Annotated in this window: 54 protein-coding genes, 1 tRNA gene and 1 pseudogene; 26 read left to right on the top strand and 30 right to left on the bottom strand. The window is 60.8% G+C overall.

Going from position 1 to position 56,896, the window contains the following annotated elements:
- The first annotated feature begins 101 nt into the window (after positions 1–101).
- Positions 102–827 carry a TMEM175 family protein gene (locus CVS29_RS09075; protein ID WP_110106017.1) on the top strand — a complete coding sequence of 242 codons (726 nt, stop codon included), beginning with the start codon at positions 102–104 and terminating at the stop codon, positions 825–827.
- 366 nt (positions 828–1,193) lie between these two features.
- Here CVS29_RS09075 and CVS29_RS09070 read toward each other — a convergent pair whose 3' ends face one another.
- The gene (locus CVS29_RS09070) at positions 1,194–1,646 is read right to left on the bottom strand and encodes a GNAT family N-acetyltransferase (protein WP_211315113.1); all 453 of its coding nucleotides are present in this window, start codon (positions 1,644–1,646) and stop codon (positions 1,194–1,196) included.
- Between the two features lie 545 nt (positions 1,647–2,191).
- Between CVS29_RS09070 and CVS29_RS09065 the strand changes: the two genes are divergently transcribed.
- Positions 2,192–3,988 carry an acyl-CoA dehydrogenase family protein gene (locus CVS29_RS09065; protein ID WP_110106016.1) on the top strand — a complete coding sequence of 599 codons (1,797 nt, stop codon included), beginning with the start codon at positions 2,192–2,194 and terminating at the stop codon, positions 3,986–3,988.
- Positions 3,989–4,234: 246 nt separating this feature from the next.
- On the opposite strand, the gene CVS29_RS09060 is transcribed toward CVS29_RS09065, so the two are convergent.
- The 5 genes from CVS29_RS09060 to CVS29_RS09045 all read right to left on the bottom strand — a co-directional run bounded on the left by CVS29_RS09060 (position 4,235) and on the right by CVS29_RS09045 (position 8,319).
- Positions 4,235–6,373, bottom strand: a complete 2,139-nt coding sequence (locus CVS29_RS09060) for an HNH endonuclease signature motif containing protein (RefSeq protein ID WP_110106015.1) — start codon at positions 6,371–6,373, stop codon at positions 4,235–4,237.
- A 178-nt stretch (positions 6,374–6,551) separates the two neighbouring features.
- Entirely contained in the window at positions 6,552–6,989 is a 438-nt protein-coding gene (locus tag CVS29_RS09055) for a response regulator (RefSeq protein WP_170120945.1), read from the bottom strand.
- A gap of 61 nt (positions 6,990–7,050) precedes the next feature.
- Positions 7,051–7,677, bottom strand: a complete 627-nt coding sequence (locus CVS29_RS09050) for a histidine kinase (RefSeq protein WP_110106013.1) — start codon at positions 7,675–7,677, stop codon at positions 7,051–7,053.
- On the bottom strand, positions 7,616–7,876 hold the full coding sequence (locus CVS29_RS18230; RefSeq protein WP_146213030.1) for a hypothetical protein: 261 nt from the start codon (positions 7,874–7,876) through the stop codon (positions 7,616–7,618). Before CVS29_RS18230 ends, CVS29_RS09050 begins: the two co-directional genes overlap by 62 nt.
- A 170-nt stretch (positions 7,877–8,046) precedes the next feature.
- Positions 8,047–8,319, bottom strand: coding sequence for a hypothetical protein (locus tag CVS29_RS09045; protein WP_110106012.1), 273 nt, complete (start codon positions 8,317–8,319; stop codon positions 8,047–8,049).
- 780 nt (positions 8,320–9,099) lie between these two features.
- Here CVS29_RS09045 and CVS29_RS09035 point away from each other — a divergent pair.
- The 4 genes from CVS29_RS09035 (at position 9,100) to CVS29_RS18445 (ending at position 10,872) form a co-directional block, all read left to right on the top strand.
- Positions 9,100–10,020, top strand: a complete 921-nt coding sequence (locus CVS29_RS09035) for an NADP-dependent oxidoreductase (RefSeq protein WP_110106010.1) — start codon at positions 9,100–9,102, stop codon at positions 10,018–10,020.
- Positions 10,021–10,182: 162 nt separating this feature from the next.
- Positions 10,183–10,329, top strand: coding sequence for a hypothetical protein (locus CVS29_RS09030; protein ID WP_170120944.1), 147 nt, complete (start codon positions 10,183–10,185; stop codon positions 10,327–10,329).
- On the top strand, positions 10,326–10,574 hold the full coding sequence (locus CVS29_RS09025) for a response regulator transcription factor (RefSeq protein ID WP_110106008.1): 249 nt from the start codon (positions 10,326–10,328) through the stop codon (positions 10,572–10,574). The genes CVS29_RS09030 and CVS29_RS09025 overlap by 4 nt, the downstream gene beginning before the upstream one ends.
- Before the next feature lie 154 nt (positions 10,575–10,728).
- Complete coding sequence (locus CVS29_RS18445; RefSeq protein ID WP_170120943.1) at positions 10,729–10,872, top strand: hypothetical protein; 144 nt, start codon at positions 10,729–10,731, stop codon at positions 10,870–10,872.
- 114 nt (positions 10,873–10,986) lie between these two features.
- On the opposite strand, the gene CVS29_RS09020 is transcribed toward CVS29_RS18445, so the two are convergent.
- The 9 genes from CVS29_RS09020 to CVS29_RS08980 all read right to left on the bottom strand — a co-directional run bounded on the left by CVS29_RS09020 (position 10,987) and on the right by CVS29_RS08980 (position 19,026).
- Positions 10,987–11,060: transfer RNA gene (locus tag CVS29_RS09020), tRNA-Pro, on the bottom strand.
- 148 nt (positions 11,061–11,208) lie between these two features.
- Positions 11,209–12,750 carry a ribosome biogenesis GTPase Der gene (gene der / locus CVS29_RS09015; protein ID WP_110106007.1) on the bottom strand — a complete coding sequence of 514 codons (1,542 nt, stop codon included), beginning with the start codon at positions 12,748–12,750 and terminating at the stop codon, positions 11,209–11,211.
- Positions 12,747–13,469 (bottom strand): lysophospholipid acyltransferase family protein, encoded by a 723-nt coding sequence (locus CVS29_RS09010; RefSeq protein WP_110106006.1) that lies wholly within the window; start codon positions 13,467–13,469, stop codon positions 12,747–12,749. The genes der and CVS29_RS09010 overlap by 4 nt, the downstream gene beginning before the upstream one ends.
- On the bottom strand, positions 13,466–14,185 hold the full coding sequence (gene cmk / locus CVS29_RS09005) for a (d)CMP kinase (RefSeq protein WP_110106005.1): 720 nt from the start codon (positions 14,183–14,185) through the stop codon (positions 13,466–13,468). Before cmk ends, CVS29_RS09010 begins: the two co-directional genes overlap by 4 nt.
- On the bottom strand, positions 14,182–15,285 hold the full coding sequence (locus tag CVS29_RS09000) for a prephenate dehydrogenase (RefSeq protein ID WP_110106004.1): 1,104 nt from the start codon (positions 15,283–15,285) through the stop codon (positions 14,182–14,184). Before CVS29_RS09000 ends, cmk begins: the two co-directional genes overlap by 4 nt.
- Positions 15,286–15,292: 7 nt before the next feature.
- Positions 15,293–16,456 carry a pseudouridine synthase gene (locus CVS29_RS08995; RefSeq protein WP_110106003.1) on the bottom strand — a complete coding sequence of 388 codons (1,164 nt, stop codon included), beginning with the start codon at positions 16,454–16,456 and terminating at the stop codon, positions 15,293–15,295.
- Between the two features lie 36 nt (positions 16,457–16,492).
- Positions 16,493–17,137 carry an SMC-Scp complex subunit ScpB gene (scpB, locus tag CVS29_RS08990; protein ID WP_257032483.1) on the bottom strand — a complete coding sequence of 215 codons (645 nt, stop codon included), beginning with the start codon at positions 17,135–17,137 and terminating at the stop codon, positions 16,493–16,495.
- A complete protein-coding gene (locus CVS29_RS08985) occupies positions 17,130–18,143 on the bottom strand; it encodes a segregation and condensation protein A (protein WP_110106001.1) in 1,014 nt (337 codons plus the stop codon). Before CVS29_RS08985 ends, scpB begins: the two co-directional genes overlap by 8 nt.
- Position 18,144: 1 nt before the next feature.
- Positions 18,145–19,026, bottom strand: coding sequence for a ParA family protein (locus CVS29_RS08980; RefSeq protein WP_110106000.1), 882 nt, complete (start codon positions 19,024–19,026; stop codon positions 18,145–18,147).
- A 159-nt stretch (positions 19,027–19,185) separates the two neighbouring features.
- Here CVS29_RS08980 and CVS29_RS08975 point away from each other — a divergent pair, with 159 nt between their 5' ends.
- From CVS29_RS08975 to CVS29_RS08945, 7 genes and pseudogenes are all read left to right on the top strand, one after another.
- Positions 19,186–19,935, top strand: a complete 750-nt coding sequence (locus CVS29_RS08975; protein WP_110105999.1) for an ABC transporter ATP-binding protein — start codon at positions 19,186–19,188, stop codon at positions 19,933–19,935.
- 4 nt (positions 19,936–19,939) lie between these two features.
- Positions 19,940–21,613 carry a DUF6297 family protein gene (locus CVS29_RS08970; RefSeq protein WP_110105998.1) on the top strand — a complete coding sequence of 558 codons (1,674 nt, stop codon included), beginning with the start codon at positions 19,940–19,942 and terminating at the stop codon, positions 21,611–21,613.
- Between the two features lie 193 nt (positions 21,614–21,806).
- Positions 21,807–22,160 (top strand): annotated as a pseudogene (locus tag CVS29_RS08965) (discoidin domain-containing protein); the annotation flags it as partial.
- Between the two features lie 15 nt (positions 22,161–22,175).
- The gene (locus CVS29_RS08960; RefSeq protein WP_110106220.1) at positions 22,176–22,700 is read left to right on the top strand and encodes a glycoside hydrolase family 20 zincin-like fold domain-containing protein; all 525 of its coding nucleotides are present in this window, start codon (positions 22,176–22,178) and stop codon (positions 22,698–22,700) included.
- A gap of 23 nt (positions 22,701–22,723) precedes the next feature.
- Positions 22,724–23,923 (top strand): family 20 glycosylhydrolase, encoded by a 1,200-nt coding sequence (locus CVS29_RS08955; protein ID WP_110105996.1) that lies wholly within the window; start codon positions 22,724–22,726, stop codon positions 23,921–23,923.
- 1 nt (position 23,924) lies between these two features.
- Positions 23,925–24,035, top strand: coding sequence for an LPXTG cell wall anchor domain-containing protein (locus tag CVS29_RS19240; protein ID WP_354211985.1), 111 nt, complete (start codon positions 23,925–23,927; stop codon positions 24,033–24,035).
- A gap of 195 nt (positions 24,036–24,230) precedes the next feature.
- Positions 24,231–25,514, top strand: coding sequence for a dicarboxylate/amino acid:cation symporter (locus tag CVS29_RS08945; protein WP_110105995.1), 1,284 nt, complete (start codon positions 24,231–24,233; stop codon positions 25,512–25,514).
- Between the two features lie 21 nt (positions 25,515–25,535).
- Here the strand turns inward: CVS29_RS08945 and CVS29_RS08940 are convergent, their stop codons facing one another.
- Positions 25,536–27,431 carry an AMP-binding protein gene (locus tag CVS29_RS08940; protein WP_110105994.1) on the bottom strand — a complete coding sequence of 632 codons (1,896 nt, stop codon included), beginning with the start codon at positions 27,429–27,431 and terminating at the stop codon, positions 25,536–25,538.
- 208 nt (positions 27,432–27,639) lie between these two features.
- Between CVS29_RS08940 and CVS29_RS08935 the strand changes: the two genes are divergently transcribed.
- The 5 genes from CVS29_RS08935 to CVS29_RS08915 all read left to right on the top strand — a co-directional run bounded on the left by CVS29_RS08935 (position 27,640) and on the right by CVS29_RS08915 (position 32,620).
- Entirely contained in the window at positions 27,640–28,275 is a 636-nt protein-coding gene (locus CVS29_RS08935) for a GntR family transcriptional regulator (protein ID WP_110105993.1), read from the top strand.
- A gap of 62 nt (positions 28,276–28,337) precedes the next feature.
- A complete protein-coding gene (locus CVS29_RS08930) occupies positions 28,338–29,858 on the top strand; it encodes an MmgE/PrpD family protein (RefSeq protein WP_110105992.1) in 1,521 nt (506 codons plus the stop codon).
- A gap of 1 nt (position 29,859) precedes the next feature.
- Positions 29,860–30,789: a methylisocitrate lyase gene (gene prpB, locus CVS29_RS08925; protein ID WP_110105991.1), complete on the top strand. Its 930-nt coding sequence runs from the start codon at positions 29,860–29,862 to the stop codon at positions 30,787–30,789.
- Positions 30,790–30,838: 49 nt separating this feature from the next.
- On the top strand, positions 30,839–31,978 hold the full coding sequence (locus tag CVS29_RS08920; RefSeq protein ID WP_110105990.1) for a bifunctional 2-methylcitrate synthase/citrate synthase: 1,140 nt from the start codon (positions 30,839–30,841) through the stop codon (positions 31,976–31,978).
- Between the two features lie 312 nt (positions 31,979–32,290).
- The gene (locus CVS29_RS08915; RefSeq protein WP_110105989.1) at positions 32,291–32,620 is read left to right on the top strand and encodes a cupin domain-containing protein; all 330 of its coding nucleotides are present in this window, start codon (positions 32,291–32,293) and stop codon (positions 32,618–32,620) included.
- A 28-nt stretch (positions 32,621–32,648) separates the two neighbouring features.
- Here the strand turns inward: CVS29_RS08915 and CVS29_RS08910 are convergent, their stop codons facing one another.
- Positions 32,649–33,164 (bottom strand): 8-oxo-dGTP diphosphatase, encoded by a 516-nt coding sequence (locus tag CVS29_RS08910; protein ID WP_110105988.1) that lies wholly within the window; start codon positions 33,162–33,164, stop codon positions 32,649–32,651.
- Positions 33,165–33,718: 554 nt separating this feature from the next.
- Between CVS29_RS08910 and CVS29_RS08905 the strand changes: the two genes are divergently transcribed.
- From CVS29_RS08905 to CVS29_RS08885, 5 genes are all read left to right on the top strand, one after another.
- Positions 33,719–35,011 (top strand): extracellular solute-binding protein, encoded by a 1,293-nt coding sequence (locus CVS29_RS08905; RefSeq protein ID WP_110106218.1) that lies wholly within the window; start codon positions 33,719–33,721, stop codon positions 35,009–35,011.
- A gap of 34 nt (positions 35,012–35,045) precedes the next feature.
- Positions 35,046–36,026 carry a carbohydrate ABC transporter permease gene (locus tag CVS29_RS08900; RefSeq protein ID WP_110105987.1) on the top strand — a complete coding sequence of 327 codons (981 nt, stop codon included), beginning with the start codon at positions 35,046–35,048 and terminating at the stop codon, positions 36,024–36,026.
- Between the two features lie 83 nt (positions 36,027–36,109).
- On the top strand, positions 36,110–36,934 hold the full coding sequence (locus CVS29_RS08895; protein ID WP_308467761.1) for a carbohydrate ABC transporter permease: 825 nt from the start codon (positions 36,110–36,112) through the stop codon (positions 36,932–36,934).
- 55 nt (positions 36,935–36,989) lie between these two features.
- Positions 36,990–38,633, top strand: a complete 1,644-nt coding sequence (locus tag CVS29_RS08890) for a beta-N-acetylhexosaminidase (protein ID WP_110105986.1) — start codon at positions 36,990–36,992, stop codon at positions 38,631–38,633.
- Entirely contained in the window at positions 38,630–39,466 is an 837-nt protein-coding gene (locus CVS29_RS08885; RefSeq protein ID WP_110105985.1) for an IclR family transcriptional regulator, read from the top strand. The genes CVS29_RS08890 and CVS29_RS08885 overlap by 4 nt, the downstream gene beginning before the upstream one ends.
- A gap of 107 nt (positions 39,467–39,573) precedes the next feature.
- Here the strand turns inward: CVS29_RS08885 and CVS29_RS08880 are convergent, their stop codons facing one another.
- The 4 genes from CVS29_RS08880 to CVS29_RS08865 are packed head-to-tail and all read right to left on the bottom strand — an operon-like array spanning position 39,574 to position 44,709.
- Positions 39,574–40,968, bottom strand: a complete 1,395-nt coding sequence (locus CVS29_RS08880; protein WP_110105984.1) for a GntP family permease — start codon at positions 40,966–40,968, stop codon at positions 39,574–39,576.
- Positions 40,969–40,993: 25 nt separating this feature from the next.
- Positions 40,994–41,629, bottom strand: a complete 636-nt coding sequence (locus CVS29_RS08875; RefSeq protein ID WP_110105983.1) for a bifunctional 4-hydroxy-2-oxoglutarate aldolase/2-dehydro-3-deoxy-phosphogluconate aldolase — start codon at positions 41,627–41,629, stop codon at positions 40,994–40,996.
- The gene (locus tag CVS29_RS08870) at positions 41,626–43,269 is read right to left on the bottom strand and encodes an N-acyl-D-amino-acid deacylase family protein (RefSeq protein WP_110105982.1); all 1,644 of its coding nucleotides are present in this window, start codon (positions 43,267–43,269) and stop codon (positions 41,626–41,628) included. Before CVS29_RS08870 ends, CVS29_RS08875 begins: the two co-directional genes overlap by 4 nt.
- A gap of 3 nt (positions 43,270–43,272) precedes the next feature.
- Entirely contained in the window at positions 43,273–44,709 is a 1,437-nt protein-coding gene (locus CVS29_RS08865) for a type III PLP-dependent enzyme domain-containing protein (protein ID WP_245932138.1), read from the bottom strand.
- 180 nt (positions 44,710–44,889) lie between these two features.
- Between CVS29_RS08865 and CVS29_RS08860 the strand changes: the two genes are divergently transcribed.
- The 3 genes from CVS29_RS08860 to CVS29_RS08850 are packed head-to-tail and all read left to right on the top strand — an operon-like array spanning position 44,890 to position 47,067.
- Positions 44,890–45,909: a sugar kinase gene (locus CVS29_RS08860; RefSeq protein ID WP_110106216.1), complete on the top strand. Its 1,020-nt coding sequence runs from the start codon at positions 44,890–44,892 to the stop codon at positions 45,907–45,909.
- Positions 45,906–46,670 (top strand): IclR family transcriptional regulator, encoded by a 765-nt coding sequence (locus tag CVS29_RS08855; protein ID WP_110105980.1) that lies wholly within the window; start codon positions 45,906–45,908, stop codon positions 46,668–46,670. The genes CVS29_RS08860 and CVS29_RS08855 overlap by 4 nt, the downstream gene beginning before the upstream one ends.
- Positions 46,663–47,067, top strand: coding sequence for a RidA family protein (locus CVS29_RS08850; RefSeq protein ID WP_110105979.1), 405 nt, complete (start codon positions 46,663–46,665; stop codon positions 47,065–47,067). Before CVS29_RS08855 ends, CVS29_RS08850 begins: the two co-directional genes overlap by 8 nt.
- Before the next feature lie 61 nt (positions 47,068–47,128).
- Here CVS29_RS08850 and xerD read toward each other — a convergent pair whose 3' ends face one another.
- The 9 genes from xerD to CVS29_RS18650 all read right to left on the bottom strand — a co-directional run.
- Positions 47,129–48,133: a site-specific tyrosine recombinase XerD gene (xerD, locus tag CVS29_RS08845; protein WP_110105978.1), complete on the bottom strand. Its 1,005-nt coding sequence runs from the start codon at positions 48,131–48,133 to the stop codon at positions 47,129–47,131.
- A complete protein-coding gene (locus CVS29_RS08840; RefSeq protein ID WP_315915647.1) occupies positions 48,100–48,798 on the bottom strand; it encodes an NUDIX domain-containing protein in 699 nt (232 codons plus the stop codon). Before CVS29_RS08840 ends, xerD begins: the two co-directional genes overlap by 34 nt.
- Positions 48,799–50,505: a CTP synthase gene (locus CVS29_RS08835; RefSeq protein ID WP_110105977.1), complete on the bottom strand. Its 1,707-nt coding sequence runs from the start codon at positions 50,503–50,505 to the stop codon at positions 48,799–48,801.
- 60 nt (positions 50,506–50,565) lie between these two features.
- Positions 50,566–52,293, bottom strand: a complete 1,728-nt coding sequence (gene recN, locus CVS29_RS08830; RefSeq protein ID WP_110105976.1) for a DNA repair protein RecN — start codon at positions 52,291–52,293, stop codon at positions 50,566–50,568.
- Entirely contained in the window at positions 52,290–53,366 is a 1,077-nt protein-coding gene (locus CVS29_RS08825) for an NAD kinase (RefSeq protein WP_110105975.1), read from the bottom strand. Before CVS29_RS08825 ends, recN begins: the two co-directional genes overlap by 4 nt.
- 75 nt (positions 53,367–53,441) lie before the next feature.
- Positions 53,442–54,248 (bottom strand): TlyA family RNA methyltransferase, encoded by an 807-nt coding sequence (locus tag CVS29_RS08820; RefSeq protein WP_110105974.1) that lies wholly within the window; start codon positions 54,246–54,248, stop codon positions 53,442–53,444.
- A complete protein-coding gene (locus CVS29_RS08815; protein ID WP_110105973.1) occupies positions 54,245–54,481 on the bottom strand; it encodes a hypothetical protein in 237 nt (78 codons plus the stop codon). The genes CVS29_RS08820 and CVS29_RS08815 overlap by 4 nt, the downstream gene beginning before the upstream one ends.
- Positions 54,478–55,488 (bottom strand): HAD-IIA family hydrolase, encoded by a 1,011-nt coding sequence (locus CVS29_RS08810; protein WP_373366685.1) that lies wholly within the window; start codon positions 55,486–55,488, stop codon positions 54,478–54,480. Before CVS29_RS08810 ends, CVS29_RS08815 begins: the two co-directional genes overlap by 4 nt.
- Positions 55,478–56,896: hypothetical protein (locus CVS29_RS18650; protein ID WP_211315111.1), on the bottom strand; the 1,419-nt coding region annotated here is incomplete at its 5' end. The genes CVS29_RS08810 and CVS29_RS18650, both read right to left, overlap by 11 nt.

Here is a 56,896-nt window from a genome sequence, read left to right as displayed (position 1 = left end):
GTCTTTAGGGTGGAGCCGTTCTTTACAAGTCGAAGGTGCATTCTAGCAAATTAGTCACTTCTGCGCCCGAACCATAGCGCGGACTCTGACATGATTCATCTATGACTGATTCTGTGACGCCTCCCACCGCCGGCGGTTCCCCTAGCAGCCTAGACAACGGCCGCAGGGGCAAAATGCCCGTCTGGCTTGTGCGCACCATCATCGGCGCTATCGCCATAGCCGTTCTTGTCATTGTCTATTTGATTGCCTCGGTGACGGTTCCGTTGATGTGGGCCAACTCCATCAGGGGTCAGATTGGCGGCCAACTGGGTAACAGCATTCCGTTGGGCATGTTTTACGGCTTCGTTTTCACCTTTCTCCCTGTTCTGATTGCCTGGCAGGCGCACCGGAGGGCGTTCAACAAGTGGGTGCGGCTGAGTTTGGTGGCGCTGGGACTGATGCTGCTCATCCCCAACCTGCTGACTCTTGGGGTACTGTACGGCAGCACGCAATCCGCTGCCGACGCCCGGTCCATCTGGGCCAACAGCGCCAACTGGTTTGGTACTTGGAGCCAAGTATTCATGGTGGTTGGCGTGGTCTGTGCCGTGGCGCTCATTGTCCTAGGCAGGATGTGGCTGCGCCGCAGCAAGAAGCTACGTGAGGTCAAGGCAGCGGAAAAGATCGTTCGCAAAGACCAGCAGGAACGGGAGCGGGCATCCCGGCAGGAGGCAAAGACTGCCGCACGTGCTGGCCACACGAAGCCTGCCCCCACACCTGAACTCCCCGGAACCACCCCCGTAAAAACCACCAAACCACGAGAGGGAAAGGCCGGGACGCCCGCGCCGTAGGGCAACTGGGTCACCCGCGCACTCTGGCTTTGCTTGCTTTGGGCGTGCCCTAGTGCTCTGGGCGTTTCCTAGTGAGAGGCACCTTCGCGGTGTAACTGGGACTGCTGACAGACGGCGGGACTCTGCCCCGGGCAGCTACTGCACCGGGCGCGGTTCTTGCGTCAGGAACTTTTGCTCTGGCCGCCCCGGAGAGAGCGCTAGTACTGAGCATAGGATTCCTTGGACTTGAGACCACCTACAGCACCACCGGTCATGAGTGGGCCTGTTGCTGACGGATTGGCACTGGCAGCCTACTGTGTGATCCCCACGAGCCATTATTACCACCTGGACTGCGGCAATCTTGGGTCTTGGATGTGGACGGATGGCCTAAAATTCCATTCCATGCAGCGCCGCCTCCACCGGGTCCCTTTCCCAGAACAGTTGAAGAAGCGGGTGAGGTTGCCCCTGGGCATCGTTTTCTGATCGACCTACGGGCCTAAATCCACGTTTAACATAGAAAACAGCGGCACGCGGGTTCTGTTCGTTGACATCTAGGGTCAGCCGCGGCGTCTGATCCTTGGCCCACTCCAAAAGTCTGCTGCCCACACCTTTGGACCTGGCTTCATCAGCCACATAGAGCATCGCCACATGATCACGGTCCATGCCAATAAAACCTAGAATGCAGCCATTTCGCTCCGCTACATGGATTCGCAGGCTTGGGATGTGCTTGTCCCTAACCAGGGGCTCAAGCCTGTCTATCGCCTCAAGCGAAAGAAAATGGTGGGTGGCCTCAACGGAATCCCGCCAGACATTTGTCAACTCTTCAAGGTCTTCGGCCACGCGTCCAGGACGCAGAACAAGAACTGGGGCAATCACCACGATTCTCCGTTTCCTCCCCACTTACTTGCCTCGGGGGAATGATCTGGACGCACGCCTGATCCTATTACCCCGGCGTTTCCCACATTACTGTGGCACCAACCCGGGCCTGGACCAAGTGATCGAAGGTTTCTGAGCGGGCTATGACTTCTGGGCAAATAAAGACGGCCCATACAAGCATCGGCGAGATACTCATATGGGCCTAACCGCCGCTAACTCTGAGAAGAGCGCGTTGGCTATCAAGAACATTACCTCTCAACAGGCCAAAGACCTGCACCGAAACGGACAATGAGCCGCATGTCACTTTGTCCAACCGCCCCCCACTGCGGGTTCCTTCTTAGCTCACCGCATGATCCTGTTCCCACCACGGGAACCTCCCCTCACGTGGAAGTGTTTTGCGAGGCGATGAAGGAACCTTCCATCACCTTTAGAAATATGAGCCACGCCACATTACTGGCAAGTAACAAATATTCACCACAAACGGCCCGCGTCGCGGTACGCTGACGATTATGAGTGAATACCAGCCTCCAATTGCAGACATTGCCTTCGCACTCGAACATGTTGTGGGTTACCCGGACATCGCCACGTTGCCAGGCTACGAACACGCTGACCTCGACACCGTTGTCGAACTCCTGGAACAGTGCGGTGAGTTCATGGCGGAGATCGTTGCGCCACTGAACCGACAGGGGGACATTCAGGGTTCCCACCTCAAACCCGACGGCACTGTTCTCACCCCCGATGGTTTCAAGGATGCGTACCAGCAATATGTCGACGCCGGATGGGGATCCGTGCCGCTGCCCGAGGAATACGGCGGTGGCGGTTTCCCTCGCGCCGTCGGCCTTGCCATCCAAGAGATGTTTAACAGCGCCAACTTGGCATTCTCCTTATGCCCGTTGCTGACGCAAGGTGCCATCGACGCCCTGCTGCACTATGGCGATGACAAAATGAAGAACCGTTATTTGCCCAAGATGGTCAGTGGCGAGTGGACAGGCACCATGAACCTCACCGAACCGCAGGCCGGCTCGGATGTTGGCGCCCTGACCACCAAGGCCGTGAAGAATGAGGACGGCAGCTACGCCATCACGGGCCAGAAAATCTTCATTACCTACGGTGACCACGACATGGCCGAGCAGATCGTGCATCTGGTGCTCGCCCGCACGCCCGGGGCGCCTGAGGGAACCCGCGGCATTTCATGTTTTATAGTGCCCAAATACTTGGTCAACGACGATGAGTCGCTCGGCGAACGCAACAACGTGGAAACTGTCTCCCTGGAACACAAGATGGGCATCCATGCTTCCCCCACGTGTGTGCTGTCCTACGAGAATGCAACGGGATACTTGATCGGCGAAGAGAACAAGGGAATGCGCATCATGTTTGTCATGATGAACGCTGCCCGTCTGGGTGTTGGTGCGCAGGGCCTTGCAGTGGCAGAGCGCGCCTACCAGCAATCGCTCGAGTACGCGCAGCAGCGCCAGCAGGGTCTGGCCATTGGAGCCACGGGCGCTACTTCAGCCATTATCGAATTCCCTGACGTGCGGCGCATGCTCATGACCCAGCGCGCCAGCATCGCAGCCCTGCGCTACTTGATGCTGCTGGACGCAAGCTATGTGGATATCAGCACCCACGATCCCGATCCGGCAGTCCGCGCGCGGGCCGATGAGATCGTAGGAATACTGACCCCAATCTGCAAGTCGTTCGGCACTGACATGGGGAACGAGCTCACCTCGCTGGCACTACAGATCCAAGGGGGAATGGGCTTCATTGAAGAGACAGGGGCCGCCCAGCACGTACGCGACGTCCGCATTGCCGCTATTTACGAAGGTACCAACGGCATTCAGGCGGCCGATCTCGTTGGCCGCAAACTGGGGGTCCGAGGAGGCGCCTCCATTCTGGAGTTCATTGCCACCATGCGCGAAGTGGAAACGGACCTGGCCAACGCCGGCGCTGACTTTGACGGCATCCGGGAGGAATTAGAGCGTCAGTTCAGTGAGTTGGAGAGAGCAACCCATTGGATGCTCAAGACCGGGCAGGGCGACCCCAATTCCTTGCTGGCCGGCTCGACACCCTACTTGCGAATGTGGGGGCTGTGCACCAGTGCTTGGTTGCTGGCACGGGCAGCCGTTGCTGCGGCAAAGACGGATGATGCCAGCCTGGCGGACAACCAGTTGGTATTGGCTCGTTTCTACGCCCAGCAAATCCTGCCCCAGAGTGGCAGCCTGCTGGGTGCCGCAACAGCGGGCGCCACGGACCTGTTCGCCTTGGACGCCCATAGCCTCTCGGGTGCAGCACGCAAAGTGAGGAACTAGCCTTCAAATATGTAAGACTCACTCCGCCAGTCAAGGACGGTTCAACCGCAAGCCGGCGAATGCCGGCGCAAGCAGAGGAATCTGGGGCGAGCAGGCGAATCCAGCGTACTGATGGCTGTGTGTGCGTCCTTGCGAACATGACTCTTTGAGCGCATGCGTAATCGGGTGGCTTCTGTTCTTGCAGAAGCCACCCGATCGTCTTTGGTACCCCTTCCCAGATTCCCGTGCGGTCATTTGGGCCCTTGGTTATGAGCGTTTTTTGAGTTGTTTGGTGATGAGTTTCTTGAGCCATTTGGGGTATCGGGGGCGTGGGGTGTCTTCTTCTGGTGGTTCTTGGTAGGTCCCTGATGGGGTGATCCAGCCGATGCGTCCATCGCTGGTGGGTTGGGGTGTCCAGCCACGCAGCCGGATGTTGTTGCGTTCTGGTTCGTTGATGCAGCGGCGCTGCCCGTACCGGTTTTTATCGTCTTTGAAGTGCTTCATGGTGTGGTGGCGTTTACAAGCAGGGCGTAGATTCATCATGCTGGACTGGCCCCCGAACTCGAACGCTTCCAGATGGTCTAGATCGGTATCAATGACAGGGTTGGGACAATTCGCTACGTAGCAATGCCCAGCCAAGGCCTGCAGGACTAGTTTCTCTGCTTCCTTGAGCGTGTAGCGTTGCGGCTGTGCTGGCAACGCTTCACCGGTGATCGGATCCGTCAAGACCCGCAAGAACGTGGTGGACTGCGCTAAGAGAAGCCGGGCAATGTTCTCCGGAACTGGCCCAGCCAACGGGCCAGCTAGTTCAGCGGGTTCATCCGTGATCCCCAACAGCCCCAACACCGGAACTTTCAACAAGATCAGCGCTTTGGGTAAGGGCGGATCCGTGATCACCTTCGAGTGCGCCACCGCCTCCAACTGCCTCAAATACTCTCCTTGCGGATCCTCAAAAATCCCATCCACCACACCATCGATAAACCCCGATCCATCCCCCACCAACTCACCCACCAGCACCTCATCCCCCACCACAGACCCGCTGGTTTCAGGCAGGACGGTACCGCTAAAGGGTTGCGAGGTGGGATTATTTGCTGTGGTGTGAGCGAACGATTCACCGTCCACAGCAGTCCACCCCGGGGCTACCTCTGGGTTTAGCTCTGGGTTTAGCTTTGGGTTTAGCTCTGGGGCTGCAGCAGTGTGCGGGCCCGTGCTTGAACCGGGGTTCGGGCTGGTGTTTGAGCTGGGGTTCGGGCTGGTACGCGGGCCGGTGTAGTGCCAGGGTGCTTCTTCCTCCGCGATCCGCACTCCCCCGAACCAGGCATTGTTCCCGTCCGAGGTATTAACACGATCATGTAGCCCATCACCCCCAACGGAACCCTCACCACCTCCAGCACTGCCGCCAGCCCCCGCGCCGGCCCTGGCACCAGCCCTGGCGCCGGTGTTGCTGTTGCTATTGGTGTTGGTGGGTGGTGGTCCTAGGAGCAGGGTTGCGCCTACATCGGCTCTGAGTTGGGTCAGGGTCCGGTATTCACGGCAGTCTTGGCCGGTACCTGCTTGGTCCGCATGGGATTGGGCTGTGTTCGCATCGGCTTTCAGTGCCCTGGCTAGGCGGGTGCAGTTGGTATAGATACCTTCAGCGGCCATGGTGGGCACGTACAGGGTGAGCCACGACATCCCGTCTTTTCCCGGTAAACACGTCATGGCCCGTTGCCGAAAGGCTTCCTTGGTCCGGGTTGCCATGGTGGCTGGGAACATTGATTCCCGTGCCCTGCGTGCTTTCGCTTGAAAACACGCCACGGTCGTGTTCAAGACCAGCTTCAACAACCGGTCCTCGAAGAGCAATAGCTTCTCATCGCTGATATCGCCGTGCTCATTCAAGGTACCGAACTCGTCCATCATGACCGTGGCGTGACGGAAGGAAAACAGGCCATTACTTAGCCCGGCAAGGACCCGCGGGTGAGAGTCAGCCAGTTCAGTACTGTGGTGAGCTAACACTGCAGCAGTACGTTCCGGGATACCCAGAACCAGCCCAAGATGTGTCAACGCGGAGGATTCCATCAATCCACGCTGCCAGGAATCCAACCCGATCACCCCGGCTTCCACTCCGGCAGCCCCCACAACCCGGGCCACTAACGAGGCCTTACAAGCGCTGAGCGCGTCCTCGAGTTTCTTCAATACACCCAGCGCGTGCAGGCCTTGGTCATACACCTCACGAGCGATCCCCACCACGGACGCCGGTTCAGGATCAGGAACCGGGATAGGGATATACAACGGTAAGCCCACCAATACTGGCGTGTCAGTGCCAAAGGGTTCAATAGAAGGAACAGTCACCGCGGCAAGGACCGCAGCCACATCCTGTGTGGCTGTACCGCCCCGGTCCCCGGGGACCTGCTCCCGAATACTCATACCCCCATTTTAGTCTTACCGTAATCAATACGCAATAGATACCCAAACAAATATTCGATCCACTGAACGGGAACCCACCCCATGCGCCCGGCAACGAAAACCAGGCGGCTAGCCCATATGAACGTCAATCTGCCCGGTCTCGTCCGGGTTGAAAACGAGGCGGCGGTTGGCGATCTTGTCAGTGAAGAAGCGGTCGTGACTGTCCACCAAAACGGCGTCCAACAACGCTGCCAAACACTGTTCCCCCAGCGGCCACCACCAGCACAGCCTGCACAATCTCATCCCGGCCCGCACCCTTGAGCAAGTACCCGCAGGCTCCCGCGCGGATGGCCCCGAGGACTTGTTCATCGCCGCTGTGCATGGACAAGACCAAAACGGGGATGTCAGGATAGGCCCCAGTGATGCCGAAGATGGCGCTGGTGCCGTCCACTGCTGGCATATCCAAGTCGGTTAAGACCACATCAGGGCGTTCGCGCTCAACTAGCAGCATCAGTGAGGGGCCGTCGCGCGCGTGACCCACCACAGTCAGCTCAGTCCCGGCTGCGAGCGCAGCGGCAAGCCCGTGAAGGAACATGGTATGGTCGTCGGCGATGATCAGGCGTACAGGCTTATTCACCGGGAACCCTCCCAGTCTGGATAATCCCCGCCCGCCGAGGAATTGATGCTCATGCTCCCACCTAGTGGCTATGACCCTGGTGACCCTGACCCGCATGGATGCCAGCCCAACCCCGTCGGCGGGATGAGCGCGGAAGCCATTGTCGTCGTCGTCCACGGAAACAGCCAGCAGGCCGCACCGGCAGCACATGGGCAAGCCCGTGCCTGACTAGGGCCTCGGGGAGGAGCCCGTCCAGGATGCGCCGGATCTCGGTCACTGATGCAGCAACCTTCCTATCCAGCACAGGGACTAGGCGGGCAAGCTCCCCGCTGACGACGTCCCTGAGGGCTGCCAGTCCCAGCCCGACGCCGGTCAGCGATCCGAGGCCGTCATGCAGGTCCCCGCGCAGGCGTTCACGTTCACGGGCCGTAGCCTCGAGGACGGCGTCGCGCTGGTGGGCCAGTTCCGCCGTGAGGGAGAGTGCATGGATCTCGGCGGCAAGTTGCGGCGCCATGGCCCGCAACATCCCCTTGTCCCACCCTGGGTAACGCTCCCCCGGCGTCCGGCCATCCAGTTCAAGCGTGCCCGCATCCCGCCCGCCCAGGGTCAGGGGTGCGGTGAACACAGGGCCGACGGCGCGTTCCCCATCAACGGTGGCACCCGGCACCCCCACAGAGGCGAGCGTACCGAGTCCTGACACGGCGGACATGGGTCAGCACCCTTGCCGTAGAGGAAGCGGTCCACTGCACGCTGGTGAGCAGGGGGCTGATGCCTACGGCAATGAGGGCCGCCGCCACAAGGGCTGTCACGGGGTCTCCTGTCAGGCGTGCCGCGGCCACAGCAAGCACTGCCGCGTAGACCGCCATGATGCACCCCATCAGCAGCGCATAGACGAGGGCACTGCGCATCAGTGCCTGGATGCCCAGCAACCGGTAGCGCAGGACGCCTACGGCTATGGCAACGGGGAGAAAGGTACAAGGACAGACTCAGCACCCACTACCCGGGCACTGTTCCGCCAAGGAACTGTTCACCCATCAACAGCGCCACCGTGACGATCAGCCACGTGAGTTGCTGGCGTTCAGGGTGCACCGTCCGGATCAGCCGCAGCCAGCACTTTCCCCAGAGCCATAACACCCGGCCGCATAGACCACGGCGGCGCACCACACCCAAGCGCACCGGTACCCGGAGTCATCCCCGCTGCAGCAGCACGGCAGTACGGCAGTACGTCACCGGCCACCAAGACCACAGTGGGCACTATCCATACCCTGCCTAGCCATGTTCCGGTCGGATACAGCACAGGCAGGAGGCCTATCAGCAAAAAGATGGAGAGCGCCGTGACAGTGGCAACCACCCCGCCCATCATGAGTCAGCCCAAGATGTTGCGCCGGCGAAGCCAGGCTGGTGCGGCTCCGGGAATGGCCCAGCTGGCACCTACCACGGCCTGGGCAACGAACGGAATGGATTGGCTCAACGGCGTTAACCTAGTGCGCCGGAACACCACTTCGGCCCCTCGCCCGCACAGGCGCCAGCCACGGCTATCAGCAACAGCCCTGCAATCACCAGCCGGTTAAGTGCCCTAGGCCAAGTCTCCCGGCAGGACGCGCTTGGTTCAAGGGCTGGATCCCCCTCCGGCTCGGGCAAGACGCCCGGCCCGGCGGGACCCGCACCCCTGTTTATTGCTGATTCGGGCCGGGAACAATGAAAGCTCCCGTACTCCATGCCCAGCAGTTCAGACACACCCATAAGGCGCGGGAGAGCCCACCATGAACAAGCAATCAGCTCTTGCGACCGCAAAGCCCCTTGTTTGGCGGCGGCACGTCTCTCCTCTCAAATTCTGTATGGTGGCGCCGGACAGGTGGCAGATGGCCGGGCATGCGGCGGTGGCCGGGTTCGGCTTGGCACTGGCTTGGCACCGAGCTGCGCGGGGCCGACACCAGCCCGACCTCGGCCTGCGCCAAGGGATCGGCCCGCGCCAAAGGATCGGAATTACTCAAGTAACGCAGTGTTGCACACCTGCCGGGAACTGCAATACTCAAGACAGGGTGGCCCGCCCACTTGAGGCTGACCATCCCCAAGGGCAGGCCCCGGTGCCACGCCACCCAAGATCAAGCGCAGGAGAGTTGTGCAAACAATGAAAGCCTTTGTCTCCCCGAGCCCCGGGAGTCAGCGCGTGGTCCTCGCGGAGGTGGCCATACCGGACATCAGCGACGATGAGTTGCTGGTGCGTGTCCATGCAATTGGCGTAGGTATCCACGACTCCTACTTTCTGCCGACTGATGCCATCTTCCCCTATCCCGTAGGAATTGAGGGCGCTGGCGTCATTGAGGCTGTGGGTGCCAAGGTGGCAGGCCATCTGGTAGGTGATCGGATTGCGTTTGTCAGTTCAATGCAAGCAAAAGGTGGCACATGGGCGGAGTTTGTTGCCGTCAAGAACGGATCGCTCATTGTGCCGATTCCTCACGGCATGGACTTTGTGAGCGCCGCGGCGGTGCCTGTCGCCGGCAACACCGTGCTGCGTGCATTGCGGGCGCTGCCGCCCATCCGAGCTGGAGGTTCGCTGTTTGTAGCAGGGGGCTCCGGCGCCATCGGCACACTGGCCATCCCGCTCGCGGTGCGGCGCGGCTGGCGGGTAGGCGCCTCTGCATCTGCCGCTAATCGCGGCTACTTACTCTCACTCGGTGCGGATTTGGCTGTTGACTATCGCGACCCCACCTGGCCAGAGCAGGTTCTTGCCTGGCGGCCCGGAGGCGTAGATGCGGCCCTGGCAATCCAGCCCGGAACATCTAGTGCCAGCCTGCCCGTGGTGAAGGACGGCGGATCCTTGATCAGCATCTCCGGTGATGAGCTGACGCGGGAACGCGGCATACAGACGATGGGCGTCCCTTATGGCCTTGACGTGCAGCAGGAACTGGTGGAGGTCATGGCGGACATTGTTCGCGGAACCCTCCGTGTGGAACTCGAACGGGTGTTTCCCTTCGCACAGGCCCTGGACGCATTGGCGAAAGTACGCACACGCCATGCCCGGGGAAAGATTGTGCTGGCGATGGAGTGAATGGGCGCAGGGGCGCCAGGCTAAGACGCACCGGAGACCACAGCACTGGCACGTCCAAGAAGGAACGGCAGCCAGCAACCCACAGGATAGCGGGCGGCCCTGCTGACCCTGACTGTCACTGACGACGGCGGGGACCCGGACTCGTGGCGCCAAGGACTGGGTGTGGTGGCCGAGGCTGCGGGCGCACGGGCCGCCGTGGAACTTGTCATGGAATTGCGCCCCGATGTGGTGCTGCTGGATCTGCACATGCCAGCACTGATTAAAGATGAGGTGACCCACGGCGGCTGGTGCAGGACCTTCCCGGTGTGAAAATTTCCGTGTTGACCATGTTCGAAGATGACGAATCCGTGTTTGCCTGTCTCAAGCCTGGGTTGCTCGGCTACCTACTGAAGGAAGCGGAGCAAACGGCCATTGAGTGGGCGGCGGCCGCGGATCTTGGCCTTGGCAGCAAAACCATCTGGAATTTGGTGTCCAACGTCTTTGCGAAACTAGGTGCCGCAGACAAGGCACAGACCATTATCAAAGCCCGCGCGGCAGGGATGGGCCAACGGTAACGGGTACGTTCAGCCGCACTCGGGCACAGTGCCCGGATGCAGGGGACCTGGTCCTCGGGCGGCGCCGCGCGCCTACTTGAGCATGGCGGTACCCCACATCGACAGGTTTGCCCGGCCGCTGTTCCTATCTAGCTGATTAGGCAGGAGTCCACCCATGTTTTCGCTTCGAGCCGGCACCTCACCTAAAAACCAAGAACGGACCACACAAGCCCATCGATGGTTATTGCTGGCGTTTCGCATCTATGCCTCGTTGCTGGCACTGCTCTTCATTGTCTGGTTGGCCACTGCCATGTCCTAGGGGCCAACCCAGGAAGTCTCTGGGGAAGCCTCACGTCACCGCCGAAATGTTAGTGGGCAACAAAAAACCGCTCAAACTCTGGCTTTCACCAGTGTTTGAGCGGTTTTGCATCGGTCGGGCTGACAAGATTTGAACTTGCGACCCCTTGACCCCCAGTCAAGTGCGCTACCAAGCTGCGCTACAGCCCGATTGGTTCGGTCCTTTGGAAGTTATCTTCCGTGGCTGAACCATCGGAAAAAAGTTTACCCCATATTCTCGGGCGCCTTGACCACTTTGACTGTGATTGGCGTCTCACACCCCGGCCGGAGTGATTTCCGGCCGGGGAAGGGGGACTGTCTACTTCTTTTTGCTGCGCTTTTCACGCACGCGCATGGCAACTTCAATGGGCGTTCCCTCGAAACCGAAGGTTTCACGCAGGCGGCGCGTAATGAAGCGGCGGTAGCCCGGGTCAAGGAAGCCTGTGGTGAACAGGACAAACTTCGGCGGACGGTTCGAGGCCTGGGTGCCGAACAGGATACGGGGCTGCTTGCCACCGCGCACGGGGTGCGGGTGCTCCGAGACCAGTTCGCCCAGGAACGCGTTCAGACGGCCCGTGGGGATGCGGCGATCCCAGTTTTCCAAGGCCAAGTCCAAGGCGGGGACAAGCTTGTCCTTGTGCCAGCCCGTCAGGGCCGAGATGTTCACGCGCGGGGCCCAGCTTACGTGTGCCAGGTCCTGGTCAATTTCACGTTCCAAGTACTTGCGGCGCTCATCGTCCATCAAGTCCCACTTGTTGTACGCCAACACCAAGGCACGGCCGGATTCAATGGCCAACTGCAAGATGCGCACATCCTGCTCGCTGAGCACTTCATCAACGGCTAGCAGCACCACGGCCACCTCAGCCTTTTCCAACGCTGTCTGGGTGCGCAAGGAGGCGTAAAAGTCAGCACCTTGTTGCATGTGCACGCGGCGGCGAATACCAGCCGTGTCCACAAAACGCCAGGTGCGTCCACCCAGTTCAATCATTTCATCGACGGGATCGCGAGTGGTTCCGGCAACGTTGTCAACAACTACGCGCTCTGTTCCGGCCAGCTTGTTCAGCAGCGAAGACTTGCCAACATTCGGGCGGCCAATCAAGGCAACGCGGCGCGGGCCGCCGGTACGTTCAAGACCGGCTACTGCGGAGAATTCCGGCAGAACCTCCAAGACCTTGTCCAGCATGTCTGCCACACCGCGGCCGTGGACCGCCGAGACAGGAAGCGGCTCTCCCAAGCCAAGGCCCCACAGCATTGCCAGATCGGCTTCCTGGACCAGGTCATCAATCTTGTTACCTACCAGGATGACGGGCTTCTTGGACTTACGCAGCATGCGCACAATGGCTTCATCTGATGCGGTAATACCCACAATGGCATCAACCACCAGCAGAACGGCGTCAGCCATCTCTACGGCAATTTCAGCCTGCTCGGCCACACGCAAATCAAGTCCGCGAGCATCCCGCTCCCAGCCACCGGTATCGACGAGCGTGAAAGGGCGCCCGCTCCAGTCGGCGTCGTACTGGACACGGTCACGGGTCACGCCGGGAGTATCTTCCACCACTGCCTCGCGGCGGCCGAGAATTCGGTTGACCAGCGTGGATTTACCCACGTTGGGCCGTCCCACAATGGCCAGAATCGGGTTCTGCCGCGTGGGGTCATAGTCCTCGCCGTCGTCGAATTCGCCGGACAGCAAGGCCGCGTCAGCGTCGTCGAGCTCGTAGTTGGCTAGGCCTGCGAGGAGGCCTGCTGCGCGTGCGTCGGCGTCCTCATCGGAAATGGCCGCCAGCCGCTCAGCGATCTGGTCGGTGCCTGTGGGCACGTATTCCTGGTCATCAGCGGGTGTGGCTGATTTGGAGTCGCTCATGGTTGCTGTCCTTTGTGCTTTGAAGATAGGTGATCATCCGCAGGCAAATCCTGCCCTGTTGCGGCTTGGGATGCGGCAATGTGTGACGCCAGCCGCAGGCGAATTTGTTCGGTTGCTCTGTCCATTGAAACACGGCCGGAAACACCGGGTTCACGCGTGATTGTCAATGGTTGTCCAAACACCACATGCATTTTGCGCCGTGGTGAGGGAATTTTATCTCGATGTTCTCCCCGGTTCCGGGTGCCAAGTACGGCAACAGGCACGACGGCGGCCGCTGAGTTAAGTGCCAGCCACGCCACCCCGCTATTGACGTTCGCGGCGTCTCCGCTCCCCCGGGTACCTTCTGGCAGGATCCCGACGCAATCACCACGGTCAAGGACCGCTTTGGCGTATTGCAGTGCGGCACGGTCCCCTGATCTATTGACGGGGATCTGTCCGGAGGCTTGTAATACCCAGCCCAGGAAACCCTTGAACATGTCATGGCGAACCATGACGTGCATGTACCGGCTGCTCGCCCCCACCATGACGGGTCCGTCCAGGTAGCTCAGGTGATTGGCGGCAAACACCACAGGACCTGTGACGGGAATGTTCTCCAGTCCCACCACAGCGGTGTTGTACACCACATGGTCCAGGAACCGGCCCAGCGGACGGCTCCAATGGGTTCTCCACCGTGGCGGGGCGGCCGAAATACTCCGCAGCTGTTTTTGCTTTCCACTCATACAGGCGGACCCGCGTTTACGGCCCTGCGCACCACGGCGATGACGGCGTCAACGGTCGCATCGAAGTCCAGATCAGAGGAGTCCACGGTGTACACGCCGTCGGCCGCACGCTGGAAATCGACCACGGTGGAGTCCTTGGCGTCGCGTGCCAGGACCTGCTCGGCCAGCTGTTCGGCACTCTGGGTGCCGCCCAATTGCAGGCCGCGCCGGCGCAGCCGGGCTTCCTCGCTGGCGGTCAGGATCAGGCGCGCCTCGGCGTCGGGGGCAACCACCGTGGTGATGTCCCGTCCCTCAACCACGATCCGGCGCCCGTGTTCTGCAATGAGTGCTTGCTGGCGGCGGATCAGTTCGGCGCGGGCGCCAAGGTTGGTGGCGACGGCGCTGACGGCCTCGGAAATCTTCGGTTCTCGGATGGCGGCGGTGACGTTAATGCCGTTGATCGTGAACATTTCCGTCCCCGGGTCCATGCTCTGTGCCATTTTGACGGTTCGCGCGGCCGCCTCAACGGCGGCCGCGTCGGCGAAGCTGATGCGGCCGTTCAGGCAGTGCCAGGCCACGGAACGGTACATGGCACCGGTATCCAGAAATGCCAGTCCGAGGCGTGTTGCCACGGCCTTGCTGACGCTGGACTTGCCGGAACCGGAGGGGCCGTCCACCGCCACCACCAGGGATTTGCCCTGGCGAATCTGCTGTTCTGTTACATCTGCATTGCTCATTGAAGTACCTTCCACCCGCGTGCCGTCAATTCCTCCACGAGTGCCACACGCTTGGCGGGCAGCACCGAAATTTCCACCATGCCAACCTGCAGCCCCGCCGAGTGGTCCATCCGCAGGTCTTCGACGTTGACGCCGATCTCACCAATTTCAGTCAGCAGTTTGGCGATCTGTCCGGGCTTGTCATCAACTAGAACCGTCAACCAGGAATACTGCTGAGGCGGGCCGCCGTGCTTGCCAGGAATCCGGCTCTGACCTTCATTTCCTTCGGTCATGAGCTGGGCCAAATCCAGGCGTGCCCCGGGAGCTGTTGGAGCACTAAGCGTGTTGATCAACCGATCCAAATCGGTACGCACCCCCTGCATGATCTCCAACAGTTTCGGTGCGTTGGCACCGAGAATCTGAACCCATAAGGCAGGGTCGCTGGCAGCGATCCGGGTCACATCGCGAAGCCCGTTCCCCGAAAGCGAGAGCGCGGCTGAGGGCGATTCCGCCAGTCTGCTCGCCACCAAAGACGCCATGACCTGCGGCAGATGCGAGACCAAAGCCACGGCAGCATCGTGCTCCTCAGCGGTGAAACGGAACACCACGGCGTCCAAGTCAATCGCCAGCGAATGCGCCACCTTGATAGCGTGGGCACTACTGAACTCTGAGGGACAAAGCACCCAGGGCATCGAGTTGAACAGCTCGCCCCGTGCTGCCACAGGGCCGGAACGTTCACGCCCTGCCATGGGGTGTGTGCCCACGTAGCGGGCCAGCGCGCCCGGCGCCAGAGAGTCCATGGCTTCTAGCTGAGCCAAGATGGCTCCCTTGACGCTGGCAATGTCAACCACTACGGCGGACGGGTACTGGGTGAGAGCCCCGGCCACTACCTGCGCGGAGACATCCGGCGGCGCAGCCACCACTACCAGCTCTGGGTGCAGCTCTTGCGCCGGGACGAAGGCGCGCCCGGCACCAATGTCTACAGCTACGGCCTGTGCCGACGGAGAGGGGTCGCTGAGGACCACGTCAAGACCGCGGGCCCGCAGCCCCAAACCAATGCTGGCCCCCAGCAGCCCGCTGCCAAGGACCAGCACGGCTCCGCTCAAGTGCGAAGGATTCATCCGCTGCTTACATCCCCACATCTGAAAGCAGGAAACCAATTTCGTGACGGCCCAGAACCCGAATGCTGCCCTGACGCTGATCGCCGAGAGCAATGGGGCCGAACTTGACACGCACGAGGCGCTCCACCGGATAGCCCACGGCGTCAAACATGCGGCGCACAATGCGGTTCTTTCCGGAGTGCAAAACTACCTCAGCCAAGACGTGGCCGGGGGTGGAGTCAACCAAACGGAAGGAGTCAACTTTCTGCCAACCATCTTCTAGTTCAACGCCGTCCTTGAGCTGAGCGCCAACGCCGTGTGCCATGGGCCCACGGACCTGTACCAGGTAGGTCTTGGGGATACCGTATTTGGGGTGGCTTAGGCGGTTGGAGAGTTCGCCGTCATTGGTCAGCAGCAACAACCCTTCCGTGCCGGTGTCCAAACGGCCAACGTGGAAGAGCCGCTCCGCGGTCTGGCGCTTCTTGAGGAAGTCGCTGATGCAGGGACGGCCTTCGGGGTCTTCCATCGTGGAAACAACACCCTTGGGCTTGTTGAACACCATGTAGACCAGTTCATCATTAGTCTGGATGGTCATGCCGTCAACGACGATTTCCACTGCTTGCGGATCAACCCTTAGCCCCAGCTGGTTGACGGTGACGCCATCAACCTGCACGCGACCTTCAAGGATCATGTCCTCGCACAAGCGCCGTGAGGCCACACCGGCCATGGCCATGACCTTTTGCAGGCGCACGCCTTCGGCATTGTGAATGTCAATGTCGTCAGTGGTGCGCAACGGGCGGCGGTTTTGCTCGGTGGGGCGGGCCTTACTGGAGCTGACGGTGCGGCCATACTGCTCATTGTTGTAGGGGCGGGCACCGGTCTGGCTCGGCTTACGAGCGCCGGTCTTGGGCTTGTTGGCAGCAGCCTTGGGGCCGCCCAGTTTGGGTGCACCTGACTTGTACCCGCTTGCGCTGGCTGCACTAGCCTTCTCGGCGTTGTAGCCTGCGGCACGAAGGGCGCCGGGCTTCAGGTGACCGTCGCCGGAATTGGACTTGTAGCCGCCTGATTTGGGTGCGCCAAACTTTGAACCGCCGGACTTGAAGCCTCCGGTCTTGGGCGCGCCTGAGCGGGGCTTGCCGCCGCGAGGCTGGTTTTGGCCGGAGGAGTTTCCGGAACGGGGTGACGGTGTCATTACATAATCCTTAAAGTACTAAATGTTGTGGTCATGCTAAAAGTGTGAATCATCGAAATCCTGTAGGTTTTCCAGACCGGGCAAGTGCGGTGCAATTTGCGGCAACTCGTCCACGTTCTCCATCCCCAGCCGTTCCAAAAAGTACGCCGTGGTCCGGTATAGGAATGCCCCGGACACCGGATCGGTGCCCACTTCCTCAATCAGCCCGCGCTGCACAAGCGTCCTCACAACAGAGTCCACGTTCACGCCGCGAATGGCGGAGACGCGGGCTCGGGAGACAGGCTGGCGATAGGCAATCACCGCTAACGTCTCCAAGGCCGCCTGTGTGAGCCGGGCCGTCTGGCCGTCCACAACAAACGCTGACACGATCTCGGCATAGGCTGCGCGTGAATAAACACGCCAACCTCCGGCAAGTTGCCGGAGTTCAAAGCCACGAACCGGTACGGTGTCACCCTTTCCAGTATAGCCGTCGTACTCCCTTGCCAGTTCGTGTAATAGCTCACGTACCGTGAGCGCTGGTAATCCCACGACGGCGGCCAGCGCCTCCTCGGAAACTGGCTCATCCACCACCATGAGAACAGCCTCCAAAGCCGCCCGCACACTGTCACGGGAATCAAGGAGCCCGGCGGAGGCTGCGGAATCGGGCGCTGCGGAATCAAGTGCTGGTGTGTGCTCAGGCATGGTCAATCCCACTCTCGTCATCGAAGTCACTCACGCCATCTGAGTCCTGGACGCTGGCCGGCGAGGGATCTGCGCCCGCACTCAAGAGTCCCTCTCTCCAGAGCCCAGCAGTCCAGAGCACTGTTAATTCCCCCAGCGGATTTGGCTGCTCAAGGCTCACCAACTGGTCGCGGAACAATTCCAGCAGGGCCAGGAACCTGGCAATGACCACCATGGAGGATTGCGCATCGGCAGTGAGCGCGGCGAAGGTGAGCGGCTGCGCAACCCAGATTTCCGTTGTCTCCGTGCCCGCTGTTGACCCCATGGCACCCATTACCTGTGGTGCCAACGGCATGCCGGCTGTGAGCATGGCGGTGATAATGGCGGCTTGCTCCCGGACACTGACGGGTGCAACGTGCAGATGGGTCAATCCCACAGTGGTGCGGGGCGGGTCCTTGGTTTCCATGGCCCGGGCCGCCAACTGCGCAAATTGTTGGGGGGTATGGCGCCACACTAATTCGGGCAAAAGTGCGGCAAAATGAGGCTCCAGCCCCACTTGGCGGGGGAAGCGGCGCGCTTCACGTTCAAGTTCGGCACCCATGAGAGTGGCTACTTCCTTGAACGCCTTGTATTGCAAAAGCCGTGCGAACAAAAGGTCACGGGCCTCCAAGAGGGCCAGGTCGTCGTCGTTCTCCACCTCACCAGCTGGCAAGAGCCTGGCGGCCTTGAGGTCCAGCAAGGTGGCGGCCAGCACCAAAAATTCGCTGGCCTCATCCAGCGCCCAGTCCTGCCCCAGATCCGCCAAAGCCTTCAAATAGCTGATGAATTCGTCCGTGACTGTGGCAATCGCCACATCTGTGATATCCATCTCGCGCTTGGAAATAAGCCCCAACAGCAGGTCAAAGGGGCCTGTGAAGTTGTCCAGCCGCACCTCAAAGCGGGTGGTGGTCCCGACTGCCTGGGCGTCGGGTGTTGCTGCTGTGGGTGTATCTGCCGCGATCCCCGCGACGTTCTGTGGTGAATTCAAGTTAGGGCGAGCCGCCTCGGGCGATCAGTTCCTTGGCGAGCCGGCGGTAAGAGTCGGCGCCTTGGTGGTTGCTCGCAAAGGAGGTGATGGGTTCAGCGGCCACGGAGGCATCGGCGAACTTGATGGTGCGCTTGATGACAGTCTCGAAGACCTTGTCACCGAATGCTTCCACTAGGCGGGCCAAGACCTCGCGGCCGTGCAGGGTGCGGGCGTCATACATGGTTGCCAGCACACCGTCCACCTGCAGACCTGGATTGAGCCGGTCCTGGACCTTGTCAATGGTCTCCACCAGCAGCGCCACGGCGCGCAGAGCGAAGAATTCACAGATCAACGGGATGATGACACCGTGAGCTGCGGTCAGGGCGTTGACGGTCAGCAGGCCCAAGGACGGCTGGCAGTCAATGAGAACCACGTCATAGTCATCCTCCACCTTGCGCAGTGCGCTGGCCAGGACTTGCTCGCGGGCCACTTCATTTACCAGCTGCACCTCAGCGGCGGAGAGGTCAATGTTGGCGGGGAGAATGTCAATGTTCTCAACGTCGGTGTGGATGATGGCGTCGCGAATATCCACTTTGCGGTCCATCAAAACGTTGTACACAGTGATGTCTAGCTCATGGGGGTTGGTGCCAAAACCTGCCGATAGCGCACCCTGCGGATCAAAGTCCACCAGTAACACTTTGCGCCCAGATTCGGCCAGAGCGGCACCTAAGTTAATGGTCGAAGTAGTTTTTCCTACGCCACCTTTTTGGTTCACCATGGCGATGATGCGCGCGGGACCATGGGAGGTAAGGACCGGGGGTTCGGGGAATTCCGTCAAGGGGCGCCCCGTGGGGCCCAGTACGTCCTCGCCGGCAAGTGCCGTTGCACCCTGCTCGTTGCTCACCTGTCAGTCCACGCTTTCGCCGCTAAAAAAATTCTCTCCACTGCCATCTACTAGGTTACCGGTTGCTGGCGCCATGTTTTGAACATTTGCCCCTGATGGGTTTTGAGCCTTGACCCTCAAGCTGAGGCTGAATGTTGCCCCGCATATACTTCGAGAGTGATGAGCAAAGCAACGAACCACTCCGGTGCGAACCAGCACCACCGTCCAATCCCGGCACGCAAGGACGTTGTCCGTGCCGAGAAGCTCCAGGCTGGATATGCCGGAAAGGCTGTGTGTGGGGTGGTCAGCTTTAGCCTGCATTCTTCACAGTCTCTAGCCCTGGTGGGGCCCAACGGTGCGGGTAAGTCCACTGTGGTGAAAACTGTGGTGGGCCAGCTTGAGGCCGTGTCCGGGACAACGTTGATCAACGGCAACGAAGTTGATGACCGCACCTTGGATTTCCGCCGCGAGGTGGCTGTGGTCTTTGACGATGATGCGTTCTTCCCCGCCCTGACGGTGGAGGAGCACCTGGCTATTGTGTGCGCCGGGCATGGTGTGGACGAGGTGGAGGATGTGATTTCCGCTGAGCTGGAATTCTTTGGGCTCTCTGCGCTGGCCAAATCCCGTCCGTACAACCTCTCTTCCGGCCAGCGCCGCCGGATGCTCCTGGCTGCGGCCTTTGTCCGCCCCCGCTCCCTTCTGGTACTGGATGAGCCGGAGCAGCGCCTGGACACGTCCATGCGGCACAAGCTGGCAGCGCGCTTGCGGGCCGAGGTGGACTCTGGACTGGCCCTGCTGGTGGTGACGCACGATCCCGAGTTCCTCATCACCGTTGCCACAAAGGCCCTGTTCATTGCGGACACCATCCACGCCATGACACCCGGCCGGGCCGCCGAGGCCATTGCTTCAGAGAACCCGCACGCGGACTAATCCCATGACTAAGGAAACCAACGAGCGCTTCAGCGCCAAGGAAATTCGCCAGTACACGTTCCGGGCAGGCCTTAGCCGCACCCAGGGCGGTCTCATGGAGCTCATCTCCGAGGTGTATACCTCCATTCTGGGCGGGCTCACCTTGGTGACCATGGCCGGCGCCCTCATCGTGGCACTGCGCCACAGCCTGGGCGTGGGAGACGAATCCGCACTGCTTGCCTCCGCCGTAGCCCCGGGATTCCACTCCGTCACGCTTCTCCAAGCCAGCGCAACAGTGCTCCTCACACTGGCAGCCGGGCTACTGACCCTGGAAATGACCATGGGTCCCGTAGCCATGTCCGTGCCGCAAACCGCATGGTGGCTGGGCCTTCCGGTCCGCCGTCGAGGTTTCATCCAGCCAGGGTTCCTAAAGTCAATGGCATGGCCCAGCATTGCCGCGGTCATTGTGGTGCTGCCGCTATCCCTGGGCATGGCAGCCGACCCCACGCCCGGGAACTTGGCCCTAGCCGTGCTGTGCGGGCTTGGCCTGGCCTGGCTCCTGTATGGGATCGCGGCCTGGTGCCAAGTCACCGGCTCCGGCGCGTGGCTGAAGAAGGCCATGGGGGCCATCACCCTACTTGCGCCCCTGACACTCGTAGCCACGGCTCTGTACAACAATGTGGCGGGCACCAGCGCCATCACCGGTAGGCAAACCGCCTGGCTGGAATACCTCCCCACGAGCTGGCCCCTTCTGGTGGCCGACGGCGCACGCTGGCCGTTGCTGCTCCTGGCCCTTGCGCTGGGGTTACTGGCACTGGTGTACCTGAATCTGGAGCGGATCACCACGGCGGCGCTGAAGAAGAGCGCTGCAGCCGGGGCGTATGCGGCCAGCTCACTGCTGTCCATGGACGCCACCGAGCTCTCCCGTTCGTTCAGTACGGGACCGGCCACCGGTAACAGCCGGGTGCGGCTCAAACTAATTTTCACCAAGGGGACTGCCAACACCCGCAGCATCAAGACGCTGGCCAGCACGCATGCAACCATGGCGCTGCGCTCCCCCGCCACGTTATTGCGGGTGCTGGTGCTGGCCGCCATCCCCGCCTCCTTGGCCTCCGTGGAGTTTCTCGGCAACGCAATCCTCATTGCCGTAGCCATTTACCTCTGTGCGCACTTCTCCGCAACCGCACTCGGTGCCACCGCGCGTTTCTCGGCTGGCAACCCTGCCGTGGATACGCTCATGCCGCTGCCGGCCAAGACCGTCCGGCAGGTGCACTATATTGTTCCGGGTGCAGCGATGACACTGTGGGCAATTATTTGCTTCGGCTTGCTTCTGGCACTGGGTGTGGGCTCACCGGCTTTACTCATTCTCGCTCTCTTGGCCGGACCGGGGCTCGGCGCCGCCACCTTAAGGGCGGGTTTCCGCCCTGCCCCCGACTGGAATATGCCCGCCCTGGCCGGACCCGCAGGCCCTGTGCCTACCGGAGCCATCCGCGCCTTCCTCATTGGACCCGATCTGTCCCTCATCGTTCTGCTGCCGGTGTTGATCTGCCTGATCTCAGGCGGCGTGCCCTCCATTGCCTTCCCCATCCAGTTGACGCTGACGTTCTTGGCGTTCCAGTGGGGCACGCACATCCGCAAGCCCAAGTCAGCCAAGGATGGCGGCCTGTTCGGCGTGCCACAAACCGCGGCAAACAAGTAAGCCAGAGCCTGAAGCGAGAGAGCGGATCTTCATCCCTATGACGGCGACTCGTCAATAAAGTAGTGGCTGTTTACTTAACTGGCTTGGCCGTGATGTGATGGAAAACATAGTGAAGCTCGTGTCGTTGACACGAGCTTCACTGACGTAAGGAGGCGTTGGCGCCTACCGGGACGCCTACCCAGCAACCGCATCGAGCGTGGAAAACCAGCTCCCTGGTAATTTCGCGGCTATGGCGATTGACGGCGACAGCTACACCCGCTGGTCTTCAAACTATGTTGATGACCTCTGGCTTCAGGTGGAGTTTGCGCAGGCCAGTCCCATAGATCACGTGAAAATTGTCTGGCCCAACGCTGCGGCCAAGAAGTTCATTCTCCAGACTTCCCTCGACGGAGTGACCTGGACCGATGCAGAAACCATCACCTCCACCGTGGGTCCTGGCCGTACCGATGAGATCACTCTCGGTGTAGCCAACGCGAAGTTCCTGCGCATGCAAGGTGTAAGCCGTTGGTCCACGTACGGCTACCCGATCTCCGAATTAGCGATTTAAGACAAGGCTCAGCCCGTGGCGCCGAAGAACCTGGCACTGGTGCCGTTGCCGGCCGAATCGGTGGCTACCGCTGATGGCACGTTCCGGCTGATCCCCAAAAGCCGCATTGTGGCCACCGGCGACGCTGTGGATGCTACCACCTACATCGCCCAAAAGGCCCACTTAAGCACCGGTTTCGCCCTGCCCGTAGTCACAGGAACGGCGGACACCCACGATGTTCAGATCACCGTTGCCCCTGATAGCTCCGAAGACAAGCCCGAAAGTTACACCCTGGCCGCTGACGCCCACGGGGTGAAGATCGCTGCCAACACATCCGCCGGTGCGTTCAACGATGTGCAGACGTTGTGCCAGCTTTTCCCGCAATGGATTGAATCCAGCTCGGTCGTGACCACGCCCTGGGCCGTGGGCGGCATGGTCATCAGTGACTATCCACGTTACGAACACCCCGGCGTAAGCATTGATGTGGCCCGTTCCTTCTACACCGTGGATGAAATGAAGGAACACATAGACAACGCAGCCCAATTCAAGTTCAACACCTGACCGAGATCTCCGGTAAGACAGCCATGCTGACGAATCAGTGGCAGAGCGAACCCGGACACACCAACTCCGCGCTCACCGCGGATGGAGGCGGGACCACGCTAGACGCTGACAACCCGGCAACGTATGAATTCACTAAGGAAGTCCTGACCCAGCTCGCCGCGATGACACCCGGGCCGTACATCCACATTGGCGGCGACGAGGCCCCCGAAGTTTCTGAGGTTGACGACAAGAAAATGATCGCAGCCTTCAGCCGTCAGGTCACCGACCTGGACAAAAAGGTGATTGGCTGGAGCAGATACGGTACGGCCGGCTTGCCGCCGAACTCCGTGATCCAAGCATGGACCTTCAAAACACAGGAGGAGGCCAACAGCATCATCAAAAACAATGCCAAGGTCATCCTGTCACCGGACGCAAAAACCTACATTCCACAGAAGCAGGACAACGCCCAGGAAGTCGGACCCGCATGGGCCTGCGGCGGCCCCTGCACCCTCGAGGACCATTACGACTGGGACCCGGCAACCCACCTGCCAGGTATTGGCGATGCCCGCATTCTGGGTATGGAAACAGTGCATTGGGGCGAGTTCATGCGCACCATGGACCAGACCGAAAACTTCCAGTACCCGCGCACCCTAGCCACTGCCGAAGTAGGCTGGTCCCCGCAAGCCAAACGAGACTATGCCAACTTCACCCAACGCGCAGGAACCTTCGGTGGGCGCATGGACCTTGAAGGCATTAACTACTTCAAGACCAGCGGCGTTGACTGGAGCACCGCCCCTGCAGCCCCTGAAACTGCCCCAGCCTTGGTGGATCCGGCAGCACTGCCAGAGGTATCCCCCGTTGATTTAGGTGTTCCCTCCACCGAGTTCGACGGCGGCGAGTACCTCATCCTGAAGAACCTCCCGGTCAATGCTTGGTTGCGTACCGCTATCCAGAACACTTCCGCCACGGAACCCACGGCTCCAAAGAGCCAGTGGGTCCTCTCCAACGCGGCCGGTGAAGCGCCCCTGGAGGTTCCCACCGGTCTTGAAGGCGGCAACTATGTGGTGACCGTTCAGAATGCTGCGGGTCAGCTGGCAGGGTTCGCCGCACTAGCCCTCGCTGACCAGCCCGGCCACGGACGGCACTACCAGTGCCACACCCACGCAAGGGACGCCGTCGCCCGCGGCCAGTTCACCCTCCACTACTCCCTCCGCTACTCCCTCCGCCGGGAGCAATTCCGATGATCTGGCACGCACTGGCGCCAGCTCAACACTGCTGCTGGGCGGGGCGGCCTTGGCGCTGCTCGCTGGTCTGGTCATCATGGCCGTTTCACGCAGGCGCAACAGCACGCACTAGAGTTCCACGCGTGAAGAAGCCGGGCACCTGTATCCATGGGTGACCGGCTTCTTGCTGTGCACCAATGCTGTGCAGGAATGCTGTGCAGGAATAACATAGGCCACCCAGTTGCGCATACTATTGCAAAGGCGTGCCCTGCGCCACATAATTCTTGCGCGCCAATGCGCGGACCCGCGAGCCAACCCGAGGACCCCCATGAAGTTACTGAAATCAATCCCCCTGCTTGGCTGGATCATCGTGGCCATCATCTTGGGTATTCTCACAGGCCCCGTGATGCCCATATGGCTGGGCAGCGTATTTCTGACCTACAATTCCATCTTCTCCGGGTTCCTGGGCTTTATTGTTCCCCTGATCATCTTGGGCCTGGTCATGCCGGCCATTGCCGAGCTGGGCAAGGGTGCGGGGAAATGGCTTGGCCTCACGGCCGGGATCGCCTACGGTTCCACAGTCCTCGCGGGGCTTCTTGCATATTTTGTGAGCCGTTGGCTCTTCACCTCACCACTCTCCGGCGGAGGGCTTGAATCACTTAGTGACGGTTCCGGCTCCGGCTTCACCCCTTACTTGACGGTGGTGGCCAGCGCCGGTGACTCTGCAACGGAAATCGTTTTGCCGCCGGTGATTGGCGTCATGAGCGCTCTGGTGCTGGCCTTCGTTATAGGCATTGGCCTGACGGCCTTCCATAGTAAAATTCTCTTCCGCGGTGCCATCGAGTTCCGCAGCATTATTGAATCGGTGATCCGGCGCATCATTGTTCCCGCACTGCCGCTGTTCATCTTTGGCATTTTCATGGATCTCTCAGCAAGCGGTTCGGCAATGATTGTTGTCACAAAATTCTTGCTGGTCGCCGTGGTGTCCTTCGCCTTGACGTTTGTTGTTCTCCTAGTACAGTATTCGGTAGCCGGATCCATGTCAGGGATCAACCCGTTCAAGGCCCTGTGGAACATGCGCGACGCCTACTTCACGGCTCTCGGCACCTCTTCCTCGGCCGCAACGATCCCCGTCACCTTGGCGTCAACGAAGAAAAATGGTGTCTCTGACTCGGTGGCCGGCTTTGTTGTGCCGTTGTGCGCCACCATCCACCTCTCCGGTTCAATGGTGAAGATCACCTGCTTCTCCATTGCCGTTCTACTGCTTACCGGCGGCGATATTTCCTTCAGCGCCTACCTGCCGTTCATCCTCATGCTCGGCGTCATGATGATTGCAGCCCCGGGCGTGCCAGGTGGCGCCATCGCCGCTGCTGCAGGCTTGCTGGTCCAGATGCTGGGCTTCGGCGAGGTTGAGGTAGGCCTCATGTTCGCGGCCTATATTGCCTTGGACAGCTTTGGCACAGCCACCAACGTCACCGGTGATGGAGCCATCGCCTTGATCATGAACAAACTCACCCGCGGGCATCTGGGTTCGCAGCCGCAAGATCCGGCCGACGAAGCGATGGAGCCGGGAGAGGGTGCCCTGCTCGAAGAGCACGCCCTGCCGCAGTAACCAGCACCACCAATAGGCTCCTCAGCCGCGCAGGAACGGAATAAGCGCCTCGATGACTGAGCCGTCCTCAATGGTGGACGGCACCACATAATCATTCCCGTCGGCAATCTGGCGCATGGTTTTACGCAGAATTTTCCCTGAACGGGTCTTGGGCAGGGCGTCAACAATAATTGCTTTCCTGAAGTCCGCCACCGGCCCAATTTCCTTGCGCACCAAGGCCACAAGTTCTAGCTGGAGTTGTTCCTGCGTAATGGACACCCCGGATTTGAGCACAATATAACCCACAGCTTTTTGGCCCTTGAGCACATCCGCTACCCCAATCACAGCGCATTCAGCCACGGCCGGGTGCTTGCCCACCACTTGCTCTATGGCACCTGTGGAAAGCCGGTGCCCGGCCACATTGATGACATCATCGGTGCGGCCCATGACAAACACATAGCCGTCTTGATCCACATAGCCGGAATCCCCCGTGGCGTAATACCCCGTGAATGCCGAAAGGTATGAGTCAACAAAACGCTGATCGTCTCCCCAGAGCGTGGTCAGGGTTCCAGGCGGCAGCGGCAACCTCAGCACAATGTTCCCCTCCTCGCCCGCACCCACGGGGACGCCCATGCCATCCACAATTTCCAGCTGATAGCCGGGCATGGGCAGTGTGGGCGAGCCCGCCTTGATGGGCAGCGGATCCAGTCCGCGCGGATTTCCCACAATGCCCCACCCGGTTTCAGTCTGCCACCAGTGGTCAACCACGGGCACCTCCAGCACGCGTGAGGCCCAGTGGTACGTATCGCTATCCAACCGCTCACCAGCAGTGAACAGCGTTTGGAGAGTGCCGAGGCTGTACTTCTTCAGCAGCACAGCCTCAGGATCCATCTTCCGGATAGCCCGGATCGCCGTGGGCGCCGTGAAAAGTGCCTTCACGCCATGCTCGGCAATGACACGCCAGAACGCACCCGCGTCCGGAGTCCCCACCGGCTTGCCCTCGTACATCAGCGTTGTGGCACCGGCCAGCAGCGGCCCATACACAATGTAAGAATGGCCCACCACCCAGCCCACATCCGAGGCCGTCCACCAGATGTCACCTGCGTGGATATCGTAAAGGTTCGCCATGGTCCACAAAAGTGCGACGGCGTGTCCCCCGTTATCCCGGACCACCCCCTTGGGCGTGCCGGTAGTTCCGGAGGTATACAGCACATAGAGCGGGTCCGTTGACTTCAGAGTCACCGGCGCGGCGGGCACGGCCGCGGCAAGAGCGGTGTCCCAATCCACAGCATTGAAGCCTAGATCTGCCGGCTGCGTGGCAAATCCGTCGCGGTGTTTGATCACTACGGGCAGCGCGGGAACTCCGGCTTTCTCCAGTGCCTCGCGGACAGTGGGCAGGTATTCCACCTTACGGTTTGGCTCCAGCCCGCCCGAGGTTGTGATGATGACCTTGGGCGCGGCATCCTTGATTCGCATGGCCAGCTCACTCGCTGCGAAGCCGCCAAACACTACGGAATGGATGGCTCCGAGCCGCGCTGCCGCGAGCATGGCGATGGCGGCTTCGGGAATCATGGGCAGATAAATGATTACCCTGTCCCCCTTCCCCACGCCCTGCGCGCGTAACACCCCGGCGAAGGATGCCACGGCGGCCAAAAGTTCGTTGTAGGTGTAGCGCGTGATTGTTTCTCGCATGGCAGAGTCATGGATGAGGGCTATTTGATCTCCGCGACCCGCCGCAACATGCCTGTCAAGAGCGTTATAAGAGGTGTTCATCTCGCCATCGGGAAACCAGCGGCTAAGAGGAGCATCTACATCGCTGTGCGCCTGCTGAGGCGCTACCACCCAATCGAGCGCTTGTGCGGCCTCGAGCCAGAAACCTTCCGGGTCATCGATGCTGCGTTGATATTCGTCCTGGTAGCTAGTGCCGTTGTGTGCCATGAGTTACCTTCCCTGCGCCAGCCAAACTCGATGATGTGATGTGAGCCATAGTATCGCTGAATCGAGTCACCCGCCATGCCTTTGTGTATACATAAATAGAGATAATTACTAAATACTCTAGATAACGGCGGCAAACTGCTGGTCTTTGTATACATAGACGGGTAATGTATTTGCCATAAGCAAAACATTCCGGCGACTGGGAGGAACCATGCGAGCCAGCGATCGCGCCTATGCAACGTTGCACAGCGACATCATTAATTGGCGCCTCACACCCGGGACGGTGCTGGGCGAAGTTGAGCTTTCTGAGCGGTTGGGAGTGTCCCGCACCCCCATCCGCGAAGCCTTGGCCAAACTGACGGCGGAGGGATTGGCGGAACCGCAAAGCGGCCGTGGCATGGTGGTCAGCAAAATTTCCCTCGATCATCTCGATGAGCTCTTTGAACTACGCTCAGCCCTGGAATGCCGGGCTGCCGAGCTGGCTGCCAAACGGGGCGAACCGGAAATTTTTAGCGCCCTGCACCGCCAGCTCGCCAACGCCGGGGAGCTCATCACAGAAGAAGACCCCACCCGCGCGGACTACTACCAGCTGGCGGCTGACTTGGATGTGGCGGTGGATGCCGCCGTGGCGAATCACTATTTGGCGCAAGCTCTAAAAAACCTGCGCGTTCATCTAGTCCGTGTCCGGCGCCTGGGCAAGGACAACCCGGCCCGGCTACGTGATGCTGCCAGGGAACATGCCGCCATTGCCCTGGCGATCTCCAACGGCAACCCGGCGGTGGCCAGTGCCGCCACCACCGTCCATCTAGACAACAGCCTGCGCCACTTATTGAGCACAGCTGCCTAAAGATTTTTTACCTCACCAAAGTTTTCACCCATTTTTGATTCACCGAAGCGAAAAGGAACATCATGACCATCGATCACTTTGTGCGCGTGTACAAGAGCGAAGAGAACCTGGCCCACGAGGACCAGCTAGCCTACAAGATCGCCAAAGTTGCCACAGACCCCGTAGCCGTCACGGATGAGGTCACCGACATGATCATCAACCGTGTCATTGACAACGCCTCCGTCGCCATCGCCTCGCTGAACCGCGGCCCCATCGTGGCCGCCCGCGCCCAAGCACTGACCCACGCACCCTCAACCGGCGGCACCGGCGCCTCTGTTTTCGGCATCACAGAGAAGGTCTCCCCCGAATGGGCGGCCTGGGCCAACGGTGTGGCCGTGCGCGAGCTCGATTACCATGACACCTTCTTGGCTGCCGACTACTCCCACCCGGGAGATAACATCCCGCCGATCCTCGCTGTCGCCCAGCACACCGGCGCCAACGGGGCGGACCTTGTCCGCGCCATCGCCACCGGCTACGAGATTCAGGTGAACCTGGTCAAGGCCATCTGCCTGCATGAACACAAGATCGACCACGTCGCCCACCTCGGCCCCTCCGCGGCCGCCGGCATCGGCACCCTACTGAACCTTGAAGTTGAGACCATCTTCCAGGCCGTCGGCCAGGGCCTGCACACCACCACGGCCACCCGCCAGTCACGCAAGGGAGAAATCTCCACCTGGAAGGCCCACGCCCCCGCGTTTGCCGGCAAGCTTGCTGTTGAGGCAGCCGACCGTGCCATGCGCGGACAAACCTCCCCCGTGCCGATCTACGAGGGCGAAGACGGCGTCATCGCCTGGATGCTGGATGGTCCCGACGCCGCGTACACCGTGCCGCTGCCGGCCGACGGCGAAGCCAAGCGCGCCATCATGGACACGTACACCAAGGAGCACTCGGCCGAATACCAGGCCCAGGCCTGGATCGATCTGGCCCGCAAGCTGAACAAGGAACACCCGGAAGCCACAGACCCGGCCAACGTTGCCAGCATCCTGATCAAGACCAGCCACCACACGCACTACGTGATTGGCTCCGGAGCCAACGATCCGCAGAAGTACGATCCCACCGCCTCACGGGAAACCCTTGACCACTCCATCCCCTACATTTTCGCCGTGGCCCTGCAGGATGGTTCCTGGCACCACGTTGACTCCTACGCCCCCGAGCGTGCCGCCCGCCCCGATACGGTGGAACTGTGGCACAAGGTCACCACGGAGGAGGACGCAGAGTGGACGCGCCGCTACCACTCCCTGGACATCTCCGAGAAGGCCTTCGGCGGCTCAGTTGTCATCACCCTGACCGACGGTACGGTCATCACGGATGAGATTGCTGTGGCAGACGCCCACCCGCTCGGCGCCCGGCCCTTCGCTCGCGCGCAGTACATCAACAAGTTCCGCACCCTGGCCACCGGTCTCGTGGAGGAAGCCGAGATTACCCGTTTCATTGCGGCAGCGGAGAACCTGCCCAACTTGGCCGCAGGAGAACTGGAGCAGCTGAACATTCAGGCAGCTCCCGGCGTAGTGGATCTGGCCAACGCACCCAAGGGCCTGTTCTAACATGTTGTACTCCAAGAAGACCCCTGAGGCCAAGCGCCGGGATCTGCGTGCCATGCTGGTTCCGGGCGCGGCACGCCAGTTCCCTGGCGCCTTCAACCCGCTCTCAGCCCGGCTCATTGAGGAAAAGAAGTTCGACGGCGTCTACATCTCGGGCGCGGTCCTCGCCAACGATCTGGGCCTGCCAGATATTGGCATGACCACGTTGACCGAGGTGGCCACCCGCGGCGGGCAAATTGCGCGGATGACGGATCTGCCGTGCCTGATTGACGCCGATACCGGTTTTGGTGAGCCCATGAATGTGGCCCGCACCATCCAAGAACTGGAAAATGCCGGGCTGGCTGGTTGCCATATTGAGGACCAGTTCAACCCCAAGCGCTGCGGCCACCTGGACGGGAAGAACATGGTGGATCTGGATACGGCTATCAAGCGCATTGCCGCCGCCGCCGATGCCCGGCGCGATCCGAACTTTTTGATCATGGCCCGCACCGACATCCGTGTCGTGGAAGGCTTGGATGCGGCCATTGACCGGGCCAAGGCGCTTGTTGATGCCGGGGCGGATGCGATCTTCCCGGAAGCCATGAAATCTGTGGCGGAGTTTGAGGCTGTGTGTAAGGCTGTGGACGTGCCGGTTTTGGCGAATATGACGGAGTTTGGCAAGAGCGAGTTGTTCACCCGTGACGACTTGGCCGCGGCAGGCGTTGCCATGATCATTTATCCGGTCACGCTGTTGCGTAGTGCCATGGGTGCGGCCGAGCGGGTTTTGGACGCGATTGCTGCCAACGGCACACAAGAAAGTTCCGTGGCACAAATGCTGACGCGGGCCCGTCTTTATGATCTGGTTGACTATGAGGCGTACAACCACTTCGATACTGGGATTTTTAACTTCCAAATTCCCAGTCTTGACATCGAAAGCAACAACTCGAACCTCTAGGTCTACAGGGATCCACAATGCAAAGTCGCATGAAGAAGGAGTGCACACTGTGAGTGAAGAAGAAGTACGCAAGGGTCTTGCCGGGGTCATTGCCGATTACACAGCCATTTCCAAGGTCAATCCGGACTCAAACTCGTTGCTTTATCGCGGCTATCCGGTCCAGGAGCTGGCAGCCAGCAAGTCTTTTGAAGCAGTAGCTCTTTTGCTGTGGACCGGCGAACTGCCCCGCGAGGAGGAACTGACTGTTTTTGAAGCCTTTGAGCGGGCCAACCGGTCACTGGATTCACGCGTCAAGGCCGCCATTGACCTATTGCCGTTGGATTGCCACCCCATGGATGTGGGCCGCACAGCGGTCTCCGTCATGGGAGCCAACCATGCCCTGGCACAGGACTCCTCCCCCGAGGCTGAGCTGGATAAGGCACAGTCACTGTTTGCACAGTTCCCTGCCGTGGTTGCCTACGATCAGCGCCGCCGTCGTGGTTTGGGAATTGTTCAGCCTCGCACGGATTTGGACTACTCAGCGAACTTTTTGTGGATGACCTTCGGCGAAGAGGCGGCACCCGAGGTGGTGGATGCGTTCCGCGTCTCCATGGTCCTCTACGCCGAGCACTCCTTCAACGCTTCAACGTTCACGGCACGGGTCATCACCTCCACGCTCTCGGATCTGCACTCGGCCGTCACCGGCGCAATCGGTGCACTCAAGGGCCCGCTGCATGGCGGAGCCAACGAGGCAGTTATGCACACCTTCGAGGAGCTGGGCATCCGTTCCGACGAATCGAGGGAGGAGGCCGCCACCCGAGCCAAGGCGTGGATGGAGGATGCTCTGGCCGCGAAGAAGAAGATCATGGGGTTCGGCCACCGGGTCTACAAGAACGGCGATTCCCGCGTCCCCACCATGAAGGCTGCGTTGGAGCGGATGATCACGCACTACAAACGTCCGGAAATGATGGGCCTTTACGACGGTCTGGAGGAGGCCATGGGCGAGGCCAAGGCTATCAAGCCCAACCTTGACTACCCCGCCGGGCCCACCTACCACCTGATGGGCTTCGATACTGACATGTTCACGCCGTTGTTCATCGCCTCACGCATCACCGGGTGGACGGCACACATCATGGAGCAGCGCGCGGCTAATGCCCTGATCCGCCCCTTGAGCGCTTACAACGGTGTTGCTGAGCGCCACGTGGCGTAAATTCTCGGCTGTCACCAGCGGTGGCGCAGTAATTGCATCGAAATTTCGATGGCAGTTGCTGCGCCACACCTGTTTGTAGGCTTGCAACCGGCGAGTTCTCTTATGCTCCACGTTGGGTGCTGGCGCGGCGCAACAGTGTCAGCTGCGCACGCGCAGCCACTTCACTGGCGCATAGGAAAACTCCATGAGCCCCGGCGGGCGGGCAACACAGATAACGACACTCCCAACGGCCCACACCACGTGGGGCGAGAAGACGGCGGCTTCGGAGTACTGTGAAGAGACGTTGTTGAACCCACCTCTTCAAGGAGCATCATGGAAAAGTCATCCCTGACGGCACTGGCACGGGAGCTCTTGGCTTCCGCGAAGACTAAAAGCAGCGGCCGCAGCGCTCGGACTGTCTATGGTGGCCATGAGCGGGTTCTGCGGCAGACCATGGTGGCCCTGACGGCAGGCTCCTCCTTGGACGAGCATGACAACCCTGGCGAAGCCACAGTTCACGTCATCGCGGGAAAGCTAGTCTTGAGAGCTGGCGATGTTTCTTGGGAGGGATCTCCCGGTGACCACTTGGTAGTTCCACTGGCCCGTCACAGCGTGGAGGCCCTCGAAGATTCGGCGTTCCTGCTCACAGTGGCCAAGCCTTAGCACCAGCACCTGCCTCCGCACCGGCTAGCTAGCTGCCGAAGTGATCCCCCGGAACGGCTCCACGCGGTGGCGTGTGCACGCTTGAAGCCACCGTCTCATTGTCGTCATTGAGCTCAACCCGCCAATGGCCGCGCTCCCCTGTCAAAAATGCTGGCAGCCAATGAATGGCATCGGCCCACATATGTTCATGCGGCAGTTCGTGGACGGGGTACCACTGAGGTGAAATCTCTTCGCTTTCTTGCGCCTCCCCGGCAAACACCCGGCACAGGAACACCGTGGTGAACATATCCCAGGAAGGCTTGGCCGGGAAGAGGAACTCCACAGTCCCAGCGGGCACAAGATCCATGGGTTCAATGGTTATGCAGGTTTCTTCTGCGACTTCACGGCAGATAGCGGCGACAACGCTTTCTCCCGGCTCCACATGGCCGCCGATCCCCACCACTTTGCCTGTTCCTATCCCGGTCTTTTTCAGACCGAGCAGCACTTCTTCTCCGGCTGGGCCGTCACGGAGGAGGAAACATAGGGTTACATCAGCAGCACTCATGATCCCAGCTTATGCCGTGCTCCACGCGGGCGGAGCACCCAGCCGCAGTGCCCAGTCAAAGTGCCCGCTAGGTAGGCGCCGGTCCGCCGTGCCGGTCAGCCCCATTCCGGACATGCACAAGGTGCACGCGCTATGCGGTACCCGATTTTGCCCTACAAAACGCACTCCGGCGGTAGTCCAGCGAGGACAAACACCTTCCAGCCCTGCCAGAAGAGTCCAACCACGGCCGTGATGACACATTTTCACATCCGGCAGCGAGTGGAGGGAACTCCCCGACGGCAGAAAATTACGCAGATTTTGGCGGAATCTTTCACAATAGTCCCCCACTGTGGAAATATGCAGCAGCTCACAGTCAGTAAATATGAAACACATTTTCATTGTGTGGCGAGCAGCACAAACAATCTGCAAAAACCAACCGGTGAAGCTTAGTTTTGCATAGCGAAACTTTTGATCTTTGGGCTTCATTCGCGCACCGGCACTCTCCTATGGTCATCTCATGCTCACTGCAGTTCCTGCAGTCATCACCGCACCCCACCAAAAACCATGGAGACACCGTGAAATTCACCCGTACCCTCGCCGTGGCCGCATTGGCCGCCATGGCATTGACCAGTTGCGCTCCTCCCACCTCGGAGAATGCTGCTTCATCCCAGGATGAGGCCACCGGCACCCTGCGTGTTTGGCTGTTCTCGGAAGTGAACCAGGACCCCAAGTCAAAGGTGGTCGATGACACCATTGCCGCCTTCGAGGGCAAGCACAAGGACGTCACAGTAGATGTCCAGTACATCCCTGTTGACACCCGCGCCGAGAAGTTCAAAGCCGCCTTCAACGACCCTTCCAGCGCACCCGACGTGGCCGAATTCGGCAACACCGACCTGGCCAGCTACGTCACAGCAGGTGGCCTCTCCGACATGACTGCGGACATTGAAGCATGGGATGAAGGCAAGGATCTGGACCCCAAGGTCCTTGAAACAACCGCCATTGACGGCAAGAACTACGGTGTGCCGTGGTTCGTGGGCGTCCGGGCCCTGTACTACCGCACAGACCTGCTCAAGGAGGCCGGCGTCGAAGTTCCCAAGACCCTGGCCGAGATTGAGACGGCAGCTCGCGCCATCCGCACCAAAAACCCTGACACACTCGGCATCTCTGTCGGTGGCGCCTCACAGTTCTCAGCCATGCCGTACTTGTGGGCCCATGGTGGCAGCATTGCTGCCGATAACGGGGGAACGTTCACTTCCGGTCTGGACTCCGCAGAGTCCCGTGCAGGCATCACGGCCTATACGAACCTGGTCAAGGACGATATTTGCCCGCCCAAGACCTGCGCAGAATTTGGTGGCAACGCCAGCGTCCAGCAGTTCATTGCCGGCCAGGCTGCCATGACGATTGGTGGCGACTTCAATTACAAGGCCGTTGCTGAAAGTGAATTCAAGGACAAGTTCGCAGTAGTTCCCGTTCCTGGCCTCACCGCCGGCTCCATTGCCCCGGCCTTCGCAGGTGGCAACAACCTGGGCGTGTTCAAGAGCTCCAAGCGCCATACCCTGGCGGCTGACTTTGTGAAGGAGCTGGCCAGCAAGAAGAACCAGCAGGCCATGTTCGATGCGATGGGTAACCTGCCAACATTTAGCGACGTACAGAAGAGCGTGGCAGAGGACAACGCCTACGTGGCCCCTTTCATTGACACGATCGCTGCCGGAACCAACTTCGTGCCAATCACAGACACCTGGTCAACTATTGACGCCAAGGGCATCTTCACCGGCATGTACCAGCAGATTGTCACTGGGAAGGCCGACGTCGAGACGGCGAGCGCAGATGCCGCTGCCGCCATGAACAAGATCTTCGAAGCCAAGTAGTAGTGCCCACCACCTTCCAGACAGGCTGTTTTTGATGTCCACTCAATTTCCCGTCACCGCTGCGCCTTCCCTGCAGGACGAGAAACCCACTGCCCCGCTGATGCGCAAGAAGCGCGTCAGCGGGGCATCCCGGGTTGAACACTGGCTGTATTTGGCTCCAGCTCTCATTGTCCTGATAGCCCTCCTGGGCTATCCGCTGTACCAGCTCATCAACATGTCCCTGTACGACTACCGACAGGCCCAGGTCAGTGGCAGCGCCCCGCTCGTGTTCACTGGTCTGGAAAACTACCGAATCCTCATGGGCGATCCTGAGTTTTGGACCGTCCTGCGCGACACCGTCATCTTCGCCAGTGCCTGCGTGGTGCTGACGCTTCTAGTGGGCGGCGCCCTGGCAGTGTTCGCCTCCCGCCTGCGCCCCTGGGTGCGGACAGTTCTCTTTGCCGTGTCCTTGGGCGCATGGGCAACACCCGCCGTGACAGGCAGTGCCGTGTGGCTGTTCCTCTTTGACTCCACCCAGGGCCTGATCAACAAGGTACTGATAGGTGTTGGCCTGTCCGGGTTCAACGACTTCTCCTGGACCTATGAGAAGTGGACGGCCTTTGGCTTGGTGGCCAGCGAAGTAGTGTGGTGTTCTTTCCCCTTTGTCATGGTGACCCTCTATGCCGGAATCCAGGCTGTGCCCACGGAAACCATCGAGGCTGCCAGGCTCGACGGCGCCTCCCTCCCCCGTATTTTCTACTCGATCATGTTGCCCATGCTGCGCCCCATTGTCATCATCATCACCATCCAGTCCATCATCTGGAACTTCAAGGTCTTCTCCCAGATCTACGTCATGACAAACGGCGGCGGCATTGCGGGGCAAAACATGGTTTTGAACGTGTACTCCTATCAACAGGCCTTCGCCGCCAGCCTCTACGGACTGGGCTCGGCCATTGGGGTCATCATGACACTGATCCTGCTCGTCGTGACCCTCGTTTATCTGCGCCTGCTCAAAAGGAACGGTGAAGTACTGTGACCACACTCGAAACCAGCATCAAGGCTCCCATCGCGGCCCCCGCCAGGCAACGCACTCCGAGCACCAAGAAGCCACCGAAGAACATCGGGGTGAACCTGATTGGCGTCATCATTGCCGCGGTCGTCGCGTTCCCGCTGTATTGGATGGTTCTATCAGCGCTAAAACCCAAAACCGCGCTCGACGCCGGTGACTCCACTCCATGGACGCTGACCCCGTCGCTTGACTCGTTCGCCCGGGTGCTCAGTGTGAACAATTTCGGCCAGTACTTCATGAACTCCCTGATTGTGGCACTGAGCGTGGTGGTGCTCTCCACTGCGCTGGCATTTCTGGCGGCTGTGGCACTGACCCGGTACACCTTTAAAATGCGCACCAAGCTGCTCATCATCATCCTGGTTGCGCAGATGGTGCCCATCGAGGCCCTGACCATCCCCTTGTTCTTCCTGTTCAAGGGCTTCGGCGACGCCATCCCGGCCATTGGGCTGAACCATCTGGGCTCCTTGATCCTTGTCCACATGGGTTTCTCCATCCCCTTCGCCATCTGGATGCTGCGCGGCTTTGTTGCTGCTGTCCCGATCGAGTTGGAAGAGGCTGCCAAGCTCGACGGCGCCAGCAGCTTCCGCTTTGTCCGCTCAGTCTTGTTCCCCCTCGTCGCCCCCGGCGTAGTGGCCTGTTCTGTGTTTTCCTTTATCTCCACGTGGAATGATTTCCTGTTCGCAAAGACGTTCATCATCTCGGCCCAGGAAAACTCCACGATGCCCATGGCACTGTTGACGTTTTTCAAACCAGATCAAAACGATTGGGGTGCCATCATGGCCGGCTCGGTCATCATGACCATTCCTGTCCTGATTTTCTTCATCGCTGTCCAACGCAAATTGGTGTCAGGGCTCGCCGGCGCAGTCAAGGGCTAACCTTGCAGCAGGCAGACATGTAAACCACCCTTTTGCACTTTACGAAGGATTTTCCTTGACATCCCATCTCTTGGTCCCCCGTCCATGGTCAGTGATTGCCGAACCCTCCGGAGAGGTCTTGGAGCTGAACTCTGGCACTTCCTTGGCCTCCTGCCCGCAACTTGCCGGTGCCAGGCGGTGGTTGGCCCGCGCACTGGGCGCCGCAACCGGCTGGGATCTGCCTGCGGCCTCGGCCAGCGGTGCAACCATCACCTTCGCCTATGACAGCTCTCTTGCGCCGGAAGAGTATTCGCTCAGCATTGAGCGTTCCGTGCAGATTTCTGCTTCCTCTGAGGCCGGGGCTTTTTATGCTGCACAGACCCTCTTGCAGTTACTGGGCACCAGCGCCTTCCGGCAAGCTTCCGTAGCCCCTGCCGGCGGCTGGCAGTTGCCAGCGGTGACCATCACTGACAAGCCGCGGTTTGGCTATCGTGGCGTGATGCTGGATGTGGCCCGCCACTTCCAGCCCAAGGATGATGTGCTTCGGTTCATTGAAGTGGCCGCAATGCACAAACTCAACGTTCTGCACCTGCACCTCACGGATGATCAAGGGTGGCGTATTCATATCAATCGCTACCCGAAACTGACGGAGGTGGGTGCGTGGCGGCGCGAATCATCTCTGGGTGCGTGGCGTGCCGGGGTTTTTGACGGCCAACCGCACGGCGGTTTCTACTCCCAGGATGATCTGCGGGAGATTGTGGCTTTCGCAGCCGAACGCAATATCACGGTCATTCCGGAAATTGATGTTCCCGGGCACAGCCAGGCCGCCATTGCCGCCTACCCGGATTTGGGGCCGGCCGGTGCGGCACTGGAGGTGTGGACGCGGTGGGGCATCAACACTACGGTCCTTGAGCCCACGGACTTTGCCATCACCTTCTACCGCCATGTCCTCGAAGAGGTTGCGGAGATCTTCCCCTCCCCCTGGATTAGCCTGGGCGGGGACGAGGTGCCAAGTGATCAGTGGGGATCTAGCGCGTTCGCCCGCCAGCGCGCTGCCGAACTCGGTCTGGGCTCCGTAGCGGAACTGCACGGCTGGTTCATTGGCCAGCTAGCTGCGCATCTGCACACCTTGGGGCGCAAATGTGCAGCATGGGATGAGGTGGGCGATTTTGGCCTGCCAGAAGGCACTTTGGTGCATTCCTGGCGCGGATACCAAGGCGGGCTGGATGCCTTGGCCGGTGGCCATGACGTGGTCATGTGCCCGGAACACAAGCTTTACCTTGATCACCGGCAGGCCGACGGCGACGGCGAACCTGTCCCGGTGGGCTTCGTTACTTCGCTGGAAGCCGTGTACGGATTTGAGCCGATGCCTGACACGGCAGGACGGGACTACCCGGGCCGTCTTTTGGGGGCGCAAGCCAACATTTGGACCGAACACCTGCCCACTGCCCGTCATGTGGACTACGCAGCATACCCACGGTTGAGTGCCATAGCCGAGGTGTTCTGGTCCAATCCCGATCACCGTGACTTCAGTGACTTCCGGCACCGGCTGGAGTCCAGCCACCTGGACCGGCTGGCAGCCATGGGAGTGGCGTTCCGTCCTTTGGACGGCCCCCACCCGTGGCAACAGCGCCCCGGGATAGCCGGCTGGAAACGCGACTACGAGCAGGAACTCCGTGCGAGCCATGCTGCCGTTGGCGTGGAAGGTATAACATCATGACCGCCGTGGACGCTGCGGGAACAGCGGCAACTGGCGGCACAGTAGGCGAGAAACGCAATGACTCTTCTTCACTGCGTAAGGCTCTGTTGCTGCTAGCAGTTGTCTCGGACCACCCCTCTTTAGAGGGCCTGGCTTTGGCAGAGTTGGCGGAACTCTCCGGCGTCAACAAGAGCACCGTACTGCGCCTTGCCGCGCCGCTCATGGAAAAGAACCTCATTGAGCGGGACAGGGTGAGCGGTAGGTTCCGGCTGGGTTTTGGCAGTTTGCGGTTGGGCCAGTCTTATCTTGACTCCCTGGATCTGCGCAGCGCCGCGAATGAAGAACTACGTGCCCTCATGCGCATGACGGCGAACACCGTCCACCTGGTGGTTCTCTCAGGCCATGACGTGGTCTATCTGGACAAGGTTGAAGACCAGGCCACAGTGCGCATGGCTTCCCGGATTGGAGCCTCAATGCCCGCCTATTGCACGGCCGTGGGCAAGGCTATTTTGGCGTACAGCCCGGAGGAAGTTGTGGCCCCCATCCTTTCGGTACCGCTGGCAGCCATCACCTCGAAAACCATCACAGATCCGGAACTGCTCCGGCTTGAACTGAGCTCGGTGCGGCGCCGCGGGTACTCCATTGATGACCGTGAAAACGAGCCCGAGGTCCGGTGCGTGGCCGCGCCCATTTTCAACCACGATGACATGGTTGTTGCTGCCCTGAGCGTGTCCTCACTGACTTCACGTATGACCCCCGCCAAGGTGCGGGAGGTGGGTCCCATGGCTGCACAGGCGGGATTGCAGATCTCCGTCAAGCTCGGCTCACGCAAGGCCGCAGCAATGCTGCACTGAAATAAGCGTGGCCCTCTGGCCAATACACCTGAACAAGTGCGTGAACTCGAAGGCTCCCGGACACACAATGTGTCCGGGAGCCTTCGCGTTCAGTATTCTGTGTTCTGTTAGACGAACTGCCAGAGCAGTGCAGCCATACCGAAGCCAACTACGGACAGGACCGTTTCCAGCACCGTCCAGGTTTTCAGGGTGTCCTTGACGGACATGTTGAAGTACTTGGAGATGATCCAGAAACCGCCGTCGTTCACGTGGCTGGCAATGACTGACCCGGAGGCGATGGCCATGACCAGCAGCGCCAGTTGCGGCTGTGAATACCCGGCTGCAAGGACGCTGGGGGCCAAGATGCCGCCCGTGGTCACAATGGCAACGGTGGCCGAACCTTGGGCGATCCGCATGCCGGCCGCTATGACGAAGGCAGAGAGCAGCAACGGCAACCCGGCAGTGGCAAGAGAATCCGCAACGGCGGTGCCCACACCTGTTGCTCCCAGCACGGCACCAAAGAATGCGCCGGCGCCCACAACGAGCAGGATCATGCCAACAGGGCGCAAGGAGTTGGAGGTCAGCTCGGCCAACTCTTCGCGGCTCATGCCACGCCGGGTGCCCAGCAACCACATGGCCAGCAGCACGGCAATGGTCAAGGCGATGGCCGGGTTTCCCACGAACTGCAGGGCGGTGCGCAATCCGCCGTCGGGCACGAAGATGTTCCCGAAAGTGCCACCGAGAATCAGGAGCATGGGCATGCCGATGGCGAGCAGTACGGTGCCAAGGGCAGGTTCACCTATCCGCTTTGCCTCATCGGATTCATCAATGACGCGGTCTTCGGGGACGTTGACCATGACGCGCTTGCCAATCCAGCTTCCCCAGAGGATTCCGGAGGCAAACCATGCGGGGATACCGCAGGCCAGGCCCATGATGATGAGCCAGCCCAAGTCCACATGGAACAGACCGGCTGCGGCTACCGGGCCGGGGTGCGGCGGCAGGAATGCATGCGTGACGGACAGTCCCGCGAGCAGAGGCAGGGCGTACAGCACAAGTGACTTCCCGCCCCTAACCGCTGCAACGTACACCAGAGGCGCCAGTACAAAGATGCCAATGTCGAAGAAGACCGGGATGCCCAACACAAAGCCGGTGACACCCATGGCAAGGGGGGTGCCCTTTTCGCCAAAGAGTTTTACCAGTCGGCCCATGAGGACCTCGGCGCCGCCGGAGCGTTCCAGGATGGCGCCCAGCACTGTGCCCAAACCAATGATGACAGTGATGTGACCGAGAATCCCGGCGAAACCCTTCTCAATGATGGCGTCACTGCTCTTGGTGGCTGAGCCCACCAGATCCTGCACGGAAACTCCGCCGGCCAGAGCCACGAGGACGCCCACCACCAGCAGAGCAATGAAGGGTTCGAGTTTGACCTTGATGATCAGGATGAGCAGGACGGCAATGCCCACGGCAGCAAGAAGTAACAGCCCCGCCGTGTCGTGGTGGAGCCAGTTGATGAAACTTGTCATATGAAATTATCCAAAGAATAGTTGATTAGGAAAGGATTGCGGTGAAGGCGCCGGCGCGGGCTGTGATCTCTGTCCATGTGCCGGCGGCTACGGCGGCAGGCGGCACCACGGCCGTGCCGCAGCAGACGGCAAGTGCCCCGGCGTCGAGGAAGTTCTTGGCATTGGCTGAATTGATGCCGCCTGAGGGCAGTAGCTTGATGCCGGGGAAAGGGCCCTGCAGGTCCTTCAGGTATGACGGGCCCATGGCGCTGGCGGGAAAGATCTTCACGACGGCGGAGCCTAGGTCCAGCGCCATGGCCACCTCGGTGGGGGTCATAGCCCCCATGGCGAAGGGGATGCCAGCAGCGACGGCCACTTGGGCCACCTCGGGCCGGAGCCCCGGGGTGACCAGGAATTGCGCGCCAGCGTCAATTGCAGCCTTGGCCTGCTCGGCCGTCAAGACTGTGCCCACGCCGACGACGGCGCCGTGTTGGGAGGCAGTTCCGGCCGCACGCGTAAGGTGCTGGAGCAGGTTCGGGGTTGTGTATGTCAGTTCGACGCTGTTGATGCCGCCAGCCACGAGGGCATGGCAGAGTTCGGCGGCATCGGCAATTTTGGGGGCACGGACCACAGCGAGGGTGCGGTCATCTTCGAGCCGGGCAATGAATTCGGTGGCGTTCATGGTGTGGGGCGGGTTCCTTCTGGAGTGCGGCGCAGTGCCCGGCCGGCGAGGGCGCCGGTGGGTGTGCCCGCTTCGATGGCGGCAATGCCGTTGACAAAGACGTAGTGGATGCCCGCAGCGGGCTGCCGCGGGTTTTGAAATGTTGCTGTGGCATTGATGGTTTTTGGGTCAAAAAGGACTAGATCGGCGGCGTACCCCTCACGGATCAAGCCGCGGTCCACAAGTTTCAGCCGTGCTGCGGGGCGCCCTGTGAGGTGATGGAGCATTTCCTCAAGGCTGAGCAGTCCCAGCTCCCGGCTGTAGTGGCCAAGGAAGCGCGGGAACGTGCCCCAGGCCCGCGGGTGCGGTTTCGCCCCGACAAGGATGCCGTCACTGCCGCCGCAGTGAGTACGGTGAACCATGATGTCCCGGACGTTTTCCTCGTGCCCTACATGCTGCAGGATGCCGGTTGCCATGCTGTCCTGCAGCAAGATCCGCACAAAGGTGTCAAAGGGGTCTTCCCCCATCTCCGCAGCAATTTGTTCAATGGTTTTACCTACGCAAGCATCCAGCTCAGGATTTTTGACTCCTGAAATTTCCAGGGTTCCCCATTCCGCAACCACCCCATGGCAACCGTCCGAACCGTAGATTTCCACGTTCTCGCGGATGCGGGCCAGTGTGTGCGCATCACGCAGCCGCGCCATAGTCGCCTCGGTCCCGCCGGCGGACGCCCAGCTGGGCAGGATAGCCGAGAGGGTTGTGGCTCCGGGAAGGTAGGGGTACGTGTCCAAGGTAATGTCCACGCCCTCGTCCAAGGCTCGGTCGATGAGCCCGAGAAGTTCGGGGGCACGGCCCTTGTTGGGGGCGAAGTTCATGGTGGCGTGGGAGAGGTGCAGGGCGCAGCCGGTTGTGCGGCTGAGCTCGATCATTTCGCCGTAAGCCTCGAGCGCGCCCTTGCCGTAGGAGCGGTGGTGCGGGGCGTAGAAACCACCAAAATCCGCCACAGTGGAGCACAGTTGTGCCAACTCCTGCGTGGTTGCGTACATTCCGGGCGTGTAGGTCAGCCCGGAGGACATGCCTACGGCGCCTTCCTCCATGGCGGTGCGGATGATCCCTTGCTGGGCTGCCACCTCTTCCGGTGTTGCTGCACCGTCGTGGAAGCCGCGAACCATGGCCCTGACAGTGCCCTGTGGGACAAGGTAGGCGGCGTTCGTGGCAATGCCTTGATCGAGCCGGTCCAGGTACTCCCCCACTGTGCGCCACGAGAAATCAAAGTCTTCCGGGTTGTCATTCCAGCCGGCAATCTTCGCCCGCACACCTGTGAGGGTGGCGTCGTCAATGGGTGCGTAGGAGAGCCCGTCCTGGCCCAGCAGCTCGGTGGTGACGCCTTGGCTGAGCTTGGCATAGTGGCCCGGTGCCAGGAAAAGTTGCAGGTCCGAATGGGCATGCATGTCAATGAATCCGGGGCTCAAGACAAGGCCAGTGGCATCGATAACGCCCGCTTGGCCGGCATGGCTACCCGGTGCGGCTATCTGGTGGATCGCACCATTTTCAAGCACCACGTCTGCCAGAAACCCATGCGCCCCGCTCCCGTCCACGACAGTGGCATTGCTGATGATGGTCCGCTCGGCAGTGCTGGCCTGGTTGTTGTTGATATCCATGGCTTAGAAGAAGGTGTGGATGAGATCCACGAGCTGGTAGCCGTTGGAATTTGCTGCCTCTGGGTGCGCGGTCTCTGGGTGCGCCGTGTTAGCCAGGACGGGGATCAGTGTCCACTTGTCGAAGGCCGTGCAGGGGTGGGAGAGGCCCAGACGGACAACGTCGCCAAGGGCGACGGTGGTTGTGGCGGGGTCAAAACGCAGGAAGCAGTGCTGGTCGTTGACGGCGCTGATGGAGGCTCCGTGCAGGGTTTCCAGGGGCCCGCCCAGGGTAGTGCCGAGCATTTGTGGCTCCGGCAGTCCTTCGTCAACAGGCAGGTCGCGCTTGCCGGCGTCAAGGATGGCAAGGCCGGGTTCAGGCTGGGAGACAACCCGCGCCCACGCGTGCATGGCCGAAGCAAAGGGGGCCTGTCCGGCTGCTGCTTCTCCGCCGCGAGCGAAGGGTGAAATGCCCCTGTAGAAGCCGTCGTCGTGGACCATGTAGGCGCCACTGCGGATAATGACATCAATCTGGGGGCTGCTATCTGTTGCCTCGGCACGGCAGGAGCCCAGCACGTTCACCACGTCGTCAAAGTATGCGCTGCCGCCTGCCGTGACAATGAGCTCGGCACCGGGAGCGTATAGCCCCTCGGCCAGCAGCTGCTCATGCAGCTCCTTCACACCCGAAAGGTAGCCGCCCACAGTGGCGAGGTCTCCGACGTCGGCCGTGTGTGCGAGGGAGCCCTCGTAGCCGCCCACGCCAACCAGGCGCAGGTGGGTGGCGGCGCGGATGGCACGGGCAATCTCAAGTGCCCCGGCAATGCTGCGCACACCTGTGCGCCCGCCTGCCCCACCAAGCTCAACGATGACATCCAGTACGGCGCCGGGGCTACCGGCCAGGACGCCTTCCTGCAACGCCACGGTCTGCAGGGAGTCAACCCATGAGACCACAGAGAAATCGGGCCCCTGTGCCCCGGCTAGCCAGGTGATGGCTTGGGGATCCGTCAGGGAGTTGGCGAGCATGACCCGGCGCAGGCCAAACTCATGGCCCACGCGCAGCTGGGACGCGTTGGCCAACGTGATCCCCCAGGCACCGCTTTCGAGCTGGTTCCGCCACATTTGCGGGGCCATGGTGGTCTTGCCGTGCGGGGCAATCAGCACACCCTTTTGCGCACACCAGCGAGCCATGTGGGCTACGTTGGCTGCCATGGCTGCTGCGTCAAGTGTCAGCAAGGGAGTCTGCAGCTCGGCGAGGGAGACTCCGGAGGCCACGTAGTCGCCCGCGCTGCGGCCGTGCGCGGCGGCAGGCAGGGCCTTGTAGCGCCACCCCAGTTCCCGCGCACCCAGGGCATCCACCAGTTCGTCCTTGATGCCTGAGGTGTTCGCGCCTGGTGCGCTAGTGCCTGAAATGTTCGTGCCGTCCGATGACGGTGCGGTGCTGCCCATTGTCAATAGTCCCTTCACAGGCCAACCCTGTGGCCTCGTTGCGTATTCTGCAACGCTAGTTGCAAACTCACCACGAACATGTCTAACATGGTCAGGATTCGTCCGTCAAGGCGGCCATGAGATTCGGGCCACAATATGTGCCGGGCATTGCCCTAACCCGGCGAACCATCCCACCCAAGAGAGAAAGTGCACCAGTTCATGCCATCAGTTGTATGCCTCGGAGAGACGATGGCGATGCTCACCCCCACTGGCAACGTGCCACTGGCCGAAGCCACGGAGCTTTATTACGGAGTGGGCGGCGCTGAGTCAAATGTGGCCATGGGCCTGGCCGCCATGGGTGTTGAGGCACACTGGGTTGGCCGGACCGGCCGCGACGGTTTTGGCACTCGCATCTTGGCCGAGCTCGCCTCCCACGGAGTGGGTGTCAGCGGGGTGGAAATGGATGAGGAACTGCCCACCGGCCTTTATGTGAAAGTTCCGGCGGCGCTGAATTCCGCGACAGCAGAAAGCTCGGTGCTGTATTACCGCCAAGGCTCGGCCGCCTCCGCCATGAGTCCGGCCATGTTGACCAACCCGGCCGTATCGTCCCTGCTGGAAGCGGCCGGCCTGATCCACCTCAGTGGCATCACTGCTGCCCTCTCCCCCGGCTGCCGTCAGATGCTCACTGCCGTCCTCACCGCACCGCGCCACGGCCGCTTGGTATCCTTCGACGTCAACTGGCGCGAGGCACTGTGGCGCCGCACGGACAAGGCGGTGCTGCGCACCCTGGCCAACCAGTCCGACGTCGTGCTTGTTGGTACCGATGAGGCCCTGCCCGCCTTCGGCACCAATGACGAGGCGCAGCTCAGGGCCCTGTTGCCGGACACGGCGGTGATTGTGCTCAAGAATGCTGCCAGCTCCGCCATTGCACTCATGCGCGACGGCGGACGGGTGGAAGTGCCGTCGTTGAACGTCACGGTGCTGGAACCTGTTGGTGCCGGTGACGCCTTTGCGGCCGGTTACCTCAGCGGTATGCTCAGCGGCCTGGACCAACGCTCCTCGCTGCGGCGTGGGCATCTCAGCGCCGCCTGCACCCTCACCGTCCCCGGCGACCGCGGCCCGCTACCGGAGGCAGAGGTACTGGAGCGCATCCTGGCCTGCTCGGAAGCGGACTGGGCGGGCACCCATGTGGCGCCGGGGCGGATCGACTCCCCCGCACTATCAGGGGGACAGGCATGAGCCAGAGCCTAATCCGGGCCCTTGGCCTGCTCACCCAACTAGCCAATGGGCCAGCCACGCTCGATGAGCTGGCCACGAACGCCGACGTCCACAAGACAACCGTCATGCGCCTGCTGCACTCCCTTGAGAGTGAGCATTTTTTGGTCCGCAACCGGGCCGGTGAATTCCAGCTGGGACGCAAGCTCTTCGAATTGTCTGCCAAGGCCCTTGAGGAGCGCGACATTCGACTGGCGGCCCGCCCACACCTGGCCGCCATCAACCAGACCACAGGCCACACCATTCACTTGGCTCAGTTGGAAGGGGCCGAAGTGGTGTACGTCGACAAGTACGAATCCCACCACCCGGTGCGCATGTACTCACGGATCGGGCTGACGGCGGCCCTGCATTCAGCAGCCGTGGCGAAGGTGATTTTGGCCGATATGCCGCGCCAGCAACAAGAACAGATTGCCGCCGGACTGGACTACGTACAGATGACCGAGAACACGCTGACCAGCCCGGAAGCACTACTGACAGAACTTGAGCTGGTCCGTGAACAAGGCTGGGCACATGATAAGTCCGAGCACGAGTCCTTTGTCCACTGCATTGCTGCGCCCATCCGAGACGCCTCCGGGCGGGTGGTGGCGGCAGCGTCAATCTCCGTGCCCGTAGTTCTGCTCAGCTATGAAGATCTCCTGAAATTGTTGCCACCACTAATAACCGCAACCGAGGCCGTTTCGAAAGACCTGGGCTGGGTTCCACCGAAAGGAACACTCCATGAGTGAAAAAACAGTAGTACTGACCACCAACGCGCCGGCACCTGCTTACGTCTTCTCGCAAGGTGTGAAGAAGGGCAATATGTTCCAGGTCTCAGGGCAGGGGCCCATGGACCCTGTTGCCAATGAGTACATTGGTGCAGGGGATGTGAAGGTGCAGACCCGCCGCACGCTGGAAAATGTGAAGGCCATTCTGGCGGCCGGCGGCTCTTCCGTGGAGGACGTCATCATGTTCCGTGTCTACCTGACAAAGCGTGAGGACTTCCCCGCCATGAACGAGGTTTACGGCGATTTCATCAAGGAAAATGTGCCCAGCGGCGCACTGCCCTCACGCACCACTGTCTTCGTGGACCTGCCGTACGAGGTCATGCTGGTGGAAATCGATGCCCTGGCCGTCACGGCGTAGCAACGTTACCTCGGGAGACTTTTAGCGAGATTTTCAGCAGCCCATTCGCGCGCGCCAGCCTTTAGCCTAGCGCGCGTGGATGCGCTGCGGCGTACACTTCACGCAGCGTCTCCGCCGTGACCAAGGTGTACACCTGGGTGGTGGTGACTGAGGCATGGCCAAGCAGCTCCTGGACCACCCTGACATCGGCGCCACCTTCAAGCAGGTGCGTGGCAAAGGAATGACGCAAGGTGTGGGGTGAGACCTCACCTTCGATCTGGGCCTTTTCTGCCACTGTTTTCAAGATGGTCCACACGCTTTGGCGGCTGATTCGTCCGCCCCGGGCGTTCAGGAAAAGCGCAGGAGTCCCCAGGCCCTTAGCCACTAGGGCGGGCCGCCCCCGGACCAAATATGCCTCCAGCGCCCGCAGAGCGTAAGAGCCAAGCGGGACTATCCGCTCCTTGGAACCCTTGCCAAAGAGCCGGACCAGGGAAGGCCCTTCATCAGATTCCGTGGGCAGCACAAGATCATCCACATCCAACCCCACAGCTTCGCTGATGCGGGCTCCCGTGGAGTATAAAAATTCCAGCATGGCCGCATCCCGCAAGCCGGCAGGAGTCTCCGAGCCGGCAGCTTCCAAAATGCGGGTCACGCTGTGCACGCTAATCGCTTTGGGAAGGCGGCGCCCGGCCTGGGGCGGGTGGACATCAGCGGCCGGGTCGGCTGTGCTGATGCCTTCGAGAGCCCAAAACTTGTGCAGGCCACGCACCGAAACCACGGTGCGGGCCACTGAGCGCAGACCAAGGGCTGATCCGCCGTCGGCTCCGTCTGATAAACCTTGGGAAAATTCACTGATGTGCCGCCGGGTGATTTGTTCCACCTGGTCCACGCCGGCCGCTGTCAGGAAAAGTCCGTAGCGGCGAAGATCGCGCTCATAGGCTTGGAGCGTATTGGCAGCCAGGCCCCGCTCCACACTCACGTGCAGTAAATAGTCCTTGATGTGCCGGTCTACCGCTGACGGACGCGCCGGCCCGTCAGCAGGTGCAGTGGCACTCACTGACCGCGCTGGGCCGGATGTTCCGGCCACGGCGCATGGGCATCACGCAGCTGGCTAAAACCGCCGGCGCTAGCCTGTGCTGCCGCCAAAATTCCGACGACGGCGGACGGGTTGTGGATGCGTCCGGACAGGACTGCTTCAACCGCTTCCGCTAAGTCAACCCACCGGAATGCAATCTCGGCTTCCTCATCCGTGCGTACATGGCGTTGATCCTGCGGCACGGGACTAAGATCCCGGGCCAGATAAATCCTGATGGCCTCGCTGGAGGATCCGGGTGAGTTGAAAAAGTCAGTCAGGACGTGCCACTGCGCTGCTACAAGATCGGCTTCCTCAGCCAATTCCCGGGCAGCCCCAACAACAAAGTCCTCACCCTGAACATCCAGGAGTCCTGCTGGGATTTCCCAGAGAACCATGTGCACCGGGTGGCGGTACTGGCTCAATAACAGGACCTGATTTTCTTCATTGAGCACCACAACTGCCACGGCGCCGGGGTGGGCAATATAGTCCCGTGTCAGCGGCTCCGAGTCCGGCGTGAGACTGAAGGTATCTGAGACAACATCCCAGATTCTTCCCTGGTACACCGTCGAGGAGGACCGCAAGGTGCGGGTGCTAAATTTATCCGCAACGGGCCCCGAGCCGTCCTCCTGTTCAGGAGTTGAACCCGGCCCTGCCAGCGGTGTACCAGGGTCTCTCACCTAGCCCTCCAGCAACCGTGTGGCGTTCTGGCGCTCCAGGGCCGCCGCTACCAGTCCGGCAAAGAGCGGGTGCGGGCGGGTGGGCCGGGAGCTCAGTTCCGGATGTGCCTGGGTGGAGACGTAGTACGGGTGAACCTCGCGAGGCAATTCTACGTATTCAACAAGCTTGCCATCCGGTGACGTTCCAGAGAAGACAAGACCAGCAGCTGCAATCTGCTCACGGTATTTGTTATTGACCTCGTAGCGGTGGCGGTGACGTTCTGCAACATCAGTGGTGCCGTATGTTTGGGCTACAACAGAACCTTCCGTGAGCACCGCCGGGTAGAGTCCCAAGCGCATGGTGCCGCCAAGATCTCCCTTGCCGTCCACGATGTCCTGCTGCTCTTCCATGGTGGCAATGACCGGGTACTTCGGGTCCTCGTCAAACTCGGAGGAGGAAGCCCCTTCGAGTCCCACAACGTTGCGTGCGTACTCAATCACCATTGACTGCAGCCCCAGGCAAAGGCCCAAGGTGGGGATCAGGTTTTCGCGGGCAAACTTCAAAGCGCCCAGCTTGCCTTCCAAACCGCGGATGCCGAACCCACCCGGGACGCAGATGGCGTCAACATCGGCCAGGGCCGTGCGGGCACCGGCCTCGGTGGCGCAGTAATCGGAGGGGACCCAGCGGATCTTGACCTTGGTGGCGTTGGCGAAACCGCCGGCACGCAGCGCCTCAGTCACGGACAGGTAGGCGTCAGGCAAATCGATGTACTTGCCCACCAGGGCAATCTCAATGTGGTGTGCGGGGTTGTTCACTACTTCGAGCAGCTTGTCCCACTTGGTCCAGTCAACGTCCTTGAAGGGCAAGTCCAGGGCGCGAACAATGTAGGAGTCAAGTCCCTGCTCGTGCAAGGTCTTGGGGATCTGGTAAATACTGGAAGCATCCGGGCAGCCAATGACGGCTTCCACATCCACGTCACAGGCACGGCCAATTTTGGCATGCATGGCGTCGGGCAGGATACGGTCTGACCGCAAGATGATGGCGTCAGGCTGGATACCTAGGGAGCGCAGCGCAGCAACTGAGTGCTGGGTGGGCTTGGTCTTGAGTTCCTGCGACGGGCCAATGTAAGGCACCAGTGAGACGTGGGCGAAGAACACGTTGTTACGGCCCACGTCCTGGCGCACCTGGCGTGCGGACTCCAAGAACGGCTGAGACTCAATGTCTCCCACCGTGCCGCCGATTTCGGTGATGATCACATCAGGTGCGTTCTCCCCTTCGGATGGCAGGCGCATGCGGCGCTTGATCTCATCAGTGATGTGCGGGATGACCTGCACCGTGTCACCTAAGTACTCGCCGCGGCGTTCCTTGGCAATAACGGTGGAGTACACCTGTCCTGTTGTGACGTTGGCAGAACCTTCAAGATTTTCATCAAGGAAGCGCTCGTAATGGCCAATGTCCAAGTCCGTTTCGGCGCCGTCGTCAGTGACGAAGACTTCACCGTGCTGGAAGGGATTCATTGTGCCTGGATCCACATTGAGGTAGGGATCGAGCTTCTGCATTGTTACCGAGAGGCCGCGTGCGCGCAGGAGGTGACCGAGGCTAGAAGCCGTCAGTCCCTTCCCGAGCGAGGAAGCGACTCCGCCGGTGACGAAGATATGTTTGGTCGTCTTGGACTGACCACTGAACCGGGAATTTGATCGTTGCACCACGGGATTTGAGCCTATCATCTAATGAACCAATAAACGTTCGCGAACGGTACACAATTTCTGTGCACCCACCCCTTATTTTTACTTTGCTACCCTTGCGGCCTGTGCCAACAGTTCCTTGGCATGGGCCTGTGCCGTGGCGGAATCTTCCTGTCCTGCCAGCATACGGGCCAGCTCAACCACCCGTTCCTCATAGCTGAGAATCTTCACATTGCTGGTGGTAATCCCTGTTGAGTTTTTGCTCACAGAGCTCTTGGTCACCAACACGTGATGGTCCGCAAACGCGGCCACTTGGGGCAGATGCGTCACCACCAGAACCTGCACGTGCTCGGCGAGCATGGCAAGCCTGCGGCCAATTTCCACCGCAGCTTTGCCACCCACCCCCGAGTCAACTTCGTCAAACACAAAAGTGGGAACGGGGTCTACGGCCGCCAACACCACTTCCAGCGCCAGCATCACTCGGGAAAGTTCACCACCGGAGGCCCCCTTACCCAGGGGGCGCGGCAGAGCCCCGGCATGAGGTGCCAAGAGGAAGGCGATGTCATCCTCGCCGTGGATACTCCGTTCGGAACCAGTAATCTCAATGACCAGCCTGGCATCGGGCATGGCGAGAGCCTTCAGCTCGGCACTGACAGCCTTGGCAAGCTTCGCCCCAGCCTTGTGCCGTAACGCGCTCACCTCCCCCGCCAACACGCCCAGTTCGGCCAGCGCAGCCACTTCCTCGGCTTCCAGCGTTTCAATCCGGCCAGAATCATCGCTGAGCTCGCTCAGGCGCAGCCGTGCAGCATCTGCCCATTCAATGACTTCATCAATGCTGGGAGCATACTTGCGCACCAAAACGGCCAACTCCCCGCGGCGGTCCTCCACCTCGGCCAGCCGGCCAGGGCCCTCCGTGTCCAGGTTCGTGGCATAGCTGGCAAGGTCCCGGGCAATATCGGCCAATAAAAAGCCCACTTCGGAGAGACGCTTAGTGGTTTGCACCAGTTCTTCATCCGCGTCAGCTACCGCTTCCACCTGCCGTTTGGCACTGTCCACGAGGGTGATGGCATCCAACCCGTCACCGTAGTCAGCAGCACTGAGCGCCTCATGAGCGCCGAGAGTAGCTTTGCGCAGTTCCTCCACGTTGCCCAGCTTCACGGCCTGTGCCTTGAGGATTTCATCTTCCGCCGGAAGCGGTTCAACGGCATCAATCTCGGCCAGTGCGGTGGTCAAGGAGTCGGCTTCACGCAAACGTTCCCGGCTCGCGGAACGCAGTTCCTGCAGTTGGACCTGGACGGCCCGCCACCGCTCAAAAACACTCTTGTAACTGCGCAGCTTTCCGGTAAAGCCCTTGTTGGCCTCCGCCGCATACTTATCCAGGGCAACACGTTGAGCTGAGGGATTCTTGAGTCTGATCTGATCCGACTGCCCGTGCACGGCAACTAAGGTCTCCCCTATTTCGCTGAGGACACCAATGGGGGCGCTGCGTCCGCCCACATGGGCGCGGCTGCGTCCATCCGCACTGACGGTGCGGGCCAGAATCAGCTCGGCACCGCCGTCGAACTCGTCAAGGTCCGCGCCGGCCTCCACAGCCCGTAGCAGGGCCGGATGCCCCGCTGGCAGGGTCACAGTTGCCTCCGCGGAGGCCGTTTTGGCTCCTGTGCGCACGGCCCCGGCATCCGCGCGGTTTCCCAACAAGAGCCCGACGGCGGTCACCACCATGGTCTTTCCGGCCCCGGTTTCACCACTGACCACACTGAGCCCAGGTCCCAGCGGCAGGGTGGATTCGGAGATGACACCCAAGTCCCGGATCCGGATTTCTTCGATCATGCGTTGTCCTGCCCGTAGTATCCCGTGGTTCCTGAATAGCTCTCTGTGTGGGTCACAATGGTCAGGTCCGGGGGCTGGGGAATCTGCCCGGCCGGGTGTCCCTCAAGAGGACTCTTGGGCTTGGGCGTTCTGATGATGGGTAATTGTGTGGTGGGGACCGAAGACTCCTCCACGGAGGGCCCGCGCCAGCCCTGGACAGGGAGCTCAAACTTGCGCACCAGGCGTTCGGAAAAGGTGGATTGCTGGGTTCGGGCCAACTTCACCGGTTTCGCCGAGCGGGTGACCTCAATGCGTGCCCCTGGCAGGAGTTCCACGGTGCGCCGGCCATCACACCAAATGACCCCATGCGCGCCGTTGCGGCTCAAAACTTCCACGGCCAGTGTGGAGGTGGGAGCCACCACGAGTGGTTTTGCAAACAAGGCGTGGGCGCTGATGGGGACCATGAGCAGGGCTTCCACGGTGGGCCAAACAACAGGTCCCCCGGCGGAGAAAGCATAGGCCGTGGACCCTGTGGGGGTGGCCATGACCACGCCGTCGCAACCGAAGGAGGTCAGCGGACGTCCATCAACTTCGGTAACAACTTCAATCATGCGTTCCCGGTTGCCCTTTTCCAGAGCCACCTCGTTCAAAGCCCAGGTATGAGCCATGACCTTGCCGGCCACCCTGACAATAACGTCCAGGCACATGCGTTCCTCCACGGAATACCTGCGTTGAACAACGGCGGAGACCGTCTGAATGAGCTCTTCTCGCTCACTCTCCGCCAAGAAACCCACATGGCCCAGGTTGACCCCGAGCAAGGGGACATCATAATCCCGGACGATCTCGGCGGCCCGCAAAATGGTTCCGTCCCCACCCAACACCATGACAAGTTCAATCTCGGCGAGCGTGACATCCCTGTCAAGGATTTCCATGTTGACGCTGGAAACACCCAAGTAACCTGTCATATCGGCGAGTTCATCGCCGTACATGACGGGAACAATGTTGTTGGCATGTAGTTCCACGCACGCCTCAAGGGCTGCAAGCATCGACTCTTCACGGCCCGTATGGGCCAGAATCAAGACGCGCCGAGTCATGTGCTGTTTCCTCATCCTCGTGTAGCTGTTCTGGTGGGGCTGTTGTGCCCGTTTTTCCAAACGCCCAGTGAGGGCTCAGGGCCAGAGTAGCGACAATAACGTCTCCACGGAGCGGTCCTGTTCTTCGATCTTAGGTGCAGGCGCCGACACAAGACGGCTGGCCAGTAGGAAATACTCAATATTTCCATCTTGCCCGGGCAGCGGACTCACCCCAATGCCCTCCAAAAGTAGCCCATTGGCCACCGCAGCGGAGGCAACCAGGGCCACGGCCCGGCGTCGTTCATTCTCACTGCTCACCACGCCTGTCCGGGCCAGCCGGTCCTTACCAACCTCAAATTGTGGCTTGACCATTAAGACTAATTGCCCGCCCACCTTGGTTGAGAGCGTCAAGGGCGCCATGACAAGGGTCAGGGAAATGAAGGAAAGATCGCAGACCGTGAGATCTGCTGGACCGCCAATGTCCTCCGGGAGCATGTAGCGGATGTTTAGCCCCTCGTGGACGGCCACCCGAGTGTCATTGCGCAGCGAATCCACCAATTGTCCGTGCCCCACATCCACGGCGGCCACGGTGGCGGCACCCCGGCGTAGGAGCACATCGGTGAAGCCACCGGTGGACGCTCCGGCATCCAGGCAGCGCTTGCCGGCAATGGACACATTAGGGAAATACGCCAAAGCACCGGCCAGTTTGTGTCCGGCCCTGGAGACGTAGTCCTCTTCCGTTCCTGGCAGCACCATAATGTCACTGTGCTCATCCACACTCAGCGCAGACTTGCGGACCGGGGCGCCGCCCACCTGCACGCGCCCGGCCTTGATGAGCGTTGCCGCCACGGTGCGTGAGCGCGCAAGCCCGCGGTTAGCGAGTTCTTGATCCAGCCTGGTCATGGTAGCTCCCGGTTCTTACTGGGAGTGCCGGCCGGCGCAGTTGCGGGATCGGCATCCAGTTCGCGTTCCAGCCCCTCAATGACGGCCGAATACACCGCTTTGTGCTCGCCGGCGGAGAGCTGGCTTGTTGATGCAGCCAGGTCCACGAGGGCGTCCACGGACGGATCTCCTGTGGGCACGGTCACGCGCTCAGTGGTGGGCTCAGTGGTGAGCTCAGTTACGGGCTCAATCATGGGAGTTCCACGCACCAGTCAAGGAACGGATCAGTGGCCTGTGCAGCCTCAGGAACGGCCCACCACCATGCGGCACAGGCAACACGCCAAGCATTGAGATCGTCGGCATGCCCAGCAATCTGCACGCCTTGGCGCCCGCTTTGATCCACAACTACGCGTGCGGCAGCAGCACCACAGGTGAGTATGCCGGCGTGGAACGTCACCTCCGGATAGGGGGCATACAACTCACCCAAGTCCGCAATGATGAAGTGCGGGCGTTCCGCAGAGCGGGCCCGCAGCGCCGAGTCCCCTGAATCAACACCGGTAAGGACCAGCGCCGTGGCCATACCGGCGTTGTTACCGCCGAGAATATCCGTGTCCAGTCTGTCGCCCACAACCAGCGGAGCCAGCACCTGCAGCCGGCTCGCCGCAGTATGAAACAAGGGCGCCTCAGGCTTTCCCGCAACTAACGGATCATGCCCGACGGCGGCCCGAACCGCTGCGACCAAGGTCCCGTTCCCCGGGGCAATGCCACGCTCACGAGGAATGGTCATGTCGGTATTGGTAGCAATCCACACAGCACCTGCGTTGATGGCGTAGGTAGCTTCGGCCAGATCTGCCCAGCCAAGGGACGGGTCAAAGCCCTGAATAACCACCTCGGGTGCCTCATGAGCACTGGCAACAACACTCATTCCTAAGGCTTGAATTTCTTGGGCCAGAGCCGTGCTGCCAGTGACCAGAACCTTGGTGCCAGCCGGGAATTTTTTGGCCAGAAGGGCCGCTCCAGCTTGGGCTGAACTGACCACCTGGCCGTCCTCGGCAGGAGCTCCAAGCTCACGCAAATGCGCGGCAACCTGCGCTGGCGTACGTGAAGCGTTATTCGTTACGTACGCCAGTTTGACGTTGCGGGCCGCGAGGCCATTCAGAGCCTCAATGGCCCCGGGAATGGCGGCTGGACCGGCGTAAACCACGCCATCCAGATCCGCCAATACCGCATCAAAATCAGTCAGCAAGATATTAGTGCTCACTGCTGGGATTATCTGATTCCTCGCCTTCAGCAGCGCTGAACTCATCTTCTTCTACACTGTCAGCGTCTGATTCAGCATCATCGGATTCGAAGTAGGAGGACTCGGCGTCATCGGTATTGACCTCGTTCTGGCTCGCATCCTCTGAGGTGAGTTCGGCGCTTTGTACCTTGGCGTCGTCGTCCATGACCGGCGCGGTGGCCGGTTCCATGACATCAGCAACACGAACGCGCGGCGATTCCAACGGGATGTCCTCATCGTCGCCCAGATCAATGATGAGCTGGTCAAATCCCTCGTCCACACCCAGTGCTTCCTCAGCAACAAGTGCCTGGCGCTCCCAGGTCTTGGCTTCATCCTTACGATCGACTGCGCGCAGCACCATGCCGTAGGCACGGAACAGGCGGGGGCTGAAGGAGAAGGCGCGGTTGATATCCAACTGCGGGATTTCCAGGGCTGAGAGGGCTGCTTCCATTTCGCCAAGGTCGCCGCGGGCACCGGATTCAACAATGGCCAGTTCTACCTTGCCAGCAGTGTCCAACGTTTGTGCGTCCTCGGACTGGATGAGGTCAATAGCTTTGTCGGGTCGGCCCAGACCGCGTTCACAGTCAGCCATGAGCGGCAAGTGGACGTTGGAACCGCTGATGCGGCGGAAGGTGCGCAATTCACGCAGGGCTTCCCCGTACTTGCCTGCCGCGTAGGCTGTCATGGCAACAGCTTCACGGACACAGGCCAGACGGCCACCGCGACGGCTTGCAGCCAGCGCGTGCTCGAAAGCCAGCTCAGGAACAAAATCGATCAAACGCCCGGCCATGACCAAGTGCTTGGATACCCACTCGTTGTTGCGCTCGTCGAGGATCCGAAGCTGGGCGCGGGTTACCTTGTCCAGTTCCTGGCCTGTCACATCCGGATCAATCTCCGGTGAACGGTCGCGGTCCGGGCGGTTGGAACTGCGCAGGTCCGCTGCGTTGCGTTCCGGTGCTACGCGGGGACCGCGGTCTTCCCGATCGCTATGCGGACGGGCACTGCTGGTGCGGTCACTGCTGGGACGTCCGCCCTGGCCACCACGGTTATCGCGGTCACCGTATGAAGGGCGGTCGTTGCTGCGTGCCGGGCGGTCGCCGTAGGGGCGGTCTCCACCAGTGCGGGCCGGACGGTCGTCGCGGTTGCCGTATGAGGGGCGTGAGTCGCGGTCACCAGTGGGGCGGCCACCTTGGCCACCACGGTTATCGCGGTCACCGTATGAGGGACGGTCGTTGCTACGGGCGGGACGGTCGCCGTAGGGGCGGTCTCCACCAGTGCGGGCCGGACGGTCGTCGCGGTTGCCGTATGAGGGGCGTGAATCGCGGTCACCGGTAGGGCGGCCACCTTGGCCACCACGGTTATCGCGGTCACCGTATGAGGGGCGGTCGTT

It is taken from the genome of Arthrobacter psychrochitiniphilus (genome assembly GCF_003185915.1).
Lineage (GTDB): Bacteria > Actinomycetota > Actinomycetes > Actinomycetales > Micrococcaceae > Specibacter > Specibacter psychrochitiniphilus.
The sequence above is the reverse complement of the archived record's forward strand: the minus strand, read 5'-3'. Positions and strand labels throughout refer to the sequence as shown.

What these genes read in the sequence shown, in the direction of transcription:
- CVS29_RS09075 (WP_110106017.1), top strand. Translation starts at nt 102, where the DNA reads ATGACTGATTCTGTGACGCCTCCCACCGCCGGCGGTTCCCCTAGCAGC.
- CVS29_RS09065 (WP_110106016.1), top strand. Translation starts at nt 2,192, where the DNA reads ATGAGTGAATACCAGCCTCCAATTGCAGACATTGCCTTCGCACTCGAA.
- CVS29_RS09060 (WP_110106015.1), bottom strand. Translation starts at nt 6,373, where the DNA reads ATGAGTATTCGGGAGCAGGTCCCCGGGGACCGGGGCGGTACAGCCACA.
- CVS29_RS09050 (WP_110106013.1), bottom strand. Translation starts at nt 7,677, where the DNA reads ATGTCCGCCGTGTCAGGACTCGGTACGCTCGCCTCTGTGGGGGTGCCG.
- CVS29_RS18230 (WP_146213030.1), bottom strand. Translation starts at nt 7,876, where the DNA reads ATGCGCAGTGCCCTCGTCTATGCGCTGCTGATGGGGTGCATCATGGCG.
- CVS29_RS09035 (WP_110106010.1), top strand. Translation starts at nt 9,100, where the DNA reads ATGAAAGCCTTTGTCTCCCCGAGCCCCGGGAGTCAGCGCGTGGTCCTC.
- CVS29_RS18445 (WP_170120943.1), top strand. Translation starts at nt 10,729, where the DNA reads ATGTTTTCGCTTCGAGCCGGCACCTCACCTAAAAACCAAGAACGGACC.
- der (WP_110106007.1), bottom strand. Translation starts at nt 12,750, where the DNA reads ATGAGCGACTCCAAATCAGCCACACCCGCTGATGACCAGGAATACGTG.
- CVS29_RS09010 (WP_110106006.1), bottom strand. Translation starts at nt 13,469, where the DNA reads ATGAGTGGAAAGCAAAAACAGCTGCGGAGTATTTCGGCCGCCCCGCCA.
- cmk (WP_110106005.1), bottom strand. Translation starts at nt 14,185, where the DNA reads ATGAGCAATGCAGATGTAACAGAACAGCAGATTCGCCAGGGCAAATCC.
- CVS29_RS09000 (WP_110106004.1), bottom strand. Translation starts at nt 15,285, where the DNA reads ATGAATCCTTCGCACTTGAGCGGAGCCGTGCTGGTCCTTGGCAGCGGG.
- CVS29_RS08995 (WP_110106003.1), bottom strand. Translation starts at nt 16,456, where the DNA reads ATGACACCGTCACCCCGTTCCGGAAACTCCTCCGGCCAAAACCAGCCT.
- scpB (WP_257032483.1), bottom strand. Translation starts at nt 17,137, where the DNA reads ATGCCTGAGCACACACCAGCACTTGATTCCGCAGCGCCCGATTCCGCA.
- CVS29_RS08975 (WP_110105999.1), top strand. Translation starts at nt 19,186, where the DNA reads ATGAGCAAAGCAACGAACCACTCCGGTGCGAACCAGCACCACCGTCCA.
- CVS29_RS08970 (WP_110105998.1), top strand. Translation starts at nt 19,940, where the DNA reads ATGACTAAGGAAACCAACGAGCGCTTCAGCGCCAAGGAAATTCGCCAG.
- CVS29_RS08955 (WP_110105996.1), top strand. Translation starts at nt 22,724, where the DNA reads ATGCTGACGAATCAGTGGCAGAGCGAACCCGGACACACCAACTCCGCG.
- CVS29_RS08945 (WP_110105995.1), top strand. Translation starts at nt 24,231, where the DNA reads ATGAAGTTACTGAAATCAATCCCCCTGCTTGGCTGGATCATCGTGGCC.
- CVS29_RS08940 (WP_110105994.1), bottom strand. Translation starts at nt 27,431, where the DNA reads ATGGCACACAACGGCACTAGCTACCAGGACGAATATCAACGCAGCATC.
- CVS29_RS08935 (WP_110105993.1), top strand. Translation starts at nt 27,640, where the DNA reads ATGCGAGCCAGCGATCGCGCCTATGCAACGTTGCACAGCGACATCATT.
- CVS29_RS08930 (WP_110105992.1), top strand. Translation starts at nt 28,338, where the DNA reads ATGACCATCGATCACTTTGTGCGCGTGTACAAGAGCGAAGAGAACCTG.
- prpB (WP_110105991.1), top strand. Translation starts at nt 29,860, where the DNA reads ATGTTGTACTCCAAGAAGACCCCTGAGGCCAAGCGCCGGGATCTGCGT.
- CVS29_RS08915 (WP_110105989.1), top strand. Translation starts at nt 32,291, where the DNA reads ATGGAAAAGTCATCCCTGACGGCACTGGCACGGGAGCTCTTGGCTTCC.
- CVS29_RS08910 (WP_110105988.1), bottom strand. Translation starts at nt 33,164, where the DNA reads ATGAGTGCTGCTGATGTAACCCTATGTTTCCTCCTCCGTGACGGCCCA.
- CVS29_RS08900 (WP_110105987.1), top strand. Translation starts at nt 35,046, where the DNA reads ATGTCCACTCAATTTCCCGTCACCGCTGCGCCTTCCCTGCAGGACGAG.
- CVS29_RS08885 (WP_110105985.1), top strand. Translation starts at nt 38,630, where the DNA reads ATGACCGCCGTGGACGCTGCGGGAACAGCGGCAACTGGCGGCACAGTA.
- CVS29_RS08880 (WP_110105984.1), bottom strand. Translation starts at nt 40,968, where the DNA reads ATGACAAGTTTCATCAACTGGCTCCACCACGACACGGCGGGGCTGTTA.
- CVS29_RS08875 (WP_110105983.1), bottom strand. Translation starts at nt 41,629, where the DNA reads ATGAACGCCACCGAATTCATTGCCCGGCTCGAAGATGACCGCACCCTC.
- CVS29_RS08870 (WP_110105982.1), bottom strand. Translation starts at nt 43,269, where the DNA reads ATGGATATCAACAACAACCAGGCCAGCACTGCCGAGCGGACCATCATC.
- CVS29_RS08860 (WP_110106216.1), top strand. Translation starts at nt 44,890, where the DNA reads ATGCCATCAGTTGTATGCCTCGGAGAGACGATGGCGATGCTCACCCCC.
- CVS29_RS08855 (WP_110105980.1), top strand. Translation starts at nt 45,906, where the DNA reads ATGAGCCAGAGCCTAATCCGGGCCCTTGGCCTGCTCACCCAACTAGCC.
- CVS29_RS08850 (WP_110105979.1), top strand. Translation starts at nt 46,663, where the DNA reads ATGAGTGAAAAAACAGTAGTACTGACCACCAACGCGCCGGCACCTGCT.
- CVS29_RS08835 (WP_110105977.1), bottom strand. Translation starts at nt 50,505, where the DNA reads ATGATAGGCTCAAATCCCGTGGTGCAACGATCAAATTCCCGGTTCAGT.
- recN (WP_110105976.1), bottom strand. Translation starts at nt 52,293, where the DNA reads ATGATCGAAGAAATCCGGATCCGGGACTTGGGTGTCATCTCCGAATCC.
- CVS29_RS08825 (WP_110105975.1), bottom strand. Translation starts at nt 53,366, where the DNA reads ATGACTCGGCGCGTCTTGATTCTGGCCCATACGGGCCGTGAAGAGTCG.
- CVS29_RS08820 (WP_110105974.1), bottom strand. Translation starts at nt 54,248, where the DNA reads ATGACCAGGCTGGATCAAGAACTCGCTAACCGCGGGCTTGCGCGCTCA.
- CVS29_RS08815 (WP_110105973.1), bottom strand. Translation starts at nt 54,481, where the DNA reads ATGATTGAGCCCGTAACTGAGCTCACCACTGAGCCCACCACTGAGCGC.